This window comes from Verrucomicrobiota bacterium, from assembly GCA_037139415.1.
Classification (GTDB): domain Bacteria; phylum Verrucomicrobiota; class Verrucomicrobiia; order Limisphaerales; family Fontisphaeraceae; genus JBAXGN01.
In genome coordinates, this window is sequence record JBAXGN010000028.1 from 1 (window position 1) to 50,365 (window position 50,365).

Annotated in this window: 36 protein-coding genes; 18 read left to right on the forward strand and 18 right to left on the reverse strand. The window is 59.0% G+C overall.

Going from position 1 to position 50,365, the window contains the following annotated elements:
* Positions 1–687 precede the first annotated feature (687 nt).
* A complete protein-coding gene (locus WCO56_06915; GenBank protein MEI7729284.1) occupies positions 688–2,052 on the forward strand; it encodes a sulfatase-like hydrolase/transferase in 1,365 nt (454 codons plus the stop codon).
* Between the two features lie 4 nt (positions 2,053–2,056).
* On the opposite strand, the gene WCO56_06920 is transcribed toward WCO56_06915, so the two are convergent.
* Positions 2,057–2,434 (reverse strand): hypothetical protein, encoded by a 378-nt coding sequence (locus WCO56_06920; protein MEI7729285.1) that lies wholly within the window; start codon positions 2,432–2,434, stop codon positions 2,057–2,059.
* A 104-nt stretch (positions 2,435–2,538) separates the two neighbouring features.
* Here WCO56_06920 and WCO56_06925 point away from each other — a divergent pair, with 104 nt between their 5' ends.
* The 3 genes from WCO56_06925 (at position 2,539) to WCO56_06935 (ending at position 6,478) form a co-directional block, all read left to right on the forward strand.
* On the forward strand, positions 2,539–3,189 hold the full coding sequence (locus WCO56_06925; GenBank protein ID MEI7729286.1) for a hypothetical protein: 651 nt from the start codon (positions 2,539–2,541) through the stop codon (positions 3,187–3,189).
* Positions 3,190–3,641: 452 nt separating this feature from the next.
* Positions 3,642–5,522, forward strand: a complete 1,881-nt coding sequence (locus tag WCO56_06930; GenBank protein ID MEI7729287.1) for an O-antigen ligase family protein — start codon at positions 3,642–3,644, stop codon at positions 5,520–5,522.
* 83 nt (positions 5,523–5,605) lie between these two features.
* Positions 5,606–6,478 carry a UbiA family prenyltransferase gene (locus WCO56_06935; GenBank protein ID MEI7729288.1) on the forward strand — a complete coding sequence of 291 codons (873 nt, stop codon included), beginning with the start codon at positions 5,606–5,608 and terminating at the stop codon, positions 6,476–6,478.
* 9 nt (positions 6,479–6,487) lie between these two features.
* Here WCO56_06935 and WCO56_06940 read toward each other — a convergent pair whose 3' ends face one another.
* From WCO56_06940 to WCO56_06950, 3 genes are read right to left on the reverse strand one after another with little or no spacing between them, the layout of a single operon-like run.
* Positions 6,488–7,186 carry an SDR family NAD(P)-dependent oxidoreductase gene (locus WCO56_06940; protein MEI7729289.1) on the reverse strand — a complete coding sequence of 233 codons (699 nt, stop codon included), beginning with the start codon at positions 7,184–7,186 and terminating at the stop codon, positions 6,488–6,490.
* Entirely contained in the window at positions 7,183–8,451 is a 1,269-nt protein-coding gene (locus WCO56_06945; protein ID MEI7729290.1) for a polysaccharide pyruvyl transferase family protein, read from the reverse strand. The genes WCO56_06940 and WCO56_06945 overlap by 4 nt, the downstream gene beginning before the upstream one ends.
* A 32-nt stretch (positions 8,452–8,483) precedes the next feature.
* Positions 8,484–8,765: a hypothetical protein gene (locus tag WCO56_06950; GenBank protein ID MEI7729291.1), complete on the reverse strand. Its 282-nt coding sequence runs from the start codon at positions 8,763–8,765 to the stop codon at positions 8,484–8,486.
* Between the two features lie 155 nt (positions 8,766–8,920).
* On the opposite strand from WCO56_06950, the gene WCO56_06955 reads away from it, so the two are divergent.
* Positions 8,921–12,094: a polysaccharide lyase family protein gene (locus WCO56_06955; GenBank protein MEI7729292.1), complete on the forward strand. Its 3,174-nt coding sequence runs from the start codon at positions 8,921–8,923 to the stop codon at positions 12,092–12,094.
* Between the two features lie 10 nt (positions 12,095–12,104).
* On the opposite strand, the gene WCO56_06960 is transcribed toward WCO56_06955, so the two are convergent.
* Both WCO56_06960 and WCO56_06965 read right to left on the reverse strand, forming a co-directional pair.
* On the reverse strand, positions 12,105–12,575 hold the full coding sequence (locus WCO56_06960) for a pyridoxamine 5'-phosphate oxidase family protein (protein ID MEI7729293.1): 471 nt from the start codon (positions 12,573–12,575) through the stop codon (positions 12,105–12,107).
* A 388-nt stretch (positions 12,576–12,963) separates the two neighbouring features.
* The gene (locus tag WCO56_06965) at positions 12,964–13,476 is read right to left on the reverse strand and encodes a sigma-70 family RNA polymerase sigma factor (protein ID MEI7729294.1); all 513 of its coding nucleotides are present in this window, start codon (positions 13,474–13,476) and stop codon (positions 12,964–12,966) included.
* A 405-nt stretch (positions 13,477–13,881) separates the two neighbouring features.
* Here WCO56_06965 and WCO56_06970 point away from each other — a divergent pair, with 405 nt between their 5' ends.
* The 6 genes from WCO56_06970 to WCO56_06995 are packed head-to-tail and all read left to right on the forward strand — an operon-like array spanning position 13,882 to position 19,138.
* Positions 13,882–14,475 carry a DUF1559 domain-containing protein gene (locus WCO56_06970; protein ID MEI7729295.1) on the forward strand — a complete coding sequence of 198 codons (594 nt, stop codon included), beginning with the start codon at positions 13,882–13,884 and terminating at the stop codon, positions 14,473–14,475.
* Between the two features lie 5 nt (positions 14,476–14,480).
* A complete protein-coding gene (locus WCO56_06975; protein ID MEI7729296.1) occupies positions 14,481–15,701 on the forward strand; it encodes a DUF3344 domain-containing protein in 1,221 nt (406 codons plus the stop codon).
* A gap of 12 nt (positions 15,702–15,713) precedes the next feature.
* The gene (locus tag WCO56_06980; protein ID MEI7729297.1) at positions 15,714–16,604 is read left to right on the forward strand and encodes an ABC transporter substrate-binding protein; all 891 of its coding nucleotides are present in this window, start codon (positions 15,714–15,716) and stop codon (positions 16,602–16,604) included.
* Between the two features lie 2 nt (positions 16,605–16,606).
* Positions 16,607–17,344: a radical SAM protein gene (locus tag WCO56_06985; GenBank protein MEI7729298.1), complete on the forward strand. Its 738-nt coding sequence runs from the start codon at positions 16,607–16,609 to the stop codon at positions 17,342–17,344.
* A gap of 1 nt (position 17,345) precedes the next feature.
* On the forward strand, positions 17,346–18,374 hold the full coding sequence (locus WCO56_06990) for an iron ABC transporter permease (protein ID MEI7729299.1): 1,029 nt from the start codon (positions 17,346–17,348) through the stop codon (positions 18,372–18,374).
* Entirely contained in the window at positions 18,371–19,138 is a 768-nt protein-coding gene (locus WCO56_06995; protein ID MEI7729300.1) for an ABC transporter ATP-binding protein, read from the forward strand. The genes WCO56_06990 and WCO56_06995 overlap by 4 nt, the downstream gene beginning before the upstream one ends.
* Positions 19,139–19,207: 69 nt before the next feature.
* Here the strand turns inward: WCO56_06995 and WCO56_07000 are convergent, their stop codons facing one another.
* Genes WCO56_07000 through WCO56_07010 form a run of 3 tightly spaced genes read right to left on the reverse strand, consistent with a single transcriptional unit; the run spans position 19,208 to position 20,604 of the window.
* Positions 19,208–19,792 carry an RNA polymerase sigma factor gene (locus WCO56_07000; GenBank protein MEI7729301.1) on the reverse strand — a complete coding sequence of 195 codons (585 nt, stop codon included), beginning with the start codon at positions 19,790–19,792 and terminating at the stop codon, positions 19,208–19,210.
* A complete protein-coding gene (locus WCO56_07005) occupies positions 19,779–20,273 on the reverse strand; it encodes a periplasmic heavy metal sensor (protein MEI7729302.1) in 495 nt (164 codons plus the stop codon). The genes WCO56_07000 and WCO56_07005 overlap by 14 nt, the downstream gene beginning before the upstream one ends.
* Positions 20,274–20,277: 4 nt before the next feature.
* Positions 20,278–20,604 carry a hypothetical protein gene (locus WCO56_07010; GenBank protein ID MEI7729303.1) on the reverse strand — a complete coding sequence of 109 codons (327 nt, stop codon included), beginning with the start codon at positions 20,602–20,604 and terminating at the stop codon, positions 20,278–20,280.
* Between the two features lie 164 nt (positions 20,605–20,768).
* On the opposite strand from WCO56_07010, the gene WCO56_07015 reads away from it, so the two are divergent.
* Complete coding sequence (locus tag WCO56_07015; protein ID MEI7729304.1) at positions 20,769–21,173, forward strand: hypothetical protein; 405 nt, start codon at positions 20,769–20,771, stop codon at positions 21,171–21,173.
* Between the two features lie 243 nt (positions 21,174–21,416).
* Here the strand turns inward: WCO56_07015 and WCO56_07020 are convergent, their stop codons facing one another.
* From WCO56_07020 to WCO56_07045, 6 genes are all read right to left on the reverse strand, one after another.
* A complete protein-coding gene (locus WCO56_07020) occupies positions 21,417–24,341 on the reverse strand; it encodes an exo-alpha-sialidase (GenBank protein MEI7729305.1) in 2,925 nt (974 codons plus the stop codon).
* Between the two features lie 148 nt (positions 24,342–24,489).
* Positions 24,490–25,809 (reverse strand): dienelactone hydrolase family protein, encoded by a 1,320-nt coding sequence (locus WCO56_07025; GenBank protein ID MEI7729306.1) that lies wholly within the window; start codon positions 25,807–25,809, stop codon positions 24,490–24,492.
* On the reverse strand, positions 25,806–26,975 hold the full coding sequence (locus tag WCO56_07030; protein MEI7729307.1) for a glycoside hydrolase family 99-like domain-containing protein: 1,170 nt from the start codon (positions 26,973–26,975) through the stop codon (positions 25,806–25,808). The genes WCO56_07025 and WCO56_07030 overlap by 4 nt, the downstream gene beginning before the upstream one ends.
* A 2-nt stretch (positions 26,976–26,977) precedes the next feature.
* A complete protein-coding gene (locus WCO56_07035; GenBank protein MEI7729308.1) occupies positions 26,978–29,557 on the reverse strand; it encodes a glycoside hydrolase N-terminal domain-containing protein in 2,580 nt (859 codons plus the stop codon).
* A 141-nt stretch (positions 29,558–29,698) separates the two neighbouring features.
* A complete protein-coding gene (locus tag WCO56_07040; protein MEI7729309.1) occupies positions 29,699–30,508 on the reverse strand; it encodes an MIP/aquaporin family protein in 810 nt (269 codons plus the stop codon).
* Positions 30,509–30,516: 8 nt separating this feature from the next.
* Entirely contained in the window at positions 30,517–31,680 is a 1,164-nt protein-coding gene (locus WCO56_07045; protein MEI7729310.1) for a GTP-binding protein, read from the reverse strand.
* Between the two features lie 198 nt (positions 31,681–31,878).
* Here WCO56_07045 and WCO56_07050 point away from each other — a divergent pair, with 198 nt between their 5' ends.
* From WCO56_07050 to WCO56_07075, 6 genes are all read left to right on the forward strand, one after another.
* Complete coding sequence (locus WCO56_07050; protein MEI7729311.1) at positions 31,879–32,664, forward strand: PEP-CTERM sorting domain-containing protein; 786 nt, start codon at positions 31,879–31,881, stop codon at positions 32,662–32,664.
* 22 nt (positions 32,665–32,686) lie between these two features.
* Positions 32,687–33,610: a hypothetical protein gene (locus tag WCO56_07055; GenBank protein MEI7729312.1), complete on the forward strand. Its 924-nt coding sequence runs from the start codon at positions 32,687–32,689 to the stop codon at positions 33,608–33,610.
* A 14-nt stretch (positions 33,611–33,624) separates the two neighbouring features.
* Complete coding sequence (locus WCO56_07060; protein ID MEI7729313.1) at positions 33,625–34,416, forward strand: prepilin-type N-terminal cleavage/methylation domain-containing protein; 792 nt, start codon at positions 33,625–33,627, stop codon at positions 34,414–34,416.
* Positions 34,417–34,421: 5 nt separating this feature from the next.
* Positions 34,422–35,633 (forward strand): radical SAM protein, encoded by a 1,212-nt coding sequence (locus tag WCO56_07065; protein ID MEI7729314.1) that lies wholly within the window; start codon positions 34,422–34,424, stop codon positions 35,631–35,633.
* Between the two features lie 398 nt (positions 35,634–36,031).
* Positions 36,032–41,170: a M36 family metallopeptidase gene (locus WCO56_07070; protein MEI7729315.1), complete on the forward strand. Its 5,139-nt coding sequence runs from the start codon at positions 36,032–36,034 to the stop codon at positions 41,168–41,170.
* A 334-nt stretch (positions 41,171–41,504) separates the two neighbouring features.
* Positions 41,505–45,554: a M6 family metalloprotease domain-containing protein gene (locus WCO56_07075; GenBank protein MEI7729316.1), complete on the forward strand. Its 4,050-nt coding sequence runs from the start codon at positions 41,505–41,507 to the stop codon at positions 45,552–45,554.
* Positions 45,555–45,580: 26 nt separating this feature from the next.
* On the opposite strand, the gene WCO56_07080 is transcribed toward WCO56_07075, so the two are convergent.
* From WCO56_07080 to WCO56_07090, 3 genes are all read right to left on the reverse strand, one after another.
* Positions 45,581–47,290, reverse strand: coding sequence for a CotH kinase family protein (locus WCO56_07080; GenBank protein MEI7729317.1), 1,710 nt, complete (start codon positions 47,288–47,290; stop codon positions 45,581–45,583).
* Positions 47,287–48,315: a PDDEXK nuclease domain-containing protein gene (locus WCO56_07085; GenBank protein MEI7729318.1), complete on the reverse strand. Its 1,029-nt coding sequence runs from the start codon at positions 48,313–48,315 to the stop codon at positions 47,287–47,289. The genes WCO56_07080 and WCO56_07085 overlap by 4 nt, the downstream gene beginning before the upstream one ends.
* A gap of 115 nt (positions 48,316–48,430) precedes the next feature.
* A complete protein-coding gene (locus WCO56_07090; protein MEI7729319.1) occupies positions 48,431–49,939 on the reverse strand; it encodes an amino acid permease in 1,509 nt (502 codons plus the stop codon).
* Between the last annotated feature and the right edge of the window lie 426 nt (positions 49,940–50,365).

Below are 50,365 nucleotides of genomic sequence, written 5' to 3' on the forward strand. Positions count from 1 at the left end.
GCCCACACCAGAGTTTCTTCCTGCATCAGCCCCCATCGGGGGTCCTGGCTTTATAACCACACGGCAAGTACGATTTACTACGGCGATTTACTGCCAACGACAAAATAACGAAAATCGGGTTAAACTAGCACAATGACTTCAAAGTTCGACCGCCAGAAACTAAATACTGGGGACAATGATAACCATTCCAGTTTATGCCCTTACTGAATCGCCAAGTGGTGCCCACCGTCACCGATGCCTTGGGACGATAGAATACTTGGGTGTACGGACCCCCGGGGCTATGTTTATTCATTCCGAGAGCCACAACTGGCCCGCAACAAGCAAAGGGGGCATTCATAGATTTAGGTGGCAACTCCTTGCTCTCCTAACTCCTAGCTTTCAGCTTTCGCGTATTTCGCCTGTTTCGCGGTTTGCATTCCTCGCCCGCTCCAGCGCCTGACTCCAAGCTTCCATTTTTTCGCTTATATTTTTCTGCCAGATAATCTTTTTGCCATGTTCTATCCCCCATTATTCATTTTTTTATGCCCATAAATTTTTCTGGTGTAGCCTTCGATTTTTGCCAGGCCCGCGGATGGAAGCGGAGATATGCGCCCAACCGCCGCTTGGGCCAAAACCGAAATGTGCGACGACGACCACGAGCGACCATTCTTTGGTTGAATATTCAGCGCGTTTTGCAAACATCCGGGCATGAAATATTTAAGCCGTGGTTTTTTGTGTTTGCTGTGCTGGGCGGTGTGCGGCTTTGGTTCCGTCCAGGCTATGGCCGCCGCCAAGCCCAATATCCTGGTCATTCTGGCCGATGACCTGGGCCGGGGTGATTACTCCGCGTTTGGCACGCCGGATATCCGCACGCCGAATATTGACCGCCTCTGCCGCGAGGGCATGACGTTCCGGAATTTTTACGCCAACTCCTGCGTCTGCTCGCCAACGCGCGCCGCGCTGCTGACGGGATGTTATCCCGACCGCGTCGGGGTGCCAGGGGTGATCCGGGAAGAGACGCCGGATAACTCGTGGGGCTACCTCACTGCCAACGCCAAATTACTGCCGGAGATGCTGCATCGTGCCGGATATCACAGCGCCTTGGTCGGCAAATGGCACCTCGGCATTGGCACACCCAACACACCGACGGAACGCGGCTTTGATTTCTTCCACGGCTTTCTCGGCGACATGATGGATGATTACTGGACCCATCTGCGGCACGGGCATAATTTCATGCGGCTCAATCAAAAGGTCGTGGAACCCACAGGCCATGCCACCGACGTTTTTACCGGATGGGCGTGTGATTACTTGACGGAGCGCGCCAAGAAGCGCGCGCCATTCTTCCTTTATCTTGCCTACAACGCGCCGCATGGCCCGGTGCAACCGCCACCGGACTGGCTGGCTAAAGTGCAGCAGCGCGAGCCCAATATGAACCCGAAACGCCAGAAACTGGTCGCCTTGATTGAGCACTTGGACTCCGGCATCGGCAAGGTGCTCGATACGCTGGATCAATTGAACCTGGCCGATAATACGCTGGTGATTTTCACATCGGACAACGGCGGTGTGCTGGCGGAGGGTGCCAACAACGGCCCTTGGCGCAGCGAAAAATGTCACATGTACGAAGGCGGTTTGCGCGTACCCTGCGCTGCCCGCTGGCCGGGCAAAATCAAGGCGAGCAGCACCACGGACCACCTTGCGCTTACCATGGATATTTTTGCCACAAGCTGTGATTTGGCGGGCGCGCAGGCTCCCGCAGGCATTGACGGGGTGAGTTTCCTGCCGACGCTGCTGGGGCAAACGCAGACCGTGACAAATCGCGAGTTCTATTTTGTCCGGCGGGAAGGCGGAGTCCAATATTGCGGCAAGACCATTGAGGCCCTGATCCGCAACGATTGGAAACTGGTGCTCGACAGCCCGTTTGCCCCGATGGAACTCTACAACCTCAAAAACGATCCCTACGAAACCACCGATCTGGCAGCGAAGGAAAAAGCCAAGCTCAGAGACATCACCGCCGGGTTGCGTCTGCATGTCCAGCAAGGCGGCACGGTAACCTGGCAGGCACCCGCCAAATGAGTGCTTACAGGATGATCCGGTACATCGTGTAGCCAAAGCAACCGATGAAAACCAGTACGGACAACAACTTGAGAAGACAACTCATGGGCTCAAGTTTGGGATGCAACCCCCAAAACCAGTGCGCATGAATAAACACCCCGACGGCCAGGTAGGCAATCGCCAGCGCCACTGCCGCTGGTCCTTCCAGGTCCAATGACGAACTGCCGCGCCCGAAGAAACAGGCGTGTCCGGTGAACAGGCACCACACGCCATATCCGAACGGCAACAGCGCGAACCCAACGCCGAGAAGCCACATCGCGAGGCGACCACCGGAGGGTGCATAAGCCAAGTCCTCAGCGTCGTCAAACGCCGTGCGATGCACTTTGTTGGTCCAGAAACCCATGTGATGGAGCCTATGTCGTATTGGTGTATTTTCAAGCCCATTCCAACTTGGCTTTCGGGTTAAAACCTGTGGATTTTTCCTCAATTGCTGGTATACTGTTGGACATGCAAACGAGAACTCGTTGGGCTGCCAAGCATCTGGCAATCGCCATGATGCTGGGGCTGCCATTGGCCACTATGGCTTCGCAGACCAACCAGTTCGTCACCAATGTGACCGCGGTGGTGGCGTCGCTGAATCCGAAGTGCCTCGTGAGCGGCAAAGTCACCTATTTGGACCAGGACAAGGTTGTGCTAGCGTCAGGACAGAGTTTCATGCGGAGCAACCTCATGCAGCTTCATCTCCAGACCAACGTTACGCGGGTGGTCGAGACGCTTTCCCTGACGACCGGGACCAACCCAACGGCAATCCTCAATAACCGGCAAGTTCCAACCGCACTGGGCCTGGGCGACATCAACACGCCCCAAGGGCAGGCGGTCGTGCAGCAGGTGTTTCAGCTCATGATGAACCAGGGCATCGCCCTGGGGATGGACGCCACCCAGCGGGTTGCCTTCAGTCAATATTATCATAAGACCGCCGAGGGACTCGCCAACGGCACCACGGATCTGAAGTCCATCCGAGATCAGGCCGCCAACACCCTCTCGGCCATGAAACAGTATAGCAAGGAGATCGGGGAGGATACCAACGCGGAGGTCTGGCGCGGCTATGAGAACATCCTCCGGGATTTCGTGGAGCGCTACGATCGCGGGGAACGGTAACTTGCGAAATGAAATTTAGTCGTGGTTTGGACCGATGGCTCACTGCCACCAACGCGACGCTTCGGGACAGCCAATTGACTGTCACTGAGAGCCAGTCGTTGCGCACATAAAACGGTGCCAGGCGGACCGACTACACCTTCACGGCGGACTTGGCGGCGGAGAATGGTGTGGCCGGTCTGGTGTTCCGAGCCATGGACGACCAGAATTTTCCCATGGGACCGAGTCCGGCCAAGTGGTGACGCGCATTCAGCTCCGACTTGAGCCGGCCCACTCCGCCTTTGTGATTGGAAAGACGGAGGGGGCGCGTTGAACCCGGTTTCCAAAGTGCGTTGACTCCTAGCCGAAGCTTACCGAGCAACCAAATACAGGAAGGGATGGGCGCGAAAATGAGGCGTCCGCCAATGATAAAACTCTGGACGTGTGCGAATTTTGGGTTACGCTGACTACGCAAAATGGATCGCGAAAGACTGGATTTACTGTTGGAACGGATCATTCTCGGGCTCGTGTTGAGCATTTTGGTGTTCAGCACTCTGGCGCTGGGTGGGGTCCGTGGGGATCACTTTTCCATCGTCCTATGGCTGACCGCCGTGGTGGTGGGCTTCTGGGTGGCCCGCTTATGGATCGCGCCCAAGATTACCTTTTTATGGCCGCCGGCCTGTTGGGCGGTGTTGGGTTTCGCCATTTACGCGGTGCTCCGTTATCATTACAGCGACATTGAATATGTGGCACGGCAGGAGGTGCTTCAAATCCTGGTATATACGACGGTGTTTTTTGTCATCGTCAACAATCTGTACCGCCAGGAAAATAGTAAAATTGTGGTCATGAGCATGGTAGGACTCGCCATGCTCCTTTCCTTCTACGCGATGTACCAGGCGTTTGGTCACTCGAACAAGGTGTGGGCCATGGACCGTCCGCTCAGTTACGCCAACCGTGGTTCGGGAACTTTCTTCTGCCCCAACAGTTTGGCTGGTTTCCTGGAAATGTTGCTGCCGGTGGCGGTGATGTCCGCTTTTAGCCGGCGTTCGGGCCATGCGGCCCGAATTATTCTCGGCTATGCGGCGATGGTGATTCTGGCGGGGATTGCGGTGACGTATTCGCGCGGCGGCTGGGTGGCATGCGCCGTGGCGCTGACCTTGCTGTTGATCTTTGGCACCCGCAATATCCGCGCGCGCCTGATCATCCTCGTCATTTTGCTGGGCCTCACCGTCGGCGGGTATTATTCCATCAAACAAGCTCACCGCGTGGTCCAACGACGGGTCGGTGAAGCCATGAATATGGGGCATGATCGCGATCTGCGCTATCGCATCTGGCCGGCGGCGGCAGAGCTGTGGTTGAACCAGCCATGGTGGGGGGTGGGACCCGCGCATTTTGACCACCGTTTCCCGCCGTATCGCGATCCGGTGAACCGCATGCAGGCCCGTCCGGTGTATGTGCATAATGACTTTTTGAACACGTTGACGGATTATGGGGTGGTCGGCTTTGCCTTGATGGGGGCGGTCTGGTTTCTGGTTTTCGTGGGGGCATCCCAAACGTGGAACCGGATGTCTCACGCCACCTCGGACGGAGCCGCGTTGCGGAGCAGTAAATCCGCGTTCGTGGCTGGCGCCGCGTTGGGTTTGATCGCCATTTTAGTGCATTCACTGGTGGATTTTAACCTGCACATTCCCGCCAATGCCTTGCTGGCGGTCACACTGATGGCGTTTCTAACCACCTACATGCGGTTTGCCACCGAACAATATTGGGTGCCGCTGGCAACCACGGGGCGCGCGGTGGCCACGCTGGTGCTCATCGCCGCGTTTTTCCTGCTGGGGGTGGGCGGGGTGCGGCGTTTTACCGAAGCGTACTGGTTACGGCAGGCTTCCAGAAGCACGCTGGCGGAGGAAAAACTGGGCTTTTTGCAAAAGGCATTTTTGGCCGAGCCGCAAAATTTTGAAACTGCCCATGAAATCGGCGAGGTTTACCGCCTGATAAGCTGGGATGGCAATGACGACTGGGCAAAATATGCCGAGGCCGCGCTGCCTTGGTATCGGCAGTCCATGATTTTGAATCCCTACTTCAGCCATGCGCCGATGCGGTACGGGATGTGCCTGGACTGGCTCAAGCGCCCTGCCGAAGCGTTGCCTTGGTTCCAACACGCCCTGACGCTGGACCCGAACAGTTATTTCATGGTGGGCAGCCTGGGATGGCACTACATGCAGACCGGCCAATACGCCATCGCCAAACGCTACTTTGAGCGGTCCGTTAATCTGAATTTTGAAAATAACGCTCAAGGCTGGACTTATTTGCAGTGGTGCGAGCGGGAGGTGGATGCCCAGCGTCGTGGTATCAAGTGAGCGGGAATGAGCGCGACCCCTTCTCGTTGGGGAAAAGATACCCGCTTGCATTTTTCGGCAATTCCTGTCTGTAATGTGCGCCGATGCCGCCCGAAAAATTTGATGTCATCAACTATTTGCGCGCCCTGCTGATCGTGGGGCGGGTATCGAATTTACCGACGGTCTGGACCAATTGCCTGGCGGGTTATGTCCTGGGTGGAGGCCGTGATTGGAATCTCCTCTACACGCTTGGCACCGCCGCGACCTGTCTTTACTTGGGCGGCATGTTTCTGAATGACGCCATGGATGCCGATTACGACCGGGAATTTCGCCGCGCGCGACCCATCCCGCAAGGCACGATCACCGAGTGGAAGGTGTGGTGTCTCGGCTTTATGTTCCTTGGCGGCGGGGTGGCCCTCGTGGCGCTGCTGGGTGGGACGGCGTTTCAATGTGGCGCCGGGTTGGTGGGCTGCATCTTATTTTACAACGCGTTCCACAAAAAATTGCTGCTGGCACCGGTGATCATGGCCGGTTGCCGGTTCTTTTTGTTTCTGCTGGCGGCAGCGGTGGGGCCGGAAGGCATTCAGGGGTTGACGGTGTGGTATGCGGTAGTGCTGGCCGCCTATATTGTCGGCGCCAGTTATCTGGCGCGCAAAGAAGCCGGGGGCGACATACTGATCTGGCCGTGCCTGTTGTTGCTGGCGCCGGTGGTTTTGGCAGTGATCGTAAATGACAGCTTGTTTCGCCAGCAAGGGTACGTGGTGGCGGCGGTGGTGGCACTATGGGTGTTGTGCTGTTTGCGGCAAGCCCTTGGTCCCGGGCCACGCTCTGTGGCGGGCGCGGTCTCCGGGTTGCTGGCCGGTATTACCTTGCTCGATCTGGCCGCCGTGGGTCCGGTGCATCCAGAGCTGGTCCTGCTATTCCCCCTGGCATTCCTAGTGGCGCTGCTGATGCAGCGGTTTGTGCCGGCAACGTGAACGACTGTATCAATGGGGAGACGGTGCGGTGGCGGGCTTGCCGTTGTGCTGGGAGCCCAGTGCGAGCAGGAACGGCACGGCTGTTCGTGCCCAGGCTTCAGCATCCGGGTACCCATCCGCGCTCCCACCAAAACAGCTTTGTAACATCTCCGTATTGATGATGCCCGGATTCAGTGGAATGGCAGCCATTCCCGATGGCAGTTCCAGCGCCAGTGCTTGGGTAAGCCCTTCCACGGCCCACTTCGTGGCGCAGTAGGGTGCCACTTCGGCATCCACTGCACGGCCCCAGCCGGAGCTGAAATTGACAATCACCCCTTGTCGGCGAGCCACCATGGCCGGAACAAAATGCCGGATAACATTCGCCACTCCCAGCACGTTGACCGCGATCACGGCATCAAATTCCCTGGCGGAAATGGTCCACAGCGGAGCATTACGATTAATGATGGCGGCATTGTTCAACAGCAGGTCCGGCGGCCCATGACTGGCTAGGTAAACTTTGGCCCAAGACGCGACCGCAGAATCATTCGCGACATCCACGACCCGGAAGTCATGTGGTGCCGGTAATTGCCGTTGCAGTGATTGCACGTCTTTCAATGAGCGACCACATCCGATTACTGTGTGCCCCAGCCGGGCGAATTCCAAGGCCATTGCTCGACCCAGACCGCGGCTGACGCCGGTGATGAGCACCAATTTTTTGCGAGTCGTCATACGTGGACACTTTGCTTGAGGGCTTGCACCATGGCCAACTGGCGTTGCCGCACAAACGCTCGGGCCTTCTCCACCTTGGCTGCGGTGGCCTCTCGATCCTTGAGCATCGCCAGCACGGCTGGCGCCAGTTTCTTCAGGTCGTCTTCCTGGTCAAAATCAAATAGCCATTCGTTCAGGCCGATGTCCCGCCACATAAATCCCTTGCTGGTCTGTTCCTGAAACCGGCAGACGATGGCGGGGACGCCGTTGCCGATACACATGATGGGTGAGTGCATCTCCAACCCGAATAATCCGGCGGAATGCACGTAGGTGCTCAGCGCCTCATCCGTCAGCCAGAATTGCTCGCGCCACACCACTCTTCGGCGCACCTCCTCCGGCAGTTTGTCCAACAGCATTTCCTTGCCGACCTCCATCTGGCTTTTGTCCTCCGGACACAGCAGCACTTTGTAATCTGTCTCACGCACCACCGTGCCGATCGCCTCGCGCAACGGGGCGTGGTCGTGTTCCTTCATGGCCTCATTGCGCTGACGACGTTTTTCGTCATACGGCCGGTTCGTAAATTTCCAATAAGGGGTGTACCGCAGGCGCGGAATACAGCAGACGAATTTTTTCTCCTCCAGGCTATTCGCCTTCATGAACGCCAGCGCCGCCTCCTCGCGGCGGAGATCGCAGGCAAACGCCCCATCTGGACCAAATTCCATGATGGGGCATTTGACGCCCTCGGTCTTTGCCTTTTCCAACGACACCGCGTCTCGAAAATACACAAACTTCGCCTGGGTCAGCAGCGCCTTGTCATCGCCCGATAAGAATGAGCCATGTGTGATGCCAAAAACGCCGAACGGTTTGCCGGTGTGCTTGATAAAGGCCGCCACATCCTTCGCCGCCACGAGTGACGGCCCGGAGCCGTGCAGCAGGAAGTCGCACCACGCCACGGTTTCACCCAGCTCCGCATTCGATGCCTTGCCGTCTGCGCCGATGCTCCCTTTCACAATCGTTAATTTGGGAAAACGATGATGCTCCATGGCGATGACCTCTTCGGAAAGATCGGGGGAGGCCCACAGCCGGACTTCCGCTTCCGGGAAATGCTGTTCCAGCAGGGCCAGCACGCCCGGTGTGTGCGCAATGTCGCCGATGTTGACCACCTGCCACGAGGATCGCAGCAGGATGTGCGGTGCCCGTTTGGAATCGGCGGCGCCCAGGACGGAAACTGCCGCCAGGCTGGCAGAAGTGTTTTGGAGAAATTGTCTTCGGTTCAGGTTGTTCATATTGGGTTCAAGTTCTGTTATCCGGGTATGTTTTATTGCGGAGTTCCGATGCCAAATCGGGTCAGGGTCAGTCCCGCTGCCCCCAGTACGGCCAGAAGTCCTCCGAACAGGGCGCGCCGGCTGGGCCGTTCCCCTTCCATCCGCGCCGTCAACGGCAGGATGACAATCGGGGTGGTGGCGACAATACCCAAAAACAGGCAGGCCAGTGTCAGCCGCCAGAAATTCGCTTCCGTTCCGCCCATCAGGCGGGCGGAGCGTGTGGCGGCCACCACCGAGATCGAGAAACAGAGGGTAGCCAGAATCGCCCCAAACATGCTCGGGCACTTTCCGGTCTCGACTGGGGGTCTGTCAACGGTCAAAACCGGATTGGCCGGGCTTGGAGGAACGAAACAGAGGAACGAAACAGGATTGACCTATCGGAGGCGTGCGGGGATAAATGTCCAGCCATTATGCCCATAAGGATGATTGTATGAAGACGAAATGCCGCTGCTTGTTCAATGCGTTTCTGCTCCTTGCCGTCGTGAACGCGCCGGGAGCCACCTTGTTTGAATTCGGGTCCACCAATCGCACGACGGCGGCGCTGACGCTCGCTCCCAAAGGTTATGCCAGTTACCAACAGGACGGTTTTTTTGTCGTTGGTCATTCGGACCCACGCGCGGATTGGCCCTACGTGCATCCGGGTCCGCAGGATGGTTGGGCCGGCGGCGGCGAACACACGTTCCACATCGTGTTTGGAGTGCAGTCCACCACGGTCTCGGGTGCCTGCCGGCTGGTGTTGGACCTGCTCGATACCCATTACAAATCGCCCCCGCACCTGCGCATTGAAATCAACGGTCAGGCCTTTGACCGGGATTTGCCCGTCGGCGGGGATGGCGGCGCCATTTTTGGTCGGCTGGCAAATATCAAGCCGCAGCGAGTGGAAGTGGTCTTTCCAGCCAAGCTGCTTAAACTGGGAACCAATACCATCGCCATCGCCAATCGTCAGGGGAGTTGGATGCTCTATCAACGGGTGGCGTTGGAAACCCCGGTGGGTGTCACGCCCGCTGCGGTGCCGGAGGCCGGGGCCATGATCGCGGCCGCACGCCAGGCGGCGAGTGGAACGAAAGTGGACCAGATTGTCGTGGTGTTCAAAACCCATTTCGACATCGGCTATACCGATTTGGCGAGCAATATTGTCCAGAAATACCGGGGCCCCATGATTGATCAGGCTTTGGAAGTGGTGGCACAAAATCGTGACCTGCCGCCTGCGCAGCAGTTTGCCTGGACGATTCCCGGCTGGCCCATGCACAAGATCCTTGAGGATTGGCCCGAGCAGTCAACCGCCCGCAAAACCCAGGTGGAAGCGGCCCTGAAATCCGGACACTTTGTGGTCCACGCGCTCCCGTTCACCACGCATACCGAATCTCTGGAGCTTGAGGATTTGGTGCGCGGCCTGGCCTTCTCCACCCGCATCACCCGCGATTACGGACTGGACGCGCCGCGTGATGCGAAGATGACCGACGTGCCGGAGCACACGCGGGTGCTGGCCACCATCCTCAAGCAGGCCGGCGTGGAGTTCATGCACATTGGTTGTAACGGGCTCAGCACCCCGCTCGAGGTGCCGCCCCTCTACTGGTGGGAAGGGCCGGATGGCTCTCGTATCCTGACCATGTACTCGACCCAGTACGGCACGGGGTTGAACCCACCCAAGGATTGGCCGTATCGGACCTGGCTGGCGCTGATCCACACCGGGGACAACCACGGCCCGCCGCGCCCGGACGAGGTTAAAAAGGTGCTGGAGCGCGCCGCCAAAACGATGCCCGGCGTTAAGGTGAAGATTGGTCGGCTCTCGGATTTTGCCGATGCCATCCTGGCCGAGCAACCCAACCTACCCGTGGTGCGAGGCGATGCCACTGATACTTGGATTCACGGGCCAATGTCTGATCCCATCGGTATGAAACTGGCCCGAAACATCCGTCCATTGCTCGCCGCCACGGAATCGCTCAACACCCTGTTGCGCGGCTGGAACGTGGCGGTGCCGGACGCCGCCGCTCCCGTGGCCGCCGCGTATGAGCAGAGTCTGCTTTATGGGGAACATACTTGGGGCGGATCCATCGGTTGGGCGCGGAAGCAGCTTGGTTTTGGCGCTATCTTTGCGACCAACCGGGCCAGCGGCCTTTATGCGCGCAGCGAGGCTTCCTGGGCCGAGCATACCTCGTACATTGAGCGGGCCCGTGATTTGGTGCAGCCGGAACTTGAGCGCAATCTGCGGGCGCTGGCCGAGGCGGTTGCCATGAAAGGGCCGCGCGTCGTGGTTTTCAATCCCCTGCCATGGAAGCGTGATGGCGTGGTGATTTTGCCGGATGGACGCGATTTCCTCGCGCACGCCGTGCCTGCCTTGGGCTATCGCGCCTATGATCTGGCCAAACTGCCGCCCGTGTCACCAAACGCAAGAAAAACGGTCACGGTGGCCACACCCGGCAAGGCTATCCTCGAAAACGAGGTGTTTCAGGCAAAGCTCGATCTTACCCGCGGTGTCATCCAATCCTTGGTACACAAGCAAACCGGTCGGGAATTGGTGGACACTACCGCAGAAGTCGGGTTTGGTCAGTTTCTCTACGAGCGGTTTGACCAGGCGCAGGTATGGGCTTACTGCGAGGCCTATAATCGTGAAGGGCACAAACGCCACATTGATTTCGACAAGCCGGGTTTGCCCTCCACCAATGAATTCCAGTATCGCGCTGCCGCACCGAGAGATTTCCGTGTGCGATTCGAGAAAACACCGTCCAGCGTGAGTGCCATCATGGAGGCAGCCTCCGGCAATGGTGTGCCGTGCGGCGTAACCACACGAGTAGTGCTTTATCACGATCTCCCTTATGCCGATTTGGAAATGACGGTGCAAAACAAGCCGGAAGACCCTTGGCCTGAAGCGGGCTGGCTGTGTCTGCCGTTTGCGGTGGCGTCACCACAGTTCAAGCTGGGTCGGCCCGGGGGAATCACTGACCCAGCCCGGGACCTGATTCCGGGCGGCAACCAGGATATCTTTACCCTTAACACCGGTCTTACCATGATTGATCCACAAGGCCGAGGCGTGGGCCTTTGTCCCATGGACCATCCACTGGTTAGCTTGGAACGACCCGGATGCTGGAAATTCTCGCGTGACTTTATCCCCCGCAAACCGGTCGTTTACCTTAACCTGTTCAATAACCAGTGGAATACCAACTTCCGCCTGTGGAACGGCGGCACGTGGACTTCGCGGGTGCGCCTTTGGGCGGTGAAGAATGGTGGCGACCAAGCAGCCGCGCTCATCACGCCGTCGCTGGAAGCTCGGTATCCCCTCCAGGCCATGGTGACAGCAGAACCGGCGGGTGCTTTGCCGGTCGAACAGACGGGCGGGGAGGTTTCGCGCCCGGGTGTGTTGGTCACTGCCTTGGGGGCCAATCCGGATGGGTTGGGTACACGGCTACGTGTGTGGGAGTTGGCTGGCCAGGGCGGGCCGTTGCGTATCCAATTGCCGGCTAGCCTCGCCAAAGCTGGTGTGCAAGCATGCGATCTGCGCGGGCGCCCGATGAATCAGCCGGTGGAAACGAAGGCCGGTGTGCTGACGGTTCAGCTCCCGGCCTTTGCGCCCATGACATTCTTGTTCAAACCAGCAGCCCAATAAGGCCGGCACCTCAAGTGGTCTTGGTGTACGAGCGTTTGCCGGTGAGTTCGTTGATCTCAATCTGCCAGACCCGGGTCCGGGCAACGATGACGGGATCAAACGACCAGGTGCGGCCGGAGTATTGGCGCATGATCTCGTTGAGCGCGTAGTCTCTGGCGGCCACCTCCACCAACTCGCGGATGACGCCAAAACCGATGACGCTCTCGTACGCCATGCTCCATTTGCACGCCAAATCCGGATGCCGGCGCACCTCCACGTTGCACTCAAACTCGAAGCACACCTGCGGATTCGCTTGGAAAAATTCCAGCTTCGTCCCCTCGGTGGCCGTGTGAAGATAAATCGCCCGCCCATCATAACCGAAGGAAACCGGCACCAGGTAGGGCCAGTTGTCTTTGGCCAGCGCCAGGTGACATACTTGGCTGCTGCGAATGATCGCGTCCAGCGCGGCGCGGTCCGTAATGGCTTTGTCGTTTCGTCGCATGGTTTTCACTTCCGGTTACAGAGCATTTGCCGGATGATGCTAATACACTGAACCGATGGGGTCCAGTCTGCATTCGCCCAGGGCTGCATCAAGCGCGTTGGTGCGTTACGAATAGTACGAGGTGGGAGGGCCTGTGGTTCCGTACCCCCTCCTGTATCCTCTCCCTCGGGGCATGGGCGTCAACCTTATTGGTTGCGTAATTTGCGCGGGTTCTGCCAGTTCACCCGCGCCCGTCGCCGCCCTTAGCGTCAAGCGCGCCGCCCACCGGAGCGCGGACCTCCGATCCGCGTGGCTTTGACTGCTTTAGCCGCATGCACCGTTGAGGGAATAACCGAAGCGGCTCCCGCGCCCCCCAGCGGACCGGAGGTCCGCGCTCCTTGGGTTGACGCTAGAACCACGTTTTAAGTTTCTCGCGGAGAATTTGTCTGGCCCGGTAAAGACGGGATTCAACGGCCTTGGGTGTGCTCTGCAAGACCGTGGCCGCTTCGGCTACCGGCAGGGCTTCCCACTCACAAAGAATGATGGCTTCGCGCATGTCGTCCGGCAGAGCTTGCACCGCCGCGCGGACGGCTTTGGCCCGTTCGGCAGCCTCGGCGGCCTGGTTGGGATCGGTGGTTGCGGCAGGCAAGGTGTCACCCAGGGTTTGCTCGGTCGTTTCGGATTCGGCATCGAGCGAGACGTTCGGGTGCCGGGCATGCCAGCGATGGTGGTTGCGGGCCAGGTTCGCGGCGATGGTAAACAGCCAGGTGCTGAATTTATGTTCCGGATATAGGTCTCGCGGGAGCGATAGACGCGAACGAAGGGGTGGAAAAAAATGCCAGGGACACCGTGAAACACACGTGCAAAAGCGTCGGCAGTGAAGGCGCGTCTTGCTGCTCCATGAAATAAGGTGGCAACCCACGCCGGACAGCGGCTGAGCAAAGCGGCTCTCACACGAGGGTCGCTTTTTGCGTTTACAGAACAACGGAAATCAAGCGAAGCGCCACAGTGGGAATGGCCATGATTAGCGGGGAACTGAGTCTGGTTAACCTTGGCCTTGGCGAGGGGCGTTTGGTATCGCGTCAGAACCGGTGCGGGCATATTTTCTAATTCATACGAAATTACTATTGCGTAATACTAAAAATCAAGTATTAAGTTCTCATACGTTCGTAATACTAGGAAAACGAGTGGGGGCAGCGGCGTTGGAACGCCGCGGGTCCGCTCGCGGCAACAACGATCAGATGAGTCGAAAATCGCCAGTCACAATGCTGACGCCTTGGATGGGTGGCAGCGGCTTGTCCGCCATCGTGCCGGAGGCAACATGATAATGCGGGTGAGAGCCTTTACACTGATTGAATTGCTGGTGGTGATTGCCATTATCGCCATCCTGGCCGCGCTGCTGATGCCGGCGCTGGCGCAGGGCAAGGCGCGGGGGAAAAGCGCCGGGTGCCTGAACAACCTGCGGCAGATCGGCCTGGCCACGCAGATGTATGCCGACGAGAATGAATCCTATCCGCCAGCCTGGGTGGATTCGACCACGCGCTGGATGGACCTGATTCAGCCCTGTCTCGATAAAAGGTCGGGGGTGTACCTGTGTCCAGCGGACCAGCAGCGGATTCCGGTGACTTGGGACACGAACATTTTCCTAAGCTACGGCATCAACACCTTCCGCTTTGGCGACCAGGCGCATTGTTTCTGGTACGGCGTGAAGGGCAATGCCGTGCCGCGCCCCTCGGGCACGATCATTTTTGCGGACTGCACGCCCGGCAAATATTACTGCGGCGGGGGCAGCGCGTTCAAGGAACCAGTGGTGGACGTGGACTATCGGCATCCCAAGGGCAGTTTTGTGGCCGTGTTTTGTGACGGCCACGCTGAAACCAAAATCAAAACCCAACAAACCGACTGGGACGCCTCCCAATAGAAATCATGAAAAAGCATCCGGACAAACCCATAGCCAATCAGGCTCGACCATTCGGCCTGGGCCAATCACTTGTGCTGGCGCTGGCCCTCAGTGCCGCCTTCGCGTTGCCGCCGGCATCAGTCCAGGCCGGTTTTGCCACCGCGGGCCAAGGGATCAGCAATGTGCTAGCCGGGAGCGTGAGCAACGGGGCGTTGTTTTGTGGCACCACGACCAACTGGGCCAACAGCACCCCGAGCTTGCCTTTCAACACAACCGTCGGGTGGTCGCTGCCGGTCTGCGACCGGGTGGTCGCCAGCCGGTTGATCATGACGTTGTGGGGTGGCACGGCGAATTACACCTGCCAGATGACGGTGGCCATCAATGGCACGAACCTGCCAGCAGCAAATCCACTGGTGTTTGGGTCCACGAGTGACGCCAACGCGGTTTTTAGCGGGGTTGCGCCGTGCGTCTATGGCGCGGGGTCCGGGCTGTGGGTGGTTGGCCTGCCGGTGCCGGAGGAGATGCTGCACCGGGACGGTTCCAGCAATACGGTGAGCATCACGGAGAGCACGCCAGACAGTTTCGACGGGCGGATTCACCATGTCACCCTCGTAGCGGTCTATCAATCCGCCGCCCTGAGTAATCAGTTTGATTATGCACTGGCCGAAGGCAGCGGCGACATTTACGGCACGCCTGCCGCGCCGCAAGTCAATCAGCGCACCGTCCCGCTGGGCACTGTGAACCCCACAAATGCCACGGCAGCGCGGCTGACCGCGCTTTACACGTATGGCGACACGGGACAGAATGACCGGCTCTATTTCAACGGCGTGCAATTGGGCGGCGATGATGTTGCGCAATGGGATAAGACCGGCACGGGATTGAACTACGGCCCGAGCGTGGCGAGTTTCGAGGTGCTGGGCAGCCTGGCGGCGACCAATAGCGTAAGGTTTACCGTGGCGGCGACGGATGTGCCCGGCACGCGGGAAACAAGCCTGCGCCCGCAACTGGCGGCGCTCACGGTCACGCGCCCACCACAGACCGCCCCGCCCGCACTGGGCATTGCGTTGAATGTGGTCGTCACCTGGCCGGTTTCGGCGGGTACGTATCAATTACAGTTCCGCCCCAGCCTGGAGAGCGGGAGCTGGAGCAACGTGACCAATGCGCCAACGGTCATCAACGGTCAGAACGCCGTCCTGCTGCCGCGTGGCGCGGCGCAGCAGTTTTACCAACTTCAAAAAACGAACTAGCGCCGCCACGATATGCCCCGGTTTTTGTCCATCGTTGGGTGCCTGTTGGTACTGGCGCTCGCCAGCCTGACCGGCCGCAGCGCCCCGATGTCGGGCACGGGCGGGCGCGCCGTCACGGATTCCACGAAGCAAACGGTGGTGGTCCCGGCGAATCCCCAACGCGTCCTGAGCCTTTGCACGTCGGCGACGGATACGCTGCTCCGGTTGGGCGAGGGGGCGCGGCTGGCGGGGATTGATGAATACAGCCGCGTGGTTCCAGGCACCAGCAACGTGACGGTGCTGGGCAAGGGCAGCGCTATTTCACGGGAGCAAGTGCTGGCGCGAGGAATTGACTTGGCATTTGTGTGGTGGTTCCAGGAGGACGCGGCGAAGCTGCTGGCGGATTTGCGGGTGCCGGTGGTGCGGTTGCGCTGCGGGCGGGCGTCCGAAGTGCCGGACACCATCCGGCTGGTGGGGCAATGCGTGGGGGCCACCAATGCCGCCGACGCGCTGGCGCGCAGCGTCACGGAAAAGCTGGCCCGGCTGACGCCCGCCAGCACGAACGTTGGGCCACGGGTTTACCTGGAGCTTTACACCCCGTTTAAAACCAGCGGCGGCGATTCGTACTTGAATGACCTGATTGAACTGGCGGGCGGACACAACATCGCCGCCCAGGGCAATGGGGCGCTGCTGCTTTCGGCGGAGCAACTGCTCGCCGCCGATCCGCATTGCGTCGTGCTGCTGGCGGGCTTCGGCACCCCTGAACAATTTGCGCGGCGCGGCGGGCTGGGCAGCCTGGCCGCCGTCAAGGCGGGCCGGGTGCATATCCTGGACCGCTATTATCTGGTTGCCGGCGCGGGGCTGCCCGAGGGGGTGGCCGCACTGCGTCAATTGATCCAACCTGAATCAAAAACCAAACATTAAATATGTCGTTTCACACCATCACCCACAACGCCAAGTATCGTTTCGCCACGCTGCACAATTTCGGCTGCATGTTCCGGTGCCCGGTGTGCAGCTACAAACTGCACAGCGGCCCCGAAGGCCGGCCCGGCTACGCGTGGCCCAAGCCGGATGGTTTCCTCACCACCGAGCAAATCAAGGAAGCGCTGCGCACGGTGGACCTGGCGACGCTGTATTTCATGGGCGGCGAGCCCACCATGGCGCGGAACCTGGCCGAGCTGCTCGGCTTCGGGAAGAACACGCTGGGCGTGCGGACTTTCCTGGGCCATTGCAACGGGTGGAAGCTCGACCTGCCAAACCTGGATGGCGCGAACGTCGGCTTGAAAGCGTGGGACCCGCAAGTGCATCGCGCCTATACCGGGCGGGAAAAGGAACTGATCTTCGGCAATTTCCAGCGCGCCTTTGAGGCCGGGATGGATCTCAAGGCGAACGTGGTCTATGTGCCGGGGCTGGTGGACGTGGACCAGGTGGAGGCCATCGCGGCATGGCTGGGCAGCCTGAGCCGGGACATCCGGTTCCATATCATGGGCTATATCCCGGTGCCGGGGCAACCTTACGAACGCCCGACGGCGGAACAGATGACCGAAGCGGTGGCGTGCTGCCAGCGCCATCTGAACCAGGTCGGCATGTCGCATCTGACCTCGGAAGAGGCACGCAACCATGCGGTGCGGGATGATCGTTTCGCGGTGAAGCAAATCGCTTGAAGTGTTCACGCACCCTCCATCCCGCGCCCGTTGGCTCATGCCCGCCCTGCTGGCTGGGCTGGTGCTCGCCGGGTTGGCGGGATTGATGGTCGGCAGTGTGGCGGTTGCGCCGGGAGAAATCGTCAAGCGGCTTTGGGCCGCGCTGCTGGGGCAAAGCGCCCATGATCCGACGGACCAGATTTTGCTGGCGGCGCGGTTGCCGCGGCTCGTGCTGGCGGCGTCCGTCGGGAGCGCCCTGGCGCTGGCCGGGCTGGCGGCTCAAACTCTCTTCCGCAATCCGCTGGCGACGCCCTCCATCATCGGGGTGTCCAGCGGTTCGGCGCTCGGCGCGGTGCTGGGGTTGCTGCTGGCGGGGCGGGCGGGGTTTTCATCCTCGGTACTGGTGCCGGTGTTCAGCCTGGCAAGCGGGTTGGCGGTCACGGCACTGGTGTTTGCGCTGGGGCGGCGCGGGAGTTTCTTTGGCCATGCGCTGCTGCTGGCGGGCATTGCCATTGGTTCCCTGTGTTCATCGCTCACCACGGCCGCGCTGTACCTGGCCGGCGAACGCTTGCAGGCGATTGTTTTCTGGCTCATGGGTGGATTGTGGCAGGCCAACTGGCGCGATGCCTGGTTCATGCTGCCGCTGGCGCTCGGCAGTTGCGCGGCCCTGTATGTGCTGGCTCCGGCCATGAACGTGGCGCTCGTGGGCGAGCGTTCCGCGCATGATCTCGGCCTGAACCTGCCGCGCTTGCAACGCCAATTGCTGCTCATGATCGCGGCGACGACGGCGGTGGCCGTGAGCCTGACAGGCGTGATTGGTTTCATCGGGCTGGTGGTGCCCCATTTGCTCCGGCTGGTGATCGGCGCGGACCATCGGCGGCTCGTTCCGGCAACGGCCTTGGGCGGGGCGGTGCTGCTCATGGTGGCGGACATGCTGGCGCGCACTCTCGCTTCACCAGCAGAAATTCCGGTGGGCATCCTGACCGCCGTCGTGGGCGCGCCGGTGTTTCTGTGGCTGCTCAATAAACGGCTCGGGAGGCCTGCCGCATGAGCCTGCGGGTCGAAAGTCTTTCCTTCGGATATTACGCTGGCCATCCGGTATTAAACGGCCTGAACCTGGAAATCCGGGCCGGGCAAGTGACGGGGTTGTTTGGACCGAACGGCTGCGGGAAAAGCACCTTGCTGCGCTGCCTGAACGGGGCGCTGCATCCGCAATCCGGCGCGGTGCTGCACCAAGGGCAACGGCTGGACAAGCTGACGCCGCGTGAAATTGCCGCCCGCATTGCCGTGGTGCCGCAAGAGACTTCGGCAAGCGTGCCGTTCCTGGTGCGGGAAATGGTGATGATGGGGCGGTTTGCCCGTTGGGACCTGTGGGGGCAAGAGTCCCCGGTAGATCATGCGGCGGTCCACGCCAGCCTGGAGCGGGTCGGCGCGGCGGACCTGGCCGACCGCCATTTCGATGAACTCAGCGGCGGCGAACGGCAGCGGGTCATCATTGCCCGTGCGCTGGCGCAAGAAACACGGGTGCTCCTGCTCGATGAACCGGCCAGCCACCTGGACATTGCGCACCAACTGGAGGTGTTCCACTTGGCGCGGGAACTGGCCGGCGAAGGGTACACGGTCCTGATGGTGTGCCACGACTTGGTAGTCGCGCCAATGTTCGTGGATGAGGCGGTGTTGCTGAAAGCCGGGAGAGTTTTTGCCCGTGGGGCCGTCCCGCAGGTGCTCCGGGCGCAGAACCTGGCGGCATGTTTTGGGTGTTCGCTGGGAATCACCTGGCCGTCTCCCGGCGCGGCGACAGTCATGCTGGGGTAATGTTCTTTTTCGTTCGCACATTGTGCAGTGCTGGTACTAAAGGGGCTTCCGGGAGAGGCTGTGTCCGGGCTAAAGCCACTTTTTGAGTTGTTCCCGAAGTAGGTTGCGCGCCCGGTAAAGACGGGATTCAACGGCCTTGGGTGTGCTCTGCAAGACCGTGGCCGCTTCGGCTACCGGCAGGGCTTCCCACTCACAAAGAATGATGGCTTCGCGCATGTCGTCCGGCAGAGCTTGCACCGCCGCGCGGACGGCTTTGGCCCGTTCGGCAGCCTCGGCGGCCTGGTTGGGATCGGTGGTTGCGGCAGGCAAGGTGTCACCCAGGGTTTGCTCGGTCGTTTCGGATTCGGCATCGAGCGAGACGTTCGGGTGCCGGGCATGCCAGCGATGGTGGTTGCGGGCCAGGTTCGCGGCGATGGTAAACAGCCAGGTGCTGAATTTATGTTCCGGATTATAGGTCTCGCGGGAGCGATAGACGCGAACGAAGGTGTCCTGCGCCAGATCGTTGGCATCGTCTTCGTTGCCCAGCATCCGGCAGAGGAAATGAAAGACCCCGGGGGCGTGCCGGTCCATCAGGTTGTTGAGAGCCGCATCGTGTCCGCCTGCCAGCTTCGCCATATCTGCCCGGTCCAGGGCTTCCGTATCAACGGTGTCCATGGGAATTGGGATTCGCTGGGGACATGGTGTGTTCAACCTGCTCGTGGAAGCCAAGGGTCAGGCGCTGCATCTCGGCGAGGTAACGCCGGCCTTGCTCCGGAGGCATGACCTGACTGACTTCGCGGAAGTGTTGCAGCATTGCAGCCTGGCATTGGGCGCGCAGGGTGCCGACTTCGATGAGCTTTTGCTCGATGGCGGCGGGCGTGCTGGTGCTGGCGGCCAGCATTGTTTGCAATTCGCGCTTCCGGGAATCAATGCGCTCGCAGAACTCGCGGCACTTGGGCAGGTAACCGTCGTGAAGTTCGCGCACCCGGGCCAGGTCGGCGTCGTTCAAGTGGAACTCCAGCCGCAACCAGGCGAGGTCATCACCGGGTTGCACCGCATGTTGAATGCACCAATGAGCGGCAAGGCGTTGACTCGCGAGAAAAACCGCAACTCCGGCGAGGAGCATGGCGACGAAGATGAGGAGCGGGCGGCGCATGGTTTTAGTGGAGGCTGTTGGGCGCGACGGCGGCAAGATAACGCTCCTGGGCTTGTTGCTTGGCCGCACTGTCACTGGTGACCACACCCGTAAGTCCGCCCGCCACCAGCAAGAGCGTCAACCCCGCCATGGCGAAGCGCGGCAGCAGCAACTGCTCCACCCAGCGTTCCAGCCAGGCCAGGGGCGTGGGCGATACGGTGGCCCTTTTTTCGGATTTCTCGATGCGGCGCCAGACGGATTCCTGGAAGCGCGGCGGTAACGGTGGCGCGGGCCGGGCCTCGCGCAATAGTGTGCCCAGTCGTTCGCCATCCGGTTCGTTTATTGTGCTCATAATCGTTCCTTCGTTGAGATATATACCCCAAGCCCGGCGGGATCACGCATAAAACCTTGCGAAAAATTCTTTGCGGGTTTCTGCGAGTGCCGGGGTATGCAGTTCAGAAGGCGGTCACAGTGGCTGCCAAAACAACAAAAACTGAAACAAAAGAAAGAAATAATATGAAGACAATTAAAAATATCCTCACCTCTCTGACCCGTGGAACATGGATCGCGGCCGTGGCCGGAATCACGCTCGCCGCCAGTAATGGCATGGCGCAAGATCGGGGCGCCACGCAACTAATCAAGCCGCACCCGCACAACTCGGTGGCCGAAGTGCAGAAGGTGGCGGCGGGCGACCCAGCGGTCATGGCTTGCCCGAAGTGCAAGGACTCCTTGGTGACGGAGGCGGAGAGTACCGGCAAGGGCGCGAACCCGACGGTGACCAAGACCTACCTGCAACATGGCTGCCCCACCTGCAGCACCAAGATCGCGACCGAAGGGGTGGGGAAAAATGCCAAGGACACCGTGAAGCACTCTTGCAAAAGCGGCAGCAGTGAAGGCGCGTCTTGCTGCGCCATGAAATAGAGTGGCAAACCCAAGCCGGACAGCAGCTGAGAAAAGCGGCTCGCACACGCGGGCCGCTATTTGCGTTTACAGAACACTGTAAATGGCACGCGGCCCCCAACCGGCCAGCGAGGAAAACCGGCGCGGGACCAGACCGCGGGCGGGGTAGAAACACGCCATGGTGAGAGAATTCCCCGAAACCAGATTCTGGTAAACCTTTCCCGCGTCGGGATGATGGCCTGATAGACCGGGAGAAAAGGTGTTTTATGGTTTCACGCGGAGGTTTTGAATGGGGATCACGGCCAGTTCGGCGCTGTTGTGATTGCCGCGCCGGCCGCCGCCGTTGGAGTAGCCGACGTAGAGTTTGCCTTCGTGTTCGATGGCGCACGGATAGGAGAGGGGCGCTCCGTCGGCCACATCGCCGGGGCCTTGCGGGAAGGCGGAGGGACGGATAATGAAGATCTGGCTGAGCACCGACTCGCCCGGTTTGCTGACGGCAATGGTGAGCGGTGTGCGGCGTCCGCCGCTGTTAGCGGTGGTGGTGCAGACGAGGTAGCGCTGGCCGGTACTGAGCATGCCGGCGGCGGGCTTGGAGGTGGCCATGGGCAGGTTGCTTGGTGCCGAGGCGATCCAGGTGCGGCCGTAGTCCTTGCTCACGGCAATGAGCGCCTGCGCTTTGGCGCCAAAGCGGGCGATGCTGGTCACTTTCGGGCCATCAACGATGATGCCCGATTCGCCCCACATCGTGAGTCCCTCGACGGCTGGGATGACTACGAGATCCCATTTTGTGAAATCATCGCCATGGCTGATGGCGACAGCCGCGGGGTTCTTGCTGGTCTCGGAAATCGCACCCGCTTTGATGCCAGGCATGATCCAGTTTCCATCCTCCATCTTTACCGGCTGATTCAGCGCCCAGAAACCGTCATCAACAACGACACCCTGCGACTGCCACGCACTGGTGCTTTCCTCGAGCACAAAAGCCCGCGTGTGAATCTTTTGCATGCGACCATAAAACGCGCCGTGGAAGGCCCATAGCTTGCCACCATGTGAAAGGAACACGCCGTGGCTGATGGACAAGTCCGGCACTCCCGCCCCGGTCCCGATGGTGAAGGTCTCGCCCCACGTTTTACCGCCATCCGCGCTGATACGGCCGCGTGCTTCTTCGCCGTGCGTGTTCTCTTCGCCCTTGTTGTGACCGAAGGATGCGAACAGCTTTCCTTTGTGCCAGGCGAGGCCAACGCCATGCAGCCAGATGTAGCCGTCTTTTTCGGGTTCGTTGGCCTTGATGACCTGAAACGTCACGCCATCGAGCACGGGCGCATCAGCGGCCTTTGGCAGCTTTACATTCGCATCCCAGAGCGGGGTGTCGGCGATGATGGCCTTCGGGATTTCATGCGTAGCCGCGACTGGCTGGTAGATCCCCGCAATCTCCGCCGCGCTCCATACGCGCGGCTCCCAGCGCGCCTCATCCACCGCGCCGGTGAACTGCTGCAGCAGTCGTCCGCGGTCGTTCACTCCGCCAAGCGTGATCGGTGCCTCCGTGGCTGGGAGCGCCTTGGTAAGTGTGATTTCACCGGCGGGCTGCCCATTGAGAAAGAGCGCCGCTTTCGCGTCAGCGACGGTAAGCGTAACGAGATACCAGCGGCCCGGCTGCAAGGCCTCGACCGGGTTGATGCTCTTCCATTTCTCCTGCTGCAGATAGGCGCGCAGGCGGCCGTTCGACTCGATTGCCAGGCTCCACTGCCGCTCGCCGAACGAGTAGCGATTCTTTGCCGCGATCAGTTGCTGCCCACTCTGCGGAGCATAGGGATTCATCCACACGGAGAACGTGAATCCCTCTGCTCCGCCATTGAGCCGACCGCTGTCTTTCAGCTCGATGACCTGACTCCCGTCGAGCACAAGGCACTGGCCGTTCACCCCCGCCGCTTTCGTCGCGGTGCCGTAAACTTTGATCGCGTCATCCACCGCATTGAGCGGCCAAAGCCGTGCGGTGGCAGGTTTGGCGGGTTGCGTGGTGGCGGGCTTGGGAGTCTTCACGCCGGTTGCCTTGTTCACCAGGACGCGCAGTTGGCTCCTGGGCGAAGTGAGTTTGCCTTCGAGCACTTCGGCTTCGGTGAAGATGGCCATGAGGATCTCTTTGTCCCGCGCGCGCTGGAAATCATAGATCACTGAGATCCTGCCATCGGCTGCCTGCACGCCATCGGGGTAGGCTGCGCCATCGCGTTCGTCGAGCAGCAGCCCGCCTTTCCAAGTGCGGCCATCGTCGTCGGAAAGAAACGCCGTCAGGTGCGAACGCCCCTTTGCGCCGGCTGGCGGATTTTGCCGCACCAGCAGCAGCCGGCCACTCGCCAGCCGGCGAATGAAGAAGCGCGTGGTCAGATGCGGAATCGCGCTGGCCTTCACGTCTGACCATGTCTTACCGCCATCCGTGGACACGCTTTCACCGAGGCCCGTGATGCAGTTGTCACCCGTGGCGAACTTCCCGCGCACCAGCATCCACAGCGAGCCATTCGTTCGCTCGACGATCATTTGCTCATCGGCGCTGCGCGATTTTCGGTCGGGGATGCTGGCCGCACCCAGTTCGACAAACGACGCCCCGTGATCCGTCGAAACCACCACGCGCGAGCTGGCCTCGGAATACCATGATGACACCGGCAGCAGCCACCGGCCATCCTTCGACACCGTCGGCTTGTTCATCATCACGCCTTTCGCGATCGCACGCGGTGCCGACCACTTCGCATCGGCTTTACCCGAGTCCGTGGTCGTGATCGCAAAGGTGACGAAGGTTCCGAAAGCGCGGCCTTTCGGCTGGGTCGTCTCTTGTCCCCAAAACAGCCAAAGCCTGCCCTCGGGATCATGCCATCGGCATGGATCAAAAGCGCGCACGGGTCCGTCGCCATCGGGATCAAGCACGAGCACGCGCTGCCAGGTCTTGCCATCATCGCCGCTCGTTGAGAGCAGGATGTAATTGTGGGCATCCTCAGTGAGACCACCGCCATACCAAGTCGCCCACAAGCGACCATTCCCCGCCCGCTCAATACCAGCCACTCCTTGAAACAGCCGTGCGCTGTCCGCGTATTCCGGGCTGGGAGAGAAGTTTGGCACGGCTGGAATGGCGGCGAGGTTGGTTTCCATGGCCGGAGCCAGGGAAGCGAAAGCGAGCAGGGAGAGGAGGATGAAGTGGTTCACAGGTTTTATTCTAGATGGAAGGCGTCGTTCTCCTTGCTGTTCACGAGTGGAGAGGGTTAGTGAGATTTATCTCGGTCATACGCTCTTGCCGATGAATTTCAGCGTTCGTAGTATCGGCTTGGGATGGCGAGAAGTGTGCGGTTTGGTTTCATGGTTGAGGCTGGGTGGCAGGAGTTCGGTTCGCTGGCCCGGTAACTTGGATTAAATCGCTCGAGACCGTAACGGGACGATCGTCGGACACCACCGCGAACCAATCAGCGGCCTCGGCGGGGAGTTTGGCCTCATAACGGTTATCGCCGATTTTGGCGGCGGGCAACGGCTCCCATTTGCGCTTCATCACATCCGAATCCTCCCTGGCCCAATAAACTTCCGCACCGGCCAATGGGCACGGGGCAGTAACCCTAAAGCGAGCGACGAGCGGGGCGCTCTTTTCCACGATCACCGTGGGCAGTGGCTTGCCTTGGGCGTTCAGGTAATAGTCAAAAAAGGGCACCTCCATCGCAAGCCAGTTGGCCTTGCTGCCGCTGGGGGTGGGATACGGTTGAAACGCCGTGGGCTTGAACGGTTCGGCGGATGCTTTGGGAAACACGGTGCCGCCGGGCAACGGGATCTTGTGGTTGGCATTGGGCGCATAGACATGGTTCTTCTCGCCTGGAACGGCATCCAAGGTGGCCTGCACCGCCCGCGGCCAATAGAAGAAGTCGTTGGCCGCTCCGGCAATGAAAAACGCCGCCTTCATGCCCGGCGCGCGACGGCCGGCGTCAAGATCCCGCAGCCAGCGGTCGCGTTCTTGCACGGGTATGCCACCGAGGGTGGACTTTGGCCCATTCAACTGCGCCGTCAGATCATAAAAGCCGCAGCCATACACTGCGAAACCCGCCCGTACCTGATTCCCGGCAAGACCACAGACCATGGTGGTCATGTAGCCGCCCCAGGAAATGCCGACGACCCCGATGCGCGTGGCATCCACATCCGGCTGCGCACGGAGCAGATAGAGCGACTTCATGGCGCTGAGCACGGCATCAAAGATCACGCTGGCTCCAGCATCAGGGGTCGCCACCCAACGGCCATCGCCATATTTGAGCGCGTTCCACCTGCCCTTGGTGTGAGTCAGCTTTTTGGGTTCGGCGATGCCCGGCAAATCTGGGGCCACCGCCACATAGCCGCGCTGCGCCCAGGCCATCGCCTTGTCCACCTCGGCATTCCCGCCACCGCCATGCAACACGAGCATGCCGGGATGTTTGCCCGGCGTCTTTGGCGTGGCAATCACGGCAAAGATTTCCGAATTATCGCGCGAACGGAACACCACCTGCCGCAGGGTGATATTGTCCGGCACCACATTGGTGGCCGCCACTTCGCGCAGAATCTCTGGCGCCTTGCCATCGAGATAAGGCGCAAAGGGATCGGTGTCCGCCGCCGCAAACGCGGCAAGCGAAGTGAACAAGAGAGCGAGAATGGTTGGGTTCATGGCGTTGGTGGGAGTATTGAGGTTGAAGGTGTTAATGACGAAGAGACGCGTAACACGTTGCTCACGGCCTTGATGCGCTCTTCATTGGGGCGACCATCCGCACCAAGCGTAGGAATCAGCCAACCCCCTTCGTCGTTTTCATTCCAACCGTAGATAATGATGGCATTACTCGGGTTGAGGTCGCGATTGTGCTGCGTCCAGTCCACGGCTTCGCGGAGATGGTTAGCGAGTTGATCAGGCGTAGCGGTGACGGCATCCATGAGCGGTTTCTGCTGCGCGGGCGGTGTGTTATCCGGCGACGCAGCGACCCCAGTGATCCAGGACGGAGGACGCTCGTTACGCGGGCGCGTGTCCCAACCCGCACTGGCAAAGGTAACGCACTGGAGGCCGAGCGCGCGGCATTTCTCCCAACGGTCGCGCCGGATGCCAGCACACTGTTGCGCATACGACGGCGGGGTCATGGTATAACTTCCGCCGCACGCATAAGCCGAGATTGCATCGAAACCAAGCGCTTGCATGTCCTTCGCATCCTGCTGCGGCTGCCAGCCCATGAGCACGATATACGGCGGTTTGAGCCCGGCGGCGGTGGCGGCAGCACCGAGTTCCTGCCACGCATTTTTGCCAAGGCGCTGCGGCTTGCCGAACACAAAAAGGAGCGGGCGTCCTTCGCACCCGGTCTGGTAATTCGGGTCTTTGAAATGATCAACGAGCCGTGCCCAACCGCGCACGCCCATTGTGTCAAGCCGCCCACCTTCCTCGATAAGGCAATAGCGCACGCCGCGCTTGTCCTTGGCGGCGCGATAGCGACGGAGCGCGATGCTTAAATTGGCGTCGTCCCAATAGTCAACAAAGGCCCAGTAGTTCAGCCCCGCTTCCGCCGCATAGGCGATTTCCGTTTCGACAATCGCCTGCGAATCACCGTTGATGCTGACCTTGTCCGCACCAACCAAACGCGCAAACCACGGCAACCGGAAGTGATACTTCGGCGGCCCCAGCGTAACTTCCGTTTCCTTCACCGGCCCGTTCGTGCCATACCACGCATCCCACCGGATGGCACCGACAATGGGGCGTTCGGGCTGCCCGGCACACAGCACAGCCAACGGCAACATCAGCAAGGCGACAAGACCCGGCAGGGTATTCATCGCAGATGGTGTGTTACCGGACATACTCATGGTTTTTCCGATCTGACGGTTTTCACTTGCCCATTGACGCGGAGCTTTACTTCGCACGGCTCCGGTGAAGTGAGGCGATAACCCGTAACGACACCATTCTGCCATTCCAGGTCCACCGTGACATTGCCGCGCGCGCGCAAGCCTTTGACGCTACCGGCAGCCCAGACTTTGGGCAACGCAGGCAGCAGATGGATTTCACCCTCGTGACTTTGCAGCAGCATCTCACAGACACCGGCAGTGTAACCGAAATTACCGTCAATCTGAAACGGCGGGCAGGTATCGTAGAGATTGGGCAGCACACTGCCGCTCACCCATTCGCTGACGATCTTATAAGCGTGATCCCCATCCAACAGCCGCGCCCACAGATTGATCTTCCACGCTTTGCTCCAGCCCGTGGCCCCGTCACCGCGGGCCGTGAGGGAGACTTTGGCGGCCTCCGCCAGTTTCGGCGTCTGCAACGGGGAGATTTGCCGTCCCGGATGCAACGCCACCAAATGGGAGAGGTGCCGGTGCTGATCCTTTGGATCATCGCGATCCACCATCCATTCCTGAAGCTGGCCCCATTTACCGATTTTCGGAGCCAGCAACCTGTCACGCATGGCTGCGATCTTGTCGCGGTAGGCGCGATCCACCCCCAGCGCATCGGCGGCTTCGACGTAATTGGAAAACAGGTCCCACACCAACTGTTGATCGTGCGAGACGCCATCCTCGTGCGGACCGTGCTCGGGTGAATACCCGTTCGGCGCCACCAGCGTACCATCCGGCAGCGCCTTGAGCCGGTCTTCCCAAAACTCGCAAACCTCCTTAAGAATGGGATAGGCGCGATCGCGCAGATAGGCCTGATCCTGCGTGAAGGCGAAATGTTCCCAAAGATTTTGCGCCACCCACGCGCTGCCGGATTCAACCCACTGCCAGGTCGAGCCGCCGAAGATGCCATTTTCGGCACGCATCGTCCAACCACGGGTATGGAACGCCTCCCGGGTGGCCTCCTTGCGCACGTCGCGAATCGAATAGAGCCAATCCGCATAGGGCAGGAAACACTCCGATAAATTGGCCACCTCGGCCGGCCAGTAATTCATCTGCACATTGATATCGGTATGGTAATCGCAACGCCACGGCGGTCGGATGCTTTGATTCCACTTGCCCTGCAAATTCGCCGGCAAACCACCCGGACGCGAGGAACTGATGAGCAGATAACGGCCATACTGGAAGAGCAAGGTTTCCAGCCCGATATCCTTCGCACTGGCCTTTTTATAGTTGGCCACACGCTGATCGGTGGGCAGCGAGGCAAGCGCCGCATCCGCCGGACCGAGGTTCAACGTCACGCGCCCGGAGAGCTTCTGAAAATCGCCCACATGATCCGTTCGCAACTGCTCGTATGGCTGGGCCATCGCGGTGGCAAGCCGTGTTTCAATGCGACGGTGCGGAAGTTCGCCGTGCCAGCCCTTGGCGCGGTCCTGCACGAAATCGGTACCGGCATCAAGAAACAGGGTCAGGCTGTTGACGGCCTTGAATGCGATCATGCCGTCGGCGACTGCAATCGAACCACCCTCGTTGAGGGCACCTACCTGGGCCTCGTATTGCAACGCGAAGGCATACGGCTTGTGCGGGGATTCGCGCTGGGCGGAGCCTTCCTTGTAGCTGTAACCCTGGAGCGAGCCTACCACGGTGAGCCGGTTTTTATCAGCCGCAATCCGGCCCTGATGCAGATCGGCAAGCGACACCAATCCGGTCAAAGCGCCCGGCTTGTCCGCGGTGAAACGCAGCACCACGACCCCGGCCGGGTGACTGGCAAAATACTCCCGCCGATATTGCACGCCGCCGCTGGTATAGGTGACGGTATGGATCCCTCGGCTGAGGTCGAGTTTGCGGCGATAAGCGGTCACCGCAGGACCGGCCGGCTTGCCGAGTTCAATTTCGGCGATCTGGAAATGCGTGCGCGAACCGTGATCGAAAAAGGTGAACCGATAATGAGAAAACTTCTGCGTGTTGGTGAACGCGTATTCCTTGCGCTGATGACGCCCGGGAAAGGACGGTTCATGGGTGTGCTTATCCAGCAAGGTCCAAGTCTGAAGGTCGTTTGAACCTTCCAAAGTCCACGATTTGGGGTCGCGATCCGGCATGTCCTCACCGGATGTGAACGCATAGGACGACACGAGCATTCCGCCCGGACAATGGCCGAGCCAGATCACCGGTTGATTGCGATGCTCCAGGCACCATTTCGTGGCAGGCGAACCGTCAATACTGGCGGCGACCGACTGCCCGCCGGGGGAGGTCTGGCCGCTTGCGCATTCCACGGAAGTAATGGTGCCAGACTCGAACTCAATAAACAGATCGCCAAAAGCCTGATAGGCACCGGTGTCGTTCTCATCCCCGATCCACAGGCTTTCTTCGTTGAACTGAATGCGCTCCTTCTGCATTCCGCCAAACACCATGGCACCCAGACGGCTGTTGCCAATCGGCAACGCCTCCTGCTCCCAGCGGGTGGCAGGGGCAGCATACCACAGGGCCGCTTCCCCGGCGGCCAGTAAAGCCAACGGTAAAAGCACTACAAGGATAGCAATGAGTCGCTTCATGGGGCTCATCGTACATCATGGGGATTCGCGTTTCAACCAATCTGCCGGGATGGGTTGCCGGGCCACGTCGTCCAGGAACAACAGTGAAATGCTATGGTCTGATAGTCCGAATCCGCGATTTGCCGTTATCCATCGCGGAAATTATTGCGCGTACGCTGGTTTAAAGAAAGCCCGGTAAATACCGCCGCCCAGCAAGCCGCCCAACACGGGCGCAAGGATATACACCGTCAGCCATCCCAGCCCGTTCACCTGGAACGGCACGCCGCCCCAGCCGGCCAGTGAGGAAAACAGGCGCGGGGCCAGATCACGGGCGGGATTGAAACAGGCCATGGTGAGCGGGCCGAGCAATGAAATCAGCAGGGTCACCGTCAGGCCGATGGTGGCGGCGGTGAGGATTTGCGGACGCGCTTTATTCCGCTCGTCGGTGGAACAGAAAATCACCAACAGCAGCACGGCGGTGCCGATGACTTCGGTCCCGAATGCCGCGATGGCAGACAGGGTCGCCCGCGCCTCGGTGGTCAACGCCTTGCCGCCCGGATTGGGGAAATACTCGCCGAAGATCATCGCGCTGGCCTCGCTGCCCGGCTGGCCGCGGACGATGTGGTTCGCCTTTTCAAACGCGGTGAGCGCGTCGCCAAAGACGAAGTACAGTACCGCCGCACCCACAAACGCGCCCAGCATCTGGGTGATGATGTACGGCACCACGCGGGATTTGGGGAAATCCGACCACACCGCCAGGCTGATGGTTACGGAAGGATTCAGGTGTGCGCCACTCAACGCGCCGGTGAGATAGATGGCCGTGGCGATGCCCAGGCCCCAGACGATGGCCACCTGAAACACCCCGACCTGGGCGCCGGTCAGGACCGCCGCGCACACGCTGCCACAGCCGAAGAATACGAGCAGGAAAGTGCCGAAGAATTCTCCGGTAAACCATTTGGGTATCGCTTGCATGGGAGAGTTTACTTGGCGGATTTAAAGCGATGGGTGGGGCTCGGCTTGCCCGGACGGAAGTGTTCCAGATGATCCAGGGTGGCAGTCAAGGTGGGGAACGCCTTGGCGGCCTCCGCCAGCGCCTCGCGGACGGCGGTACCGAGCACATCCGGCGCGGTCTCAGCCCGCAGGTTGATGGTTAATTGTCCGCCTTGCACGGGACCTTTGAGTTTCAGCGAAAGTTCCGGGATAAAGTCATTGCGAACAAGGTTCACCACGGCAATCGCTTCCGGCTGGCAGGGGTTTGGGCACAGGGTCATTTTCAAGTGAGCCACCTCGGCCTTTTTGGCCTGCAACCGCTTTTGCACTTCGCTGGCCACCCGTTGGAGTAACTTATCCGAATCAACCGCCTTCGTCGCCACCAGTTGCACGGTGCAATTCAGCCAGCCCAGCAGCGCCTCGCCATCGGCATAGACTTGGTAGTCCACTTCCATCGCCTTGCCTGCGGGTTGTTTTCCGCTGGTGATGCGGGCAAACCAGGCCTCCAGGTTCGTTCCGTTCCGTGAAGAGACCGACAGGATTTCTTTGCCTGGGAACTTCGCGGCGATGGCTATTTGCAGGGCCGCCAGCCGCGCCGCGTCGAGCAGGTCACACTTGCTGATGACGATCAGATCCGCTTCCTCAATCTGCTTGAGATAAATGTAGAGCACCTTCTCGGAAAAGCTGCCGCCCGCTTCCAGCCCGAAGGCGCGCAAGGCCCGGATGGGGTCCAGCAACACGCTGACGGGGGCCACGGTGAACTCGGTGGTGTAAAGTCGGCGGAGCGGATAGGTGACCGTGGCCACCAGGTCGGTGCAACTGCCCACCGGCTCGGCAATGAACACATCCGGATGGGTTTGCTCCCTCAGTTTGGCGGCGGCATCCACCAGTGAATTGAACCGGCAGCAGAAGCAGCCGCCGGGGATTTCCTCGGTGGCGAAGCCCTGCGAGCGCAGCATGGTTGTATCTACCAAGTTGCGCCCCTGGTCGTTGGTGATGAGGCCGACGCGCAGACCCTGATCGGTGAGTTGCCTGGCCAGCTTGCCCACGGCGGTGGTTTTGCCGGCCCCGAGAAAGCCGCCAATCATGATGTAGCGGGCTTTCGTTGCACGTTTCGCCGACTTGACCGGCGCAGTTTTAAGCTTCGTTGTCATAGAATGTATGCGCAAATAAGCACATATAATCGGTCCCCAAGCAAACATTTTTTACGCAAAAAAGGTTTGCCACGATTTTCTATATATGCCAATCTGCGCATACGTGCAACTTGGCAACTGGTGATCCAAATCCAATTGCTGTGTTCGCAGCAAGCGCCGCGCTGGGTTGCTTGAATATAAAACATTATGAATATATTTATGGCTAAACATCAAACGAAGCACCGCCTGCCATCATTGTTTGCGCCGGGCAGAGGATATCGAACGCTGGCGATTGCCTTGACGGCGACGGTAACGGCGTGGGTTGGTTCACTGCAAGCAGGCGTGGTCTTGGTGCCAAACGGTTCATTTGAATCGCCCACTACAGCGTATGTGGGGATCAACATTGATTCCTGGCAAAAGGCCAACAAGCCAGGGTATTTTGATGAAGTTGCCTATGGCTTTTCGTGGATACAAACGGCCGGTTTATTCTTGAATACAGCCGTCGGGCAGCCGGACCATATTGACAACGTGGATGGGAATCAATCGGCGTACTTACTGGCTTTTCCACAAGTTGCCTTGTCGCAAGACCTGACGGCGCCGGATGCCAAATTTAACATCGGCTCGGCGTATGATCTGACCGTCGGGTTGCTGGGCAAAGGCATGGCGGATGGGTCCAGCCTGCTTTTAAGCCTGTACTATCGTGATGGCGGAAACAATCCGGTAACCGTGGTGTCCACCACGATTACCTACACCGCCGCCGCGTTGCCATCCACCACGCATCTGACCGATTTTCAGGTTCAGGTGCCAATCGTTCAGCCGGGTGATGCTTGGGCTGGCCAAAACATCGGGGTCAAGGTGGAATCCGCTTTTGGTGCCGGCGCCGGCTATTGGGATATGGACAATGTGCGCTTGGTGGCGGTTCCGGAACCGGGTGTTCCAGCCTTGATTTCGTTTGGATTTATCGGATTTATGATGCTCCGGCGCTTTTCCCGTGGAAAGTCATAGCTGCCAAACACGGGGTTGTTATATGAACAGCCAACGCATCAGGCTTGCCGTTGGCTCGTTGCTTATCGCCGCAAACCTATCATCACTGTGGGCTGGCTCGATCAACTTGCCCAATGCGTCATTCGAGTCCCCGGTCACTGCTTTTGTGACGATCAACTTTGATGCCTGGCAGAAGACCGACAAGCCCGAGGGATATGATGAGAGCGGCGGATTTTTATGGACTCAACTGGTGGGCGCATTCAAGAACACCGCGTTAGGCAGCGCGGACCACATTCATAATTGCGATGGTGGCCAGGCGATCTGGCTCTTTGCCGTGCCGCAGACCGGATTGTTCCAGGATTACGACTCCAAAGCCTGGAATGATTCGCTCCCATCGCATTCTTTTAATGCGATATTTGAAGCGGGCAAATCCTATCAGTTAACCGTTGGGGTCATTGGTGGCGGAGGTGGTATGTTGGAAGGCGCAACGATGGAAATTGCCCTATATTATCGGGATGCTGCCAGCAACATGGTAACGGTGGCGGCGACGTCCGTCACCAACTCATTGCTGCTCTTCCCCACCACCACGAATTTCGTAGATATTCAAGCACGTGTCCCCACGGTGAAACCCAGCGACCCCTGGTCAGGCCGACACCTCGGGGTGCGGATGTTTTCTACTGTTAGTGCTGAGGTTCAGGGTGGGTATTGGGATTTGGATAACGTCCGGCTCAGCTCGATTTGTGACCTCCAGTTGCACTCGCCGATGGTAACGAACGGCCAATTCAATCTGCTGCTGCAAAGTGAACCTGGCACACGTTTCGAGTTGCTGCATAGCGCCAATCTTTCAATGCCCATGTCGAACTGGAGCCGTCTTGGCACGGTGACTAATTCTTCTGGCTCGGTGATTTTTACTGATCCACTCACCAATACAAACCGGCGTTTTTACGGTGCGCGCCAACTGCCTTAGCCGAGATTATGCCCATGCCACCAGCACAAGTCATGCGCCGCTCGCAGGGGTTCACGCTCGTGGAATTGCTTGTGGTGATCGCAATCCTGGCAATCTTGGCCTCCCTGCTGCTTCCGGCGTTGGCCGCGGCCAAGGCCGCCGGAAAGAAGGCGGCCTGCATTTCCAATCTGCGACAGGTTGGTATTGCCGTGCGCGTCTATGCCGACGAAAATGAGGGGCTGATGCCGTACGGTCCCAAAGCCTCGGCGTTCACTAGTCCGGCAAGTTTTTATCCCTCCACCGGCGCTCCCACGAGTCTGCTCTCACTTCAGAAGGGCACCCCGGTCGGGCTGGGATTGCTACTCGACCACTACTTGGCCGGACAGCCTAAAGTCCTCTTCTGCCCCGGTGCGGATCAGCCTTTGGATGCGGATACGGAACTCGCCAAAGTCGGCTTCCAACAGGCGCAAGGCAGCTACTATTACCGACATGGTGGCAACACCAAGCTGTTCGATAATCTCGCGGATACCAACACCCCAGTCTCTCTGAAACTCGATAATCCGGGAACGAACCGTTTGGGGAAAACCATTCGTGCCCTGGCCTTGGACACGCAGTTCCTTTGTCCCCCTGACTTGGAAGTCTTCAACGTCAAACCTCACACGCATCATCAGCAAACGGCAACCAGCATACTGTTTACCGATGGGCATGTCGTTTCCCGCCCGAATACGGATGGCCGCTATACGGTGGACCTGACGGATTACGCCGCGCTGCGTGATGCGTTCAATAAAATCCTCCGGGTTTTTGAGCAGGCGGACACAGAATATTAAAAATCATGAAAAAAGTTGCCAAGCAAGGAGCCAAAAGCCAGCCGGAAACCGCGCGTGGAGTTGATGGTGTGCCAGCCACTTTTGAATTGGATGAGGCTACGGTGGATGTCCTGGATTTGAAGACATTGCTCATCACGCGCGGGATCAACGTGCCGGAGGAAATTACCCGGCGTTTTGGGAGCACGCACCGCATTGCGCCCACCAGTCACCTCTTCGCCTGCAACTGCCTCCTGCTTCCGGGGCGCATTCCCGCGCATATGTTCCATATCGGTCCTTCGGCGGAGTTCAGTCTGTCGGTCAACGAGGCTGGCCGGCCCTGCCTGATCTATCGGGGCAAATTCGTCACGGAGGTGGATTTCCCACCGGCCACGGGTTTCTATGAGCAGCAAACCAGCCGGGGCTTTCCCTTCCAATTGATGGCCGTGTTGCAGGGTTTGGATGTGGTCTCCTTCCCCTATCTCTGGCCCTGCCAATTTGCCCTGGGAGGCATTCCTTGCCACTTCTGCTACCAGGGAAACATCACGCTGGCCATGAAGCAGGCCGGGCAGGCGCTGCCGCCCAATCCCTCGCCTGAGGATGTGGCGGAAGCGGTGGAGTACTGTGTTCGCCAGGAGCACATCCATGATGTGCAACTGACTGGCGGTTCTGAAGTGGATGCCGGGCGCGGGGAAATGCCGCTGGCGACTGAGGTTTTGGCGGCCATCGAGCGACGCGTGGGTTTGGAGAATATTGCGGGAGAAATCTATCTTTACACCAGCGCGCCCAAGGACCCGGCGGCGGTGGATGACGTGTTTGCGGCAGGGGCGGATCGTGTGGCGTACGACCTGAACATCTGGGATGAGAACATTTTCAAGCAGGTCTGTCCGGGAATCGCCCGGCATATCGGCCGGGCACAACAACTTCGCGCCTTGGAGTACGCGGCGAGCAAGCACGGACCCAACAAGGTGTGCAGCGCCTTTGTAGTAGGCTTGGAGCCGCTGGAAAGTTTGCTGGCGGGGGCCGAGTATGTCGCCCAGCGCGGTATCGTGCCGCTGTTTTCCATTTGGATGCCCCACCACCGTCCCGTGGTGGGTTCCACGACGCCTCCCGATCTCGATTACTACCGGTGTGCTCGCTGGGGTTTTCTGGAATTATTCGGGAAATACAATTTGAAGCCGCCGGGGGCCTCGGGTCTGAATGTCTGCATGTGCCGCGATTTGGCGATGCACTGCCGATAACTGATAACTGTTCCTGCCTCAGTGCGTCACCGTCCATTCCGCCTCTGGCACCAACTCAACCTGCCCCTCCGCTCCCTTGAGAAATTTGTCGAAAAACTTTTGAATCAATGTCAGGGCGGCGGGTTTGGAACCTTGTTATGGCTGTACGCATTGCTTGGGGAACCGGCGGTAGCGATAAAAAGTGATTTTTTCATCTCGCCTTATATGCAGGGAAGGGGTAGAACTAAGTTGTTCAATGGCATTATGGTAAAGTCGCCTGGGTAGTTAGAAAAGAAAAAAATTAGTTTATGAACCAGAACAAGCTTAATTTCACTTGGCTGCGAATGCTGGCAGGGGTCCTGCTTTTGTCCATGATGGCACCCGCCGCTTTTGGTCTTCTCCCACCAGCAAAACCACCCATGGCGAATTTCGACAAACGCGTCATTCCCGCTGCTCAGGCAGCAGCGGCGGCATTGCCAGCCACCCAAGCCGCCAGCTTGGTTAAGCTCGGCGGTGTTGTGCCCGGTCTAAAAGTGGATTTTGCGCCCATTACCGGTTCCCCCAAGGTGATTTCCGCCGCGCAAGGATTTTTGACCGGCCCCAATGGACAGGGACAGGCGATTTCACCGGAATCTTTGACGAGCTTCGCCGCCAACGATCCGCACCGCGTCCTCAAAGCCTTTCTGATGGAACATCGCCAACTCTTTGGCCATGGGCCGGAAGCGTTGGATCAGGCACGCGTATTGCGGGATTATACGGATGTGCATAACGGGTTGCACACGGTTGTGTGGGAACAGCAGGTGGATGGAATTCCGATCTTTGAAGGCGTGTTGAAGTCCCACACCACCAAAAATGGGGAGTTAGTCAATGTAGCCAGTCAATTTGTGGCCGCTCCCGCAGCGGCGGCCGATTTGGGAACCCCCCAACGCGCAATGGTGATTTTGGCACCCCCGGTAACTGCTCGCCAAGCGGTGGTAAGCGCGGTCAGTACGATTGGCGAGACGCTCGTGGAAGCACAGCTTACGGTGGATCCCGCGAATCCGGCGGTCACCGGAGCGGAGCAGCGCCAAGTGTTTACGGCACCCGGGCTTAAAGGCCAAACCGTGGTGCAGTTACGTTGGGTGCCGATGGATAAAAATCATCTGCAACTGTGTTGGGATGTGATTTTTATGAGCCGCGCGCGAGGGGAGATGTTTCGGGTGCTCGTGTCGGTGCAGACGGGCGAAGCGCTGGTGCGGCGTTGCCTGACGGCTTATCTCACGGACGCAACGTACAACGTCTTTACGAGCGATAGTCCTTCGCCGCTGTCGCCCGGCTATCCAACCCCGGTGACGAACCAACCGCCGTTGGTCTCGCGCACGCTGGTAACCCTGCCGGCGTTAGACACTAATGCCTCGCCCGCTGGCTGGATAAATGACGGCGGCAACGAAACTTGGGGCAATAATGTGGATGCACATACTGACCGCAACGGCGATGATATACCGGATTTACCACGGCCGCAAGGCTCGCCCGCCCGGGTTTTTAACTTTCCCATGGACCTGACCACCCAGGACCCAACCAATTACAGTCAGGCGGCGGTCGTACAGTTGTTTTACCTGTGCAACTGGTACCATGACAAAATGTATGCACTGGGCTTCACCGAAGCTGCCGGTAATTTTCAGAGTAACAACTTCGGACGGGGCGGTTTTGCCAATGACGCGGTAATGGCCGACGCCCAGGATGGCAGCGGCACCGACAATGCCAACTTCTCCACGCCGCCGGATGGGAATTCAGGGCGGATGCAAATGTACCTTTTCACGGGAATGAGCCCGCGCCGGGATGGGGACTTGGATGCGGAAGTTGTGATCCATGAACATACGCATGGTTTAAGTTGGCGGCTGGTGGGGGGGGGAGACGTATTAGGTGACACCCAGTCTGACGGCATGGGGGAAGGGTGGTCTGATTTCTACGCCATGTCATTGTTGAGCGAGCCCGCCGATGATGTGAATGGCAATTATGCCAGCGGCGGCTATGCCAGCTATAAAATTGGCGGGCCCAACGATTTGCAGAACTACTACTTTGGCATCCGGCGCTATCCGTACACAACGGCGATGGCTCGGAATCCCCTGACTTTCAAGGATATTGATCCGGCCCAAGCCGATTTCTGTTCCTCGCCGGCACCGTATCATACCGGGATGTTTGGTCCCTGCAATGCCGCCTATGCCGACGAAGTCCATAACGAGGGGGAAGTCTGGTGCGTGACCTTGTGGGAAGCGCGTGCCAATCTCATTAACAAGTATGGCTGGACAATTGGCAATCAACTCATCCTGCAACTGGTGACCGATGGCATGAAATTAAGCCCTGCGCACCCCAATTTCCTCCAAGCCCGCGACGCGATAATCCAGGCGGACTTGGTGAATAACGGCGGAACGAACCGCTATGAGTTATGGACCGCGTTTGCGAAACGTGGCATGGGCTACAGTGCCACCTCCCCATCCAGTTCGACGGCCAGTGGCGTGCATGAGAGCTTTGACCTGCCTCCCTTATTTCTACAAATATCGCCCGCCGACGGGTTGGTGAGTCGGGGGCCGGTGGGTGGTCCATTCAGTCCTTCGACCAAAACCTACACCCTGCTCAACAGTCAAGCGACTCCCATGGCATGGCGGGTCACTTCCACCCAGGCGTGGTTATCCGTGTCGCAAACGAATGGCATTCTTCCAGCCAACGGGTCCACGTTGCTCACGATCACGGTCAACGCGGCCGCAAATGGTTTGCCCATGGGGATCTACACCAACACGCTGATTTTCACCAATAGCCTCGAACCCGACATCCAATCGCGTCCGGTCATTCTCGGGGTGGGTGTTTCCGATAATTACACCGAGTTATTCGATAATGCCACGACCAATGACCTGGCTTACACGTCGTACACGTTTACGCCGGATGGCCGCACAAATTATTGGGTTTGCCGCCAGCCGGCGACCGTCTTTCCCACTGATCCCACTGGTGGCACGCTGGTTCCTTTGAATGATAACGCCTACGCGCAAGTCACACTCACCGGCACCAACACCGTCGCCATCTACAACCGGCGGACGAATGTCTTTTTCATTGGCAGCAACGGCTACCTGACCATGAATCGCGGCGATACAAATTCCTTCGAGTCGTTAACCAATCATTTCAGTCTGCCACGTGTTTCAGCCTGTTTCCACGACTGGAACCCGCGCAATGGCGGGACGATTTCCTGGAAACAGACGTCCAAATTGGTGGCCGTGACCTTTACCAACGTGTATGAAGCTGGCAGCACGCAAGCGGTCAGCTTTCAGATTCAAATGTTCTTCGATGGTCGTATCCGGTTGACCTATCTGAATGTGGGCATTACTGGTGGTCTGGCGGGTCTGTCCGCTGGTCTGGGGATGCCGAATTTATTCATGAAGAGCGATTTCAGCACGTATGATTCCTGCCAACTGGGCGAGGCGGTCGAAGCCACCAACCTCGTCTGGACCACCGGGGGTGATGCCTACTGGTTCCCGGAAACCAGCACGACGTTTGATGGTGTGAATGCCGACCAAAGTGGAAAGATTGGCGATGGGCAGCAGAGTTGGATTGAAACCACCGTGGTCGGGCCGGCCACCCTGAGCTTCTATTGCAAAGTTTCCTCGGAACTCGGGTTTGATAAACTGCAATTCTACACCAATGGCGCGCCTTATCCCAACAACGGCGCGCCGCCCTACCCGCAGTTTGAAATTTCCGGGGAAATTGACTGGCACCAACGCACGTTCGCGCTGGCGCCGGGAACCAATGTGTTGCGCTGGCGTTATATCAAGGATGGCAGCGGCGCCAGCGGCACGGATGCGGCGTGGCTGGACCAAGTCCAAGTGGCGGTTCCCACCCCCCCGCAGATTACCAGTGTGTTGACCAATCAATCGGTCATTATCGGCAGCAACGCGACCTTTAGTGTGACCGCGACCGGCACTGCACCCTTGCTTTATCAATGGTACTACAACGGCGCGCCCATTGGGTATTCCAACGGGCTGTCCATTGCCAATACGTTTGGCGCGGCATTTGGAGGGGTCGCGGCGCTTGGCATTGCCAACGCGCAACCGGCCGATGCGAAGAACTATTACGTTGTGGTCACCAATCTCTATGGCAGCGCCACCAGCAGTATAGCCACGTTGACGGTGATTCCGCTATTACCCTTGGCGGTGGCGGTGAATAACCCGGGTTTGGCGGTGGCCACCGGGGGGGACGCCCCGTGGCTGGGATTGCCGACCATCACCCATGATGGCGTGGCGGCGGCGCAAAGCGGTTTCATTGGAGACGCCATGCAATCCTGGATGGAAATAACGGTGGTGGGCCCGAGCCACATCGGGTTCTGGTGGAAGGTCTCCTCGGAAACCAACACTGATTATTTGGAGTTCACCCTCAATGGCGTGCGCACCAACCTCATCTCCGGCGAAGTGGACTGGACCCGGGTGGGCTATGATGTCCCTGCTGGTACCAACGTAGTGCGCTGGAACTACGTTAAGAATGGCAGTGTGAGCGCCGGGCAGGATGCCGGGTGGGTGGACCAGATTTTGATTGGCCGTCCGCCCGTCGTGGTGCAGAACCCGCCATCACGCCTCACGGTCCCGTTGCATGGCGGCACCAATTTGAGCGTCACGGTGAGCGGCGACCTGCCGATGCAGTATCAATGGTATCTGGATGCGACGGCGCTCGCCCACGCTACCAACACGCAATTAAGCCTCGCCCAGGTGCAGTATGTTCAAAGTGGACCTTATTCGCTGGTGATCTCGAATACCTATGGGGTGGTGACCAGCACGCCGGCGCGCCTGCTCATCCTGCCCCCCGGCCAGATCCATACCAACACGGCGAGTGTGGCCGGAACCATCACGATTCCGAGTGCGGGTCCCGCGTCGGTTTATCCGTTTACCAACCTGATTGCGGGGGTCACGGGCAGCGTTCAACAAGTGACGCTCACCGTGAGTAATTTGACGCATCCCTACCCGGCGGATTTACAGATGTTGTTGGTCAGCCCGACCGGGCAGGCGGTCCTGTTCCTGGCGGGCGGGTCCAACGGCGCGCCGGTTGCGGGAGCGACCTTGACCTTTGATGACACGGCGGCCACCGGGGTGCCGGCGCAAAGCGCGATTACCAGCGGAGTGTATCGGCCAACGGTGATCGGGCTGGTGCCGGCCTTGCCGGCCCCAGCGCCCACGAATGGGTACGCCACCAATTTGGCGGCGTTTACGGGGAGCGACCCCAATGGCGTGTGGAGTTTGTTCATCAATGCTGGCAGCACCAATGGGGCGGCCGCTGGCAGCGTGGCTGGCTGGAGTTTGAACTTCGTGACGCAACCGGCGGTGATCCCGCCGGCGATCTTCCCGCCGGCGATCACCAGCGGGCAGATATTATTCAGCCTGCGGCCCGAGGTGGGCAAAACGGTATATATTGAATACAAGGACAACCTGCAACAGACGCTCTGGCAGGCGTTGACCAACTTCCCGGGGGACGGCAACCTGCACACCATCAGCAATCTGACCAGCGGTGCGAGCGGACGATTCTTTCGCATGTACCTGCAATAAAGTTGCGGGTTCTTCGCTGTTTTCGGTGGCGTACTCAGCGGAATCCCGAAGTCCGAATACCGAATCCCGAAAGAAATCCGAAATCCGAGATCCGAAAACAAGCCACCTCCATGAGGGGAGCCACCGACGCCTGTGGCCGTCGCCGGGCTGGAAAAATGCCGCGTTTCAACGTGAAAAGCGAACCGGCCACCAACCGCGTGCCAGCCATCGGCTTTCGGATTTAGCTGGCCCCCTATTCCATTCAAAATAGCGAGGAGCCAAAAAAGGCTTGCGGCAAGCCGGAATACATTTTAGGTTGCTGGGCAAGATAAAACGCTTTAAAATGCCATTACTCATGAAGAAAATGTCTTCCAAAAGACCGGCTTCCGGTTTATGGACGCTCCTGGCCTTTGTGCTGCTTTCATTTAGCATCTTGGCGGCGCCGTTTGCCAAGCTGTTCACCTTTACTCAACCGGATGGTACCCGCATAGAATTATCCGGCAAGGGGGATGAGTTTTATGCCGTTTTTGAAACGGTGAATGGTTATACCGCGATCTATGATCCGGCGGTGCGTGCCCATTGTTACGCCAAGCTGACGGATGACAAATCCGATTTGGTTTCCTCCGGGGTACAGGTGCATCAGGCACAGGGGCAGGACTTGGGATTGGTGCAGCATTTGCGCGCCCCCAGGGCCACCGTCCAAAAAAAGGCGGCCGCTCGTCATAAAATCTGGGACGATGCCACGCAAGTCTCGCAGCGCTGGCAGGATTTGAAGGCCTCCGCACATGCAGCCGAAGCCGCAACGGCCAGCGGGATACAAAACTCGCCGCCCGCGAATCCGACCATCGGGAACTATGTGGGTTTGACCCTGCTGATTGATTTCAGCGACCAAGTCGGGACCATCACCCCGACCAATGTCTGGGATTTCTGTAACGGGACTAATTTCACGATGTATGGCAATCGGAGTTCCGTAAAAAAATACTATCAGGACGTTTCCAACAACCGGCTGACCTATTCCAACATGGTCACCTTGTATGTGCGCGCGCCCCAACCCAAGACCTATTATGATGACGGCACCAAAGACGCCGGAACGCAAGCGCGTTTATTGCTGGGCGACGTCATCACGGCCATGCAAGCCCTGCCTAATTTTAACACGGATTTTGTGCCTTTATTTGCCTCATTGAGCACCAATAGTTCTGGTAATGTTAGAGCTTTTAATGTGTTTTACGCCGGCTCGGTCTCTTCCGGTTGGTCTCTGGGTTTGTGGCCGCATTCTTGGAGCCTGGCTGCTCCGGTGGCGTTGTATGCCGGCGGGCCAAAGGTTTACAACTATGAAATAACCGACATGGGATCCAGCCTGGCCATTGGCACTTTTTGTCATGAAAACGGGCACATGCTCTGCGGTTTTCCCGACATCTATGATTATGACGGGAGTTCCGTAGGTGGGGCAGGCATGTTCTGTCTCATGAACAACGGTAATTGGGGTAATGGTGGCTTGGATCCAGTTCAGGTGTGTGCCTATCTGAAAACGGCGGCGGGATGGGCGAACATCAGTAACATCAACAACACCAGTATGTTGACAGGAGTTTTAACGTCGGCTATGGGAACGAATTTTAATTTCTTTTATCGCTATCAAAAGCCGGGTGTTGCCACGGAGTACTTTCTGTTGGAAAACCGGCAAAAGGCCGTTCATGATTCATATATCCCAGCCAATGGTGGCATAGCGATCTGGCATATTGATGAGTTGGGGGATAAAAATAACGAGAGTTTGACGCCCAACACCTCCCATTTGAACTATGAGGTCACCCTTGTACAAGCGGACAATCTTTGGGATTTTGAAAATAATGTAAATAGTGGAGAAACCGAGGACCTGTACTTCCTCGGCAATACTGCGTCTGGCTATGCCAACCAGTTTAGCGATAGCACCGCTCCGAACGCGCACTGGTGGGATGGGACCAATTCAAACCTGTTGTTGCGCAATTTTTCCCTGAGTGGAACGACGATGACCTTCGGCATCGGGGCCGACCCCACGCCGCCCATCATTACCGTCCAACCGCAAAGTCTGGCTGTCATCGTGGGGCAAAGCGCGACCTTCAATGTCGTCGCCACTGGCGCGTTGCCGATGTATTACCAATGGTATTTCAACGGCGCGCCCATCACGAATTCCAACAACTCCACTTATACCATCGCTTCCGCCCAGGTAACCAATTCCGGCACCTACTATGTGGTGATTACCAATGCCTTGGGCAAGGCGACCAGTTCCAATGCCTTGCTTACCGTGTTTTCCCTGGCGATCGCAGTGGATGCCACCAACCTCGTCTGGACCACCGGGGGTGATGCCTACTGGTTCCCGGAAACCAGCACGACGTTTGATGGTGTGAATGCCGACCAAAGTGGAAAGATTGGCGATGGGCAGCAGAGTTGGATTGAAACCACCGTGGTCGGGCCGGCCACCCTGAGCTTCTATTGCAAAGTTTCCTCGGAACTCGGGTTTGATAAACTGCAATTCTACACCAATGGCGCGCCTTATCCCAACAACGGCGCGCCGCCCTACCCGCAGTTTGAAATTTCCGGGGAAATTGACTGGCACCAACGCACGTTCGCGCTGGCGCCGGGAACCAATGTGTTGCGCTGGCGTTATATCAAGGATGGCAGCGGCGCCAGCGGCACGGATGCGGCGTGGCTGGACCAAGTCCAAGTGGCGGTTCCCACCCCCCCGCAGATTACCAGTGTGTTGACCAATCAATCGGTCATTATCGGCAGCAACGCGACCTTTAGTGTGACCGCGACCGGCACTGCACCCTTGCTTTATCAATGGTACTACAACGGCGCGCCCATTGGGTATTCCAACGGGCTGTCCATTGCCAATACGTTTGGCGCGGCATTTGGAGGGGTCGCGGCGCTTGGCATTGCCAACGCGCAACCGGCCGATGCGAAGAACTATTACGTTGTGGTCACCAATCTCTATGGCAGCGCCACCAGCAGTATAGCCACGTTGACGGTGATTCCGCTATTACCCTTGGCGGTGGCGGTGAATAACCCGGGTTTGGCGGTGGCCACCGGGGGGGACGCCCCGTGGCTGGGATTGCCGACCATCACCCATGATGGCGTGGCGGCGGCGCAAAGCGGTTTCATTGGAGACGCCATGCAATCCTGGATGGAAATAACGGTGGTGGGCCCGAGCCACATCGGGTTCTGGTGGAAGGTCTCCTCGGAAACCAACACTGATTATTTGGAGTTCACCCTCAATGGCGTGCGCACCAACCTCATCTCCGGCGAAGTGGACTGGACCCGGGTGGGCTATGATGTCCCTGCTGGTACCAACGTAGTGCGCTGGAACTACGTTAAGAATGGCAGTGTGAGCGCCGGGCAGGATGCCGGGTGGGTGGACCAGATTTTGATTGGCCGTCCGCCCGTCGTGGTGCAGAACCCGCCATCACGCCTCACGGTCCCGTTGCATGGCGGCACCAATTTGAGCGTCACGGTGAGCGGCGACCTGCCGATGCAGTATCAATGGTATCTGGATGCGACGGCGCTCGCCCACGCTACCAACACGCAATTAAGCCTCGCCCAGGTGCAGTATGTTCAAAGTGGACCTTATTCGCTGGTGATCTCGAATACCTATGGGGTGGTGACCAGCACGCCGGCGCGCCTGCTCATCCTGCCCCCCGGCCAGATCCATACCAACACGGCGAGTGTGGCCGGAACCATCACGATTCCGAGTGCGGGTCCCGCGTCGGTTTATCCGTTTACCAACCTGATTGCGGGGGTCACGGGCAGCGTTCAACAAGTGACGCTCACCGTGAGTAATTTGACGCATCCCTACCCGGCGGATTTACAGATGTTGTTGGTCAGCCCGACCGGGCAGGCGGTCCTGTTCCTGGCGGGCGGGTCCAACGGCGCGCCGGTTGCGGGAGCGACCTTGACCTTTGATGACACGGCGGCCACCGGGGTGCCGGCGCAAAGCGCGATTACCAGCGGAGTGTATCGGCCAACGGTGATCGGGCTGGTGCCGGCCTTGCCGGCCCCAGCGCCCACGAATGGGTACGCCACCAATTTGGCGGCGTTTACGGGGAGCGACCCCAATGGCGTGTGGAGTTTGTTCATCAATGCTGGCAGCACCAATGGGGCGGCCGCTGGCAGCGTGGCTGGCTGGAGTTTGAACTTCGTGACGCAACCGGCGGTGATCCCGCCGGCGATCTTCCCGCCGGCGATCACCAGCGGGCAGATATTATTCAGCCTGCGGCCCGAGGTGGGCAAAACGGTATATATTGAATACAAGGACAACCTGCAACAGACGCTCTGGCAGGCGTTGACCAACTTCCCGGGGGACGGCAACCTGCACACCATCAGCAACCTGACCAGCGGTGCGAGCGGACGGTTCTATCGCATGTACCTGCAATAAAGGCACCGTGCCCTTTAAAAACCCGGCTACGGCCACTGGTAAATATCGGCCGCGATTTTGCCGCTGACCTTGTCGCCCGGGGTCATGCCGGCCTCGCGCAGTTCCAAGGTTCCCAGCACCATGCTGGCGAATTTGATGTCGAGTTGCAGCAGCCGGCCTTCGAGCAGGAAACCCGCGCAGCCAAAACCATCCAGTTGGTTGGTGACACCGGGTTTGAAGAACTCGGGCTGGATGACGAAAACGGGGACTTGCGCCTTCGCGCCAAGCCAATCCATCGCCACCAAAGTAATGGCCGGACACCCCGCATTACGCGGGTCGGTGGCGGGGCCGACCAGCACGTTCACATTGGCGTAATTATGCTCGGTCCCGTTTAATTCCAACCGCATCCGCCCCCGGGGTTTGGAAGGAGACGGTTCATCCGGCCAAGTGGCTGTGAACGTGGCGCGTAGTTCCCCGACCTTCTCCAGACAGGCGGTCGCTTTGGGGGGAATCGGCCACTCAGGCGCCGGGGCGAGAAGCTCCCGTTCCAGCTCGGAACGGCGCGACCGGATAAACGCACGCACCGTGGCCAGACCGGCCTGAAAATGCTCGGACCGCACATGATTGTGGCTTCTGACCATGGCTTCGAGGCGCGTCACTTCCGCCAGCAGTTCACTTTCATTCCAAGTGGTCTTGAGCACCTCGCGCAGCCGCTGCCGATAGCGCTCCCGCATTCCGGGCAGATGATACAGCCGGTAAGGCAAGATCATCCCCGCCTTGACTGACTCCGGCGTTTTGACTCGCGCAAACGGGTCGGGATCACCCAGCGTCGAATCCGCGCCCCAGGGAATGAATACGAATTTTTTGGTATCGGGTTTGCGGTAGATCAGGAAGTTGTTGCCGCCATTGGAATACGAGTCCCAATGGCCGATGAGTGTCTCCATGGCCCAATAGGTCAGGTATTCTTCGACATCCAACAGCGGATCGAGTTGGGCAAGCAGGTGCGCGTCGTCGCTTTGCAACGCCTGGACCACGCTCTCCAGATCGCCGCGATCCGGACTGCTCTTATGGTTCTTGCGTTCAAAGGTTTTCACCCAATTGGTGCGGAAATCACTCACCTGACCTTCATATAAATTACCGCTGTGGTTGCTAAAATTACGATCGAGGAAGTCCTCTTCCACCGCTTCCACATGCGAATAAATCCCCAGGTCTTTGCCGTTCACGGTCACCCAGGCGAGATTGCAGCGCGGGGTGGGCACCCCGGCCCGGGCGAAGAGACGGTACGACAACACTTGATGCACCAGCGAAGGATCTTGCAGATTGTTGTTAAGCGACAGTCGGCGCAACCCGGCGAAGCGGCCTTTTTTGTCAAAGGCGTCGAACCGGACACTCAGCGCGGGACGCTGGAGACTGGCGGACCCGAGAAAGGCGCGCTTGCGCAATCCGACCTGGCCGGCGTCCACGCCATTGATGGTTACGGTCGCCCGATAGACGGTGTAGGGTTTGGGCTCCGGGTGCTCAAACCGCGTGGGTCCCAGGGCAGCCAGTAGCTCGTGATGCTCCAGCCGCAAATGGTTCCAATCCTGCGTCGCCATCTGAATGCGGACTTCCAACAACCGGCCCGCGTCAAACAGTGCGGCGCTGGGATCACCCGTTGGCCGGGCGGTCGGCGTTTCCACGGCGGCACTGCCCGGCCTGACCGCAAGCAGCCATGCGCCGAGCATGGTCGCCACTCCTCCAGGCAGATACACTTTCATGGTGCCGCCTCCAGCAGTTTGATGATTTGCGCGGGGCCTGGCAACTCACCTTGGAGTTCTCGAGGCAGGCGTTTGACGGTGTGGTAGGTAGCCACGCCGATGGGTTTGCGGGCGTCGCGCAAGGCGTATTCCACGATGGTGCGGTTCTTTTCCTTGCACAAAATGATGCCAATGGCGGGGTTCTCGCCCTCCAGCCGCACTTGGGTATCGAGGGCCGCGAGGTAGAATTGCATCTTGCCCACGAATTCAGGCTCGAACTCGCCGATTTTAAGATCCACCGCGACCAGGCACTTGAGCCGACGGTGAAAGAAAAGCAGGTCAATGAAGTATTCCTTGGACGCGACTTCGAGACGGAACTGGCTGCCGACAAAGGCAAACCAGCCGCCCATGGCCCGGAGGAAATCCTCGATGCGGGCAATGAGGGCGCGTTCGAGTTCCCGCTCATTGTGTTCGCCGCCCATCTCCAGGAAATCAAAGGTGTACTCGTCTTTGACGGCCAGCTTGGCTTGGGCGCGGAGTTCGGGCGTGAGGGTGCGATCAAAATTGGTCTGGCCGAGGAGGGTTTTTTCGTAGCTCTGGTTTTCGATCTGGTGGATGAGCACGGCCTTGGTCCAGCCGAACTTGCGGGCCATACGGAGGTAAAACTCGCGTTCGAGAGGGTCTTTGCAACGGGCCATGATGACCAAGTTCTTGGCCCAACTGATTTCTCCAACCAATGGTTGGAGTTTTGTGTCTGCCCGGTAAGTCACATAAAACTGCCGTGCAGACCACAGGTTTTGTACCGAAAATCCCTTGACACCAGGAAACTCCTGTTGCAGGTCGGTGGCGAGCTTTTCCACCACGCTTTTCCCCCAAGATGTCTCGCGTTGACGTTCAATGATCAACCGCCCGATATCCCAGTACATGGCCACCAGCTCCAGGTTTACCGCCCGGAGGGCCTCATATTGGGCAGAGCGAACTCGTTCTTTGATTTCGGCAAATAATACCGCGTAATCCTCAGGCAAACGTTGTTTGATTTCTTTCATGCGCCCAACTCCTAAAAATTCTGTTGAATGGTTTTTGCCACGCTGGCGGCTTCCCAGAGGTCGGTTTCAGATCGGGCAAGATTTTCCATGGAAAAATCGGGTTGCCACCGCGCGATCAGCCCGGCAGTTTCCCATTCCCATTGCGGGCGAGGCGGCTGTGGCGGATGCCGTAGCTGAAATAGAGAATCATGCCGATGGCCATCCAGACGATGAGCCGGGCCCAAGTGTCGCGCGGCAGGCCATACATCAGGCACAGGCAGAAGCCGGCGCCGAGGGGCGAGATCAGCCAGAAGAGCGGCGTGCGGAACGGACGGGGAATATCGGGATCGGTAAACCGCAGCACAAAAATACCGATGCACACAATGGCAAACGCCAGCAGCGTGCCGATGGAGACCAGTTCCCCGAGCAGGCCGATGGGGAAAAGGCCCGCCGTAAGCATGGCGACAATGCCAGTGAGGATCGTGGCCAGCCAGGGCGTGCGGAATTTGGGATGCACCGCGCTGAAAATCGGCGGCAAGAGACCGTCCTTGGACATGGTGTAGAAGATGCGCGGCTGCCCGAGCATCATCACCAGGATCACCGAGGACAATCCGGCGATGGCGCCAATCTTGATGATCGGGCGCAACCAGGCCACCGATTGTCCCAGGGAATCAATCGCCACGGCAATCGGGTCCGGCACATTCAGTTGCGTGTATTTGATAATCCCCGTCAGCACCAGCGCCACCGCAATGTAGAGAATCGTGCAGATGGCGAGCGACGCCAGAATGCCGATGGGCATGTCGCGTTGCGCATTGCGGGCCTCTTGCGCGGCGGTCGAGACGGCGTCGAACCCGATGTACGCGAAGAAAATCACGCCGGCGGCGCGCAGCACGCCGCCCCAGCCAAATTGGCCATCCCCCAGCGAGGGTGGCACAAACGGTTGCCAATTCGCCTTGTTAATGTAGGCGATGCCCACGCCGATGAATGCCAGGATCACCACCATTTTTATCCCGACAATGATATTGTTGAACGTGGCCGATTCCTTGATGCCGACCACCAGCAGCACGGTGATCACCGCCACGATGAGCATGGCGGGGACATTGAGCACCGCGCCGGTGCTGGTCCAACCCTCGGTGAACAATCGCCAGATGTTCCAGCCGGCATCCGTGGGCGCGACGTGGTTGTACGGCGCGGACGTGAACGCCGCGGGAATCACGATGCCAAGGTCTTTCAAAAACGACACGACGTACCCTGACCAACCGACGGCCACGGTGGAGGCGGCAAACATGTACTCGAGGATCAAGTCCCACCCGATGATCCAGGCGATGAACTCTCCCAGCGTGGCGTACCCGTAGGTATAGGCGGAACCGGAAATCGGGATCATCGCGGCAAATTCGGCGTAGCACAGGCCGGCGAACGCGCACGCCAGACCGGCCAGGATGAAGGAGAAGACGATGGCAGGGCCGGCGTATTTGGCGGCCGCCTGGCCGGTGAGCACAAAGATGCCCGCGCCAATCACCGCCCCGATGCCAAGGGCGGTCAGGTTGACCGGGCCAAGGGCACGGTGGAGGCGGTTATCCTCGAGCACCTCGGCTTGCAGATCAGCCACGCTTCGCCGGCGGAATAGCTGTTTTAATTTTTCCATGCGTCAGCGCGGGTTCGCCGTGCCTGACACAGGCATTGCCTGGCGAAGTCCGCTGTGGGGAGAATTAATGCGATACTCGCCCCGGGAAGTCAAGGTTGGGCTCGGACGGGCGGGCAAAAAACGCAATGAGGCAGAAGGCAAAATGAGGAATGACAGCCGCAAAAGCGCGCCAAAACAAAGGCCATGGCAAAAATATTTTCTGGCATAAAAATTATGAACGGACGATGGAAGCCGGAAGATAGAAGCTGGGAGTTTGGAGTTGGAATCCGAGAAATCGCCAAACAGACGAATGGGAAAGATTCTTCGCTGTTTTCGGTGGAATGGGTTATTCTCTCGGCGCCTTAACTGTTTCAGTCATCCCCAACGGGGATCTGGACTTTGGCAAAAGTCAGAGGTGGGCAGGAGTCCTTTTCAAGGGTTCGGCAT

Bases quoted from the DNA above. Each gene is read 5' to 3' on its own strand.
- WCO56_06915 (MEI7729284.1), top strand. From the start codon at position 688: ATGAAATATTTAAGCCGTGGTTTTTTGTGTTTGCTGTGCTGGGCGGTG.
- WCO56_06920 (MEI7729285.1), bottom strand. From the start codon at position 2,434: ATGGGTTTCTGGACCAACAAAGTGCATCGCACGGCGTTTGACGACGCT.
- WCO56_06925 (MEI7729286.1), top strand. From the start codon at position 2,539: ATGCAAACGAGAACTCGTTGGGCTGCCAAGCATCTGGCAATCGCCATG.
- WCO56_06930 (MEI7729287.1), top strand. From the start codon at position 3,642: ATGGATCGCGAAAGACTGGATTTACTGTTGGAACGGATCATTCTCGGG.
- WCO56_06935 (MEI7729288.1), top strand. From the start codon at position 5,606: ATGCCGCCCGAAAAATTTGATGTCATCAACTATTTGCGCGCCCTGCTG.
- WCO56_06940 (MEI7729289.1), bottom strand. From the start codon at position 7,186: ATGACGACTCGCAAAAAATTGGTGCTCATCACCGGCGTCAGCCGCGGT.
- WCO56_06945 (MEI7729290.1), bottom strand. From the start codon at position 8,451: ATGAACAACCTGAACCGAAGACAATTTCTCCAAAACACTTCTGCCAGC.
- WCO56_06950 (MEI7729291.1), bottom strand. From the start codon at position 8,765: ATGTTTGGGGCGATTCTGGCTACCCTCTGTTTCTCGATCTCGGTGGTG.
- WCO56_06955 (MEI7729292.1), top strand. From the start codon at position 8,921: ATGAAGACGAAATGCCGCTGCTTGTTCAATGCGTTTCTGCTCCTTGCC.
- WCO56_06960 (MEI7729293.1), bottom strand. From the start codon at position 12,575: ATGCGACGAAACGACAAAGCCATTACGGACCGCGCCGCGCTGGACGCG.
- WCO56_06970 (MEI7729295.1), top strand. From the start codon at position 13,882: ATGCGGGTGAGAGCCTTTACACTGATTGAATTGCTGGTGGTGATTGCC.
- WCO56_06975 (MEI7729296.1), top strand. From the start codon at position 14,481: ATGAAAAAGCATCCGGACAAACCCATAGCCAATCAGGCTCGACCATTC.
- WCO56_06980 (MEI7729297.1), top strand. From the start codon at position 15,714: ATGCCCCGGTTTTTGTCCATCGTTGGGTGCCTGTTGGTACTGGCGCTC.
- WCO56_06985 (MEI7729298.1), top strand. From the start codon at position 16,607: ATGTCGTTTCACACCATCACCCACAACGCCAAGTATCGTTTCGCCACG.
- WCO56_06995 (MEI7729300.1), top strand. From the start codon at position 18,371: ATGAGCCTGCGGGTCGAAAGTCTTTCCTTCGGATATTACGCTGGCCAT.
- WCO56_07000 (MEI7729301.1), bottom strand. From the start codon at position 19,792: ATGGACACCGTTGATACGGAAGCCCTGGACCGGGCAGATATGGCGAAG.
- WCO56_07005 (MEI7729302.1), bottom strand. From the start codon at position 20,273: ATGCGCCGCCCGCTCCTCATCTTCGTCGCCATGCTCCTCGCCGGAGTT.
- WCO56_07010 (MEI7729303.1), bottom strand. From the start codon at position 20,604: ATGAGCACAATAAACGAACCGGATGGCGAACGACTGGGCACACTATTG.
- WCO56_07015 (MEI7729304.1), top strand. From the start codon at position 20,769: ATGAAGACAATTAAAAATATCCTCACCTCTCTGACCCGTGGAACATGG.
- WCO56_07025 (MEI7729306.1), bottom strand. From the start codon at position 25,809: ATGAACCCAACCATTCTCGCTCTCTTGTTCACTTCGCTTGCCGCGTTT.
- WCO56_07030 (MEI7729307.1), bottom strand. From the start codon at position 26,975: ATGTCCGGTAACACACCATCTGCGATGAATACCCTGCCGGGTCTTGTC.
- WCO56_07035 (MEI7729308.1), bottom strand. From the start codon at position 29,557: ATGAAGCGACTCATTGCTATCCTTGTAGTGCTTTTACCGTTGGCTTTA.
- WCO56_07040 (MEI7729309.1), bottom strand. From the start codon at position 30,508: ATGCAAGCGATACCCAAATGGTTTACCGGAGAATTCTTCGGCACTTTC.
- WCO56_07045 (MEI7729310.1), bottom strand. From the start codon at position 31,680: ATGACAACGAAGCTTAAAACTGCGCCGGTCAAGTCGGCGAAACGTGCA.
- WCO56_07050 (MEI7729311.1), top strand. From the start codon at position 31,879: ATGGCTAAACATCAAACGAAGCACCGCCTGCCATCATTGTTTGCGCCG.
- WCO56_07055 (MEI7729312.1), top strand. From the start codon at position 32,687: ATGAACAGCCAACGCATCAGGCTTGCCGTTGGCTCGTTGCTTATCGCC.
- WCO56_07060 (MEI7729313.1), top strand. From the start codon at position 33,625: ATGCCACCAGCACAAGTCATGCGCCGCTCGCAGGGGTTCACGCTCGTG.
- WCO56_07065 (MEI7729314.1), top strand. From the start codon at position 34,422: ATGAAAAAAGTTGCCAAGCAAGGAGCCAAAAGCCAGCCGGAAACCGCG.
- WCO56_07070 (MEI7729315.1), top strand. From the start codon at position 36,032: ATGGCGAATTTCGACAAACGCGTCATTCCCGCTGCTCAGGCAGCAGCG.
- WCO56_07075 (MEI7729316.1), top strand. From the start codon at position 41,505: ATGAAGAAAATGTCTTCCAAAAGACCGGCTTCCGGTTTATGGACGCTC.
- WCO56_07080 (MEI7729317.1), bottom strand. From the start codon at position 47,290: ATGAAAGTGTATCTGCCTGGAGGAGTGGCGACCATGCTCGGCGCATGG.
- WCO56_07085 (MEI7729318.1), bottom strand. From the start codon at position 48,315: ATGAAAGAAATCAAACAACGTTTGCCTGAGGATTACGCGGTATTATTT.
- WCO56_07090 (MEI7729319.1), bottom strand. From the start codon at position 49,939: ATGGAAAAATTAAAACAGCTATTCCGCCGGCGAAGCGTGGCTGATCTG.